50 protein-coding genes (2 of these 50 cut by a window edge) are annotated in these 57671 nt (G+C 72.4%); 22 read left to right on the forward strand and 28 right to left on the reverse strand.

Annotated features, from left to right (window positions below; genetic code table 11):
- Both BM085_RS29620 and BM085_RS29625 read right to left on the reverse strand, forming a co-directional pair.
- Positions 1-735, reverse strand: the beginning of a protein-coding gene (locus BM085_RS29620; RefSeq protein WP_093890166.1) for a gamma-glutamyltransferase family protein. It extends 804 nt beyond the left edge of the window; the window shows 735 of its 1539 coding nt (coding positions 1-735); the start codon lies at positions 733-735; its stop codon lies beyond the left edge, outside the window.
- A gap of 92 nt (positions 736-827) precedes the next feature.
- On the reverse strand, positions 828-2564 hold the full coding sequence (locus BM085_RS29625) for an ABC transporter ATP-binding protein (RefSeq protein ID WP_281249878.1): 1737 nt from the start codon (positions 2562-2564) through the stop codon (positions 828-830).
- A 123-nt stretch (positions 2565-2687) separates the two neighbouring features.
- Between BM085_RS29625 and BM085_RS29630 the strand changes: the two genes are divergently transcribed.
- A complete protein-coding gene (locus tag BM085_RS29630; RefSeq protein WP_031168644.1) occupies positions 2688-3104 on the forward strand; it encodes a MarR family winged helix-turn-helix transcriptional regulator in 417 nt (138 codons plus the stop codon).
- Here the strand turns inward: BM085_RS29630 and BM085_RS29635 are convergent.
- Entirely contained in the window at positions 3101-3364 is a 264-nt protein-coding gene (locus BM085_RS29635; protein ID WP_093890168.1) for an imidazolonepropionase-like domain-containing protein, read from the reverse strand. The genes BM085_RS29630 and BM085_RS29635 overlap by 4 nt on opposite strands.
- 168 nt (positions 3365-3532) lie before the next feature.
- On the opposite strand from BM085_RS29635, the gene BM085_RS29640 reads away from it, so the two are divergent.
- The 3 genes from BM085_RS29640 to BM085_RS29650 all read left to right on the forward strand — a co-directional run bounded on the left by BM085_RS29640 (position 3533) and on the right by BM085_RS29650 (position 9327).
- On the forward strand, positions 3533-5626 hold the full coding sequence (locus tag BM085_RS29640) for a M6 family metalloprotease domain-containing protein (RefSeq protein WP_245789771.1): 2094 nt from the start codon (positions 3533-3535) through the stop codon (positions 5624-5626).
- 267 nt (positions 5627-5893) lie between these two features.
- Positions 5894-8359, forward strand: a complete 2466-nt coding sequence (locus BM085_RS29645) for a tetratricopeptide repeat protein (RefSeq protein WP_177245342.1) — start codon at positions 5894-5896, stop codon at positions 8357-8359.
- A 170-nt stretch (positions 8360-8529) separates the two neighbouring features.
- Positions 8530-9327: a tyrosine-protein phosphatase gene (locus BM085_RS29650; RefSeq protein ID WP_093890171.1), complete on the forward strand. Its 798-nt coding sequence runs from the start codon at positions 8530-8532 to the stop codon at positions 9325-9327.
- A gap of 36 nt (positions 9328-9363) precedes the next feature.
- Here the strand turns inward: BM085_RS29650 and BM085_RS29655 are convergent, their stop codons facing one another.
- Both BM085_RS29655 and BM085_RS29660 read right to left on the reverse strand, forming a co-directional pair.
- On the reverse strand, positions 9364-10401 hold the full coding sequence (locus BM085_RS29655; protein WP_093890172.1) for a Gfo/Idh/MocA family oxidoreductase: 1038 nt from the start codon (positions 10399-10401) through the stop codon (positions 9364-9366).
- A complete protein-coding gene (locus BM085_RS29660) occupies positions 10394-11302 on the reverse strand; it encodes a proteasome assembly chaperone family protein (RefSeq protein ID WP_093890173.1) in 909 nt (302 codons plus the stop codon). Before BM085_RS29660 ends, BM085_RS29655 begins: the two co-directional genes overlap by 8 nt.
- 102 nt (positions 11303-11404) lie before the next feature.
- Between BM085_RS29660 and BM085_RS29665 the strand changes: the two genes are divergently transcribed.
- Together BM085_RS29665 and BM085_RS29670 are read left to right on the forward strand one after the other, a co-directional pair.
- The gene (locus BM085_RS29665) at positions 11405-11797 is read left to right on the forward strand and encodes an ankyrin repeat domain-containing protein (RefSeq protein ID WP_177245343.1); all 393 of its coding nucleotides are present in this window, start codon (positions 11405-11407) and stop codon (positions 11795-11797) included.
- Positions 11798-11867: 70 nt separating this feature from the next.
- Positions 11868-12860 carry a 4-epi-cubebol synthase gene (locus BM085_RS29670; RefSeq protein WP_342742904.1) on the forward strand — a complete coding sequence of 331 codons (993 nt, stop codon included), beginning with the start codon at positions 11868-11870 and terminating at the stop codon, positions 12858-12860.
- Here the strand turns inward: BM085_RS29670 and BM085_RS29675 are convergent, their stop codons facing one another.
- The gene (locus BM085_RS29675) at positions 12861-14978 is read right to left on the reverse strand and encodes an ATP-binding protein (RefSeq protein WP_093890175.1); all 2118 of its coding nucleotides are present in this window, start codon (positions 14976-14978) and stop codon (positions 12861-12863) included.
- A gap of 167 nt (positions 14979-15145) precedes the next feature.
- On the opposite strand from BM085_RS29675, the gene BM085_RS44730 reads away from it, so the two are divergent.
- Complete coding sequence (locus BM085_RS44730; RefSeq protein WP_012893301.1) at positions 15146-15313, forward strand: hypothetical protein; 168 nt, start codon at positions 15146-15148, stop codon at positions 15311-15313.
- 95 nt (positions 15314-15408) lie between these two features.
- Here BM085_RS44730 and BM085_RS29680 read toward each other — a convergent pair whose 3' ends face one another.
- The 12 genes from BM085_RS29680 to BM085_RS46970 form a co-directional block, all read right to left on the reverse strand.
- Positions 15409-15765: a gas vesicle protein K gene (locus BM085_RS29680; RefSeq protein WP_245789772.1), complete on the reverse strand. Its 357-nt coding sequence runs from the start codon at positions 15763-15765 to the stop codon at positions 15409-15411.
- The gene (locus BM085_RS29685; protein WP_093890177.1) at positions 15731-15988 is read right to left on the reverse strand and encodes a gas vesicle protein; all 258 of its coding nucleotides are present in this window, start codon (positions 15986-15988) and stop codon (positions 15731-15733) included. Before BM085_RS29685 ends, BM085_RS29680 begins: the two co-directional genes overlap by 35 nt.
- The gene (locus BM085_RS29690) at positions 15978-16781 is read right to left on the reverse strand and encodes a GvpL/GvpF family gas vesicle protein (RefSeq protein WP_093890178.1); all 804 of its coding nucleotides are present in this window, start codon (positions 16779-16781) and stop codon (positions 15978-15980) included. The genes BM085_RS29685 and BM085_RS29690 overlap by 11 nt, the downstream gene beginning before the upstream one ends.
- A complete protein-coding gene (locus BM085_RS46240) occupies positions 16774-17361 on the reverse strand; it encodes a gas vesicle protein (protein WP_245789773.1) in 588 nt (195 codons plus the stop codon). The genes BM085_RS29690 and BM085_RS46240 overlap by 8 nt, the downstream gene beginning before the upstream one ends.
- Position 17362: 1 nt before the next feature.
- Positions 17363-17797: a gas vesicle protein GvpO gene (gene gvpO / locus BM085_RS29700; RefSeq protein WP_177245344.1), complete on the reverse strand. Its 435-nt coding sequence runs from the start codon at positions 17795-17797 to the stop codon at positions 17363-17365.
- Between the two features lie 4 nt (positions 17798-17801).
- Positions 17802-18074 carry a gas vesicle protein GvpG gene (locus BM085_RS29705; protein ID WP_093890179.1) on the reverse strand — a complete coding sequence of 91 codons (273 nt, stop codon included), beginning with the start codon at positions 18072-18074 and terminating at the stop codon, positions 17802-17804.
- A gap of 3 nt (positions 18075-18077) precedes the next feature.
- Positions 18078-18890 carry a GvpL/GvpF family gas vesicle protein gene (locus BM085_RS29710; RefSeq protein WP_093890180.1) on the reverse strand — a complete coding sequence of 271 codons (813 nt, stop codon included), beginning with the start codon at positions 18888-18890 and terminating at the stop codon, positions 18078-18080.
- Position 18891: 1 nt separating this feature from the next.
- The gene (gene gvpJ / locus BM085_RS29715; protein ID WP_093890181.1) at positions 18892-19317 is read right to left on the reverse strand and encodes a gas vesicle protein GvpJ; all 426 of its coding nucleotides are present in this window, start codon (positions 19315-19317) and stop codon (positions 18892-18894) included.
- A 41-nt stretch (positions 19318-19358) separates the two neighbouring features.
- Positions 19359-20546, reverse strand: coding sequence for an SRPBCC family protein (locus BM085_RS29720; protein ID WP_093890182.1), 1188 nt, complete (start codon positions 20544-20546; stop codon positions 19359-19361).
- 5 nt (positions 20547-20551) lie between these two features.
- Positions 20552-21169 carry a hypothetical protein gene (locus BM085_RS44735; RefSeq protein ID WP_177245345.1) on the reverse strand — a complete coding sequence of 206 codons (618 nt, stop codon included), beginning with the start codon at positions 21167-21169 and terminating at the stop codon, positions 20552-20554.
- 377 nt (positions 21170-21546) lie between these two features.
- Positions 21547-22458, reverse strand: coding sequence for an ABC transporter permease (locus BM085_RS29730; RefSeq protein ID WP_177245346.1), 912 nt, complete (start codon positions 22456-22458; stop codon positions 21547-21549).
- Positions 22455-25055 (reverse strand): CocE/NonD family hydrolase, encoded by a 2601-nt coding sequence (locus BM085_RS46970; RefSeq protein ID WP_093890183.1) that lies wholly within the window; start codon positions 25053-25055, stop codon positions 22455-22457. The genes BM085_RS29730 and BM085_RS46970 overlap by 4 nt, the downstream gene beginning before the upstream one ends.
- Before the next feature lie 324 nt (positions 25056-25379).
- Between BM085_RS46970 and BM085_RS29740 the strand changes: the two genes are divergently transcribed.
- The gene (locus BM085_RS29740; protein ID WP_093890184.1) at positions 25380-26537 is read left to right on the forward strand and encodes a hypothetical protein; all 1158 of its coding nucleotides are present in this window, start codon (positions 25380-25382) and stop codon (positions 26535-26537) included.
- Here the strand turns inward: BM085_RS29740 and BM085_RS29745 are convergent.
- From BM085_RS29745 to BM085_RS29755, 3 genes are all read right to left on the reverse strand, one after another.
- Complete coding sequence (locus tag BM085_RS29745) at positions 26495-27526, reverse strand: copper resistance D family protein (protein ID WP_093890185.1); 1032 nt, start codon at positions 27524-27526, stop codon at positions 26495-26497. The genes BM085_RS29740 and BM085_RS29745 overlap by 43 nt on opposite strands.
- Positions 27523-28089, reverse strand: a complete 567-nt coding sequence (locus BM085_RS29750; RefSeq protein WP_093890186.1) for a copper resistance CopC family protein — start codon at positions 28087-28089, stop codon at positions 27523-27525. The genes BM085_RS29745 and BM085_RS29750 overlap by 4 nt, the downstream gene beginning before the upstream one ends.
- 238 nt (positions 28090-28327) lie before the next feature.
- On the reverse strand, positions 28328-29329 hold the full coding sequence (locus BM085_RS29755; protein ID WP_093890187.1) for an RNA-guided endonuclease TnpB family protein: 1002 nt from the start codon (positions 29327-29329) through the stop codon (positions 28328-28330).
- Between the two features lie 176 nt (positions 29330-29505).
- On the opposite strand from BM085_RS29755, the gene tnpA reads away from it, so the two are divergent.
- On the forward strand, positions 29506-29934 hold the full coding sequence (gene tnpA, locus BM085_RS29760) for an IS200/IS605 family transposase (protein WP_093890188.1): 429 nt from the start codon (positions 29506-29508) through the stop codon (positions 29932-29934).
- A 95-nt stretch (positions 29935-30029) separates the two neighbouring features.
- On the opposite strand, the gene BM085_RS44740 is transcribed toward tnpA, so the two are convergent.
- From BM085_RS44740 to BM085_RS29775, 4 genes are all read right to left on the reverse strand, one after another.
- Positions 30030-30170, reverse strand: a complete 141-nt coding sequence (locus tag BM085_RS44740; protein ID WP_177245347.1) for a hypothetical protein — start codon at positions 30168-30170, stop codon at positions 30030-30032.
- Positions 30171-30333: 163 nt separating this feature from the next.
- Positions 30334-31530: a 2-oxo acid dehydrogenase subunit E2 gene (locus BM085_RS29765; RefSeq protein ID WP_093890189.1), complete on the reverse strand. Its 1197-nt coding sequence runs from the start codon at positions 31528-31530 to the stop codon at positions 30334-30336.
- Positions 31527-32513 carry an alpha-ketoacid dehydrogenase subunit beta gene (locus BM085_RS29770; RefSeq protein WP_093890211.1) on the reverse strand — a complete coding sequence of 329 codons (987 nt, stop codon included), beginning with the start codon at positions 32511-32513 and terminating at the stop codon, positions 31527-31529. The genes BM085_RS29765 and BM085_RS29770 overlap by 4 nt, the downstream gene beginning before the upstream one ends.
- Entirely contained in the window at positions 32510-33502 is a 993-nt protein-coding gene (locus BM085_RS29775) for a thiamine pyrophosphate-dependent dehydrogenase E1 component subunit alpha (RefSeq protein WP_093890190.1), read from the reverse strand. Before BM085_RS29775 ends, BM085_RS29770 begins: the two co-directional genes overlap by 4 nt.
- A 455-nt stretch (positions 33503-33957) precedes the next feature.
- Here BM085_RS29775 and BM085_RS29780 point away from each other — a divergent pair, with 455 nt between their 5' ends.
- The 10 genes from BM085_RS29780 (at position 33958) to BM085_RS29825 (ending at position 52871) form a co-directional block, all read left to right on the forward strand.
- Entirely contained in the window at positions 33958-39621 is a 5664-nt protein-coding gene (locus BM085_RS29780) for a non-ribosomal peptide synthetase/MFS transporter (RefSeq protein ID WP_093890191.1), read from the forward strand.
- Positions 39618-39797: an MbtH family protein gene (locus BM085_RS29785; RefSeq protein WP_093890192.1), complete on the forward strand. Its 180-nt coding sequence runs from the start codon at positions 39618-39620 to the stop codon at positions 39795-39797. Before BM085_RS29780 ends, BM085_RS29785 begins: the two co-directional genes overlap by 4 nt.
- Positions 39794-40114 (forward strand): acyl carrier protein, encoded by a 321-nt coding sequence (locus BM085_RS29790; protein ID WP_143121125.1) that lies wholly within the window; start codon positions 39794-39796, stop codon positions 40112-40114. Before BM085_RS29785 ends, BM085_RS29790 begins: the two co-directional genes overlap by 4 nt.
- On the forward strand, positions 40111-41622 hold the full coding sequence (locus BM085_RS29795; protein WP_093890193.1) for a class I adenylate-forming enzyme family protein: 1512 nt from the start codon (positions 40111-40113) through the stop codon (positions 41620-41622). Before BM085_RS29790 ends, BM085_RS29795 begins: the two co-directional genes overlap by 4 nt.
- Position 41623: 1 nt before the next feature.
- Positions 41624-43384 (forward strand): condensation domain-containing protein, encoded by a 1761-nt coding sequence (locus BM085_RS29800; protein ID WP_093890194.1) that lies wholly within the window; start codon positions 41624-41626, stop codon positions 43382-43384.
- Positions 43381-44817, forward strand: a complete 1437-nt coding sequence (locus tag BM085_RS29805; RefSeq protein ID WP_093890195.1) for a condensation domain-containing protein — start codon at positions 43381-43383, stop codon at positions 44815-44817. Before BM085_RS29800 ends, BM085_RS29805 begins: the two co-directional genes overlap by 4 nt.
- Positions 44814-46217: a condensation domain-containing protein gene (locus tag BM085_RS29810; protein WP_177245348.1), complete on the forward strand. Its 1404-nt coding sequence runs from the start codon at positions 44814-44816 to the stop codon at positions 46215-46217. Before BM085_RS29805 ends, BM085_RS29810 begins: the two co-directional genes overlap by 4 nt.
- 2 nt (positions 46218-46219) lie before the next feature.
- A complete protein-coding gene (locus tag BM085_RS29815; protein ID WP_177245349.1) occupies positions 46220-48151 on the forward strand; it encodes a non-ribosomal peptide synthetase in 1932 nt (643 codons plus the stop codon).
- On the forward strand, positions 48148-51417 hold the full coding sequence (locus BM085_RS29820; RefSeq protein ID WP_093890197.1) for a non-ribosomal peptide synthetase: 3270 nt from the start codon (positions 48148-48150) through the stop codon (positions 51415-51417). The genes BM085_RS29815 and BM085_RS29820 overlap by 4 nt, the downstream gene beginning before the upstream one ends.
- A gap of 182 nt (positions 51418-51599) precedes the next feature.
- Entirely contained in the window at positions 51600-52871 is a 1272-nt protein-coding gene (locus BM085_RS29825) for an MFS transporter (RefSeq protein WP_093890198.1), read from the forward strand.
- A 109-nt stretch (positions 52872-52980) separates the two neighbouring features.
- On the opposite strand, the gene BM085_RS29830 is transcribed toward BM085_RS29825, so the two are convergent.
- A complete protein-coding gene (locus tag BM085_RS29830; protein WP_093890199.1) occupies positions 52981-53994 on the reverse strand; it encodes a LacI family DNA-binding transcriptional regulator in 1014 nt (337 codons plus the stop codon).
- Between the two features lie 45 nt (positions 53995-54039).
- On the opposite strand from BM085_RS29830, the gene BM085_RS43525 reads away from it, so the two are divergent.
- A complete protein-coding gene (locus BM085_RS43525; protein WP_143121126.1) occupies positions 54040-54258 on the forward strand; it encodes a hypothetical protein in 219 nt (72 codons plus the stop codon).
- Complete coding sequence (locus BM085_RS29835; RefSeq protein WP_093890200.1) at positions 54258-54914, forward strand: glycoside hydrolase family 5 protein; 657 nt, start codon at positions 54258-54260, stop codon at positions 54912-54914. The genes BM085_RS43525 and BM085_RS29835 overlap by 1 nt, the downstream gene beginning before the upstream one ends.
- A gap of 112 nt (positions 54915-55026) precedes the next feature.
- On the opposite strand, the gene BM085_RS29840 is transcribed toward BM085_RS29835, so the two are convergent.
- Positions 55027-55824: an SDR family NAD(P)-dependent oxidoreductase gene (locus BM085_RS29840; protein ID WP_093890201.1), complete on the reverse strand. Its 798-nt coding sequence runs from the start codon at positions 55822-55824 to the stop codon at positions 55027-55029.
- Positions 55821-56810, reverse strand: coding sequence for an AurF N-oxygenase family protein (locus BM085_RS29845; protein ID WP_093890202.1), 990 nt, complete (start codon positions 56808-56810; stop codon positions 55821-55823). Before BM085_RS29845 ends, BM085_RS29840 begins: the two co-directional genes overlap by 4 nt.
- A gap of 222 nt (positions 56811-57032) precedes the next feature.
- On the opposite strand from BM085_RS29845, the gene BM085_RS29850 reads away from it, so the two are divergent.
- Positions 57033-57671: the 5' portion of a DMT family transporter gene (locus tag BM085_RS29850; RefSeq protein ID WP_177245350.1), read on the forward strand. 246 nt of this gene lie beyond the right edge of the window; the window shows 639 of its 885 coding nt (coding positions 1-639); its start codon is at positions 57033-57035; its stop codon lies beyond the right edge, outside the window.

Raw genomic sequence — 57671 nt, forward strand, 5'->3', positions numbered from 1 at the left:
CAGCAGCAGCAGGTATCCCTGCGAGTTGGGCGGCATGGTCCACACGTCGTGCCCGAAGGCCCTCACCCGCAGCGGATCCACCCATTCGGCGCTCTCCTCGGCGAGATCGTCCTCGGTGTACTCGCCGCCGCCGACCTCGAGCAGCCCCCGGCCGAACTCGCCGAGGTAGAACCCGTCGCGGCCGTCGGCCAGGGCCTCCAGCGCCCGCGCCACCCCGGGCCGCCTGATCAGGTCGCCGGCCTGCCGGGCCGAGGCGAAGTCCTCGCACAGCGGGCCGACCGTCTCCAGGGCGGGGATCATCAGCGGCGAGGCGGGGAAACCGTCACGGGCGTGCCCGATCGCCGGTGCCAGCACCTCTGCCGCCGTCAGCCTGCCGTACCGGCCGTGCAGGGCCAGCCAGCCGTCCGCGCAGCCCGGCACCGGGGTCGAGCGGACGTCGTGGCGGTGCGGCATGCGGTCGTGCCCCTCGGCGCGCAGCCGCTCGGGGTCGGCGCCCGATCCGGCCCGCCCGGAGGCGTTGAGCGCCGCGGGCGCGCCGGTGCCGTCGTGGACGAGCGCGAACAGATCGCCGCCCAGCCCGCACATGTGCGGGGCGGTCACCGCCAGCACGGCGTTCGCCGCGATCGCCGCGTCGGCCGCCGAACCTCCCCGCTCCAGCATGGCCACACCCGCGCTGGAAGCGAGGTGATCGACCGTACAGACCATTCCAGAGCGCGCATAACGGGTGTTGAGCATGACGAGAGCGTACGGCTTCCTTTACCGGACATTGAACGAGTGGTCCGCCGCCACCCGACGGGGATGCGCGACCGTGGCGCGCGGCGGCCATGTCAGGCGGCGGCGGCCACGGGCTCGTCGCGCTGGACGAGGGCGGCGTAGGGGCCGTCGGCGGCGAGGAGCTGGGCGTGGGTGCCGCGCTCGACGACGCGGCCGCGGTCCAGGACCACGATCTGGTCGGCGTCGCGGACCGTGGACAGGCGGTGGGCGATCGTGATGGTGGTGCGGCCGTGCGACAGGGTGTCCAGGGCTTCCTGGACGGCGCGCTCGGTCTGCGTGTCGAGGGCGCTGGTGGCCTCGTCGAGGATCAGCACGGGCGGGTCGCGCAGCAGCGTGCGGGCGATGGCCAGGCGCTGCTTCTCGCCGCCGGAGAACCGGTAGCCGCGCTCGCCGACCATGGTGTCGTAGCCGTCGGGCAGCGACATGATGTGGTCGTGGATCCGGGCGGCGCGTGCGGCCTCGACGAGCTCGGAGTCCGTCGCGGAGGGCTTGGCGAAGCGGAGGTTGTCGGCGATCGAGGAGTGGAACAGGTAGGTCTCCTGGGAGACCACCCCGACCGTCTCGGCCAGCGTCTCGAAGGTCAGGTCGCGCACGTCCACGCCGTCGACGGTGACCCGGCCGCCGGTCACGTCGTAGAGACGGGGGAGCAGGTAGCTCAGCGTGGTCTTGCCGGAGCCGGTCTCGCCCACCACGGCCAGGGACGTGCCCGCCGGGACCGTGAGGTTCACCTCCGACAGGGTCGGGGCCTCGCCGTAGGAGAAGTCCACGTGTTCCAGGCGGACCTCGCCGCGCACGTCCGTCAGCGTCCGGGTGCCGGGGTGGATGTCCACCGACAGGTCGAGATACTCGAAGATCCTGGCGAACAGGGCGAGGGAGCTCTGCACGTCCACGCCGAGGCGCAGCAGCGACACGGTGGGCCGGAACAGGTTCATCTGGAGTGTGGTGAAGGCGACGACGGTGCCGATGGAGACCGCCGAGGTCAGCCCGGTGGCCCAGTAGATCATCGCGGGCATGGCCGCCATGATGATCTGGATGGTGGACTGCCGCCAGCGCCCGGCCATGCTGGAGCGGACCTCCAGGTCGGCCAGCTCGTCGGAGGCGGTGGAGAAGCGCCGGGTGAGCTCGGGGCCGCGGCCCATCGTACGGCCCAGCAGGATCCCGCTGATCGACAGCGATTCCTGGACCATCGAGGAGAGGGCGGCCATCTTCCGCTGCCGCTCGGAGGTGATCCTCCTGCGCTCGCGGCCGACCCTGCGGCTGATACCGACGAAGACGGGCAGCAGCAGCAGTGACACGACGGTCAGCCGCCAGTCCAGGACCAGCATCGCGATGATCGTCGCCACCACGGTGGTCAGGTTCGAGACGATCGAGGCGGCGGTGGAGGTGACCACCGACTGCATGCCGCCGATGTCGCTGGCGATGCGCGACTGCACCTCGCCGGTGCGGGTGCGGGTGAAGAAGGCCAGGGACATGCGCTGGAGGTGGCCGTACACGGCGGTGCGCAGGTCGTGCATGACGCGCTGGCCCACGGTGGTGGAGATCAGCGTCTGGACGACGTCGAGCACGCTGGTGGTGACGGCGACCGCGACCATGCCGAGTGCCAGCAGCGTCAGCAGGCCGGTCCTGCCGTTGGGGATGGCGTCGTCGAGCACCTCGCGGAGCATGAACGGCGACGCGAGGGAGACCAGCGAGGACAGCGCGATGAGGGCGCCGACCACGGCCAGCCGGCCTCGGTAAGGGCGGAACAGGGCGACGATGCGCCCCAGGGGTGCGCGGGGTTCGTCGTTCATGTCCGGTATTTCGTCCCGGGGGACTTCTCTGGTTCGCTCAGCCATGCAACTCCTTTGTGATGTTTGCTCAAACAGAGGTTAGCTCACAATCATTCCCGCGGACAATGAGATAAGTTCAGGGGCGTGGAGACGGAACTGGCCGATCTTGTGCACGGCGTCGGCCATCGACTGCGGCGCGGTTACGGCGAGCGGCTCGGGCCGCTCGGGTTGAGCCCCGGCCAGGCGCGGGCGCTGAGAGTGATCGCCGACGCCGAGCCGCCGCTCAAGATGGTGCAGCTCGCCGAGAGGCTCAGGATCGTGCCGCGCTCGGTCACCCCCGTCGTGGACGCCCTGGAGGAGGCCGGCCTGGTCCGCCGGGAGGTCGATCCGGCCAGCCGCCGTTCCACCCTGCTGGTGATAACCCCCGAGGGCAGGGTGGAGTACGGCCGGGTGCGCGAGGCGCGCAGGAAGGTGGCCGAGGAGCTGTTCGCGGTGCTCACCCCCGAACAGCGGGAGCAGTTGCGGGACCTGTTGAGCGTGGTCGACCACCAGACCGGTTAGCGCCCGTCAGTCCCACCGGTCCGTCGGGAGGATACGGGTGTCCGGCAGCGGGAAGTGCTCCCGGGCCGGCGGGACGGGGTGAGGTCGGGGTAGGCGGCCTCGATCTCCCGGCGCGGGCCGATCCGGATCACCCGGTCGCCCCGGACGGCGACGGCGCCGTCGACGGGCGGCTCGCAGACGGGGAGGACGAGGGGCGCGATGTGCACGACGACCGGCGGGAGCGCACGCGTGCCGATGCCGTGGCCCGCACGCGTGGGCATAGACACTCCTGGCTGTTTGTCCCTTTAGAGAGATTAAGGGCATCGACCTGCCGATCTCAAATGTCGCATCGGCGGACCGCGGCGCGGCACGTTTTCCTACACCTGACAGATGACCTTCCTACAGAAGATGATTGATCGCTGCTAAAGCGGTCTATAGCGTCATTTGTCGTGACTCGACCCCCCAGGTTACTGAAAGCACTGATCGCAGCGGTGGTGCTGATCCCGATCGGCATCGCCTCCGTCCCCGCCGCCGCCGACCCCTCTCCCCAGCCCGAGCATCCCTGGCGCCTGAACCACTGGCCCCAGACCCAGCCCTGGCAGCAGGACGGACCCGCGGCCACGCTGCGCGCCAAGCCCGGCGGCCCGGCCCCGATCGACCCGCAGAACTGGAAGAACCCGGACCACATGACGTGGGCCGACTACAAGAAGCCGCCGGGCACCACCTGGGCCGATCCCGCGGTCAAGGGTTCCAAGCGCACCTTCCGCGGCGCGCTGGTCCTGCTCGACTACCCCAACCAGCCGTTCGTGGTCACCCAGCCCCAGGGGTCGACGGTCTTCAAGAACCCCAGCGCCGAGGCCCACGACATCCCACGCGAGCAGGTCGCCGGGTTCTACAAGGACTTCCTCAACACCCCCAACCAGCTCAACCGGGGCCACACCATCCACGAGTACTGGATGGAGGACTCCGGGGGCCGTTACGGCGTCGACCTGACCGCCTTCGGCCCGTACCAGATGCCGGGCAAGTCCCACGAGTACGCCATGGAGTTCCAGGCGGGCACCGGCTGCCCAGCGGGCGACAGCTGCGACAAGAACATCAGGACCGACGGGCGGGCCGCGTGGGTCGGCGCCGAGGGCCCGGAGATCCCCGCCGGGTTCGACTTCGTCTTCTTCCTGAGCGCCGGCCAGGACGAGTCGGCCACCTGGCAGGAGTTCGGGCCGATCAAGTTCCCGGCCAAGGAGGCGGTGACCGACGACTTCGGCCCGCCGGACCCGGCTCTGCCCAACTGGGCCGATACCCGGTACGTGGAGTGGACCTCCTGGGCCTCGGCCTCCTCCATCTGGCCCAACGCCGGCGGCGGATCGTCCACCCAGGCCGAGAGCTCGGGCCAGGGCGTCTACGCCCACGAGCTCAGCCACATCCTCGGCATCGGCGACAACTACAACAACCCGTTCGGGGTGCCGCCGCGCCGGGCCTACACCGGTATCTGGGAGATGCTCAGCCGGGGCAGCTTCAACGGGCCGGGCGGCCCGCACAGCCGCTGGATGATCCCGCCCACCGGCGGCGGTTCCATGGGCGCCCAGCACATGCTCCGCAACAAGATCAAGCTTGAGATGGTGGACGAGCGGAACGTGCTGCGCCTGTCCCGCGCGGCGCTGGCGGAGTCCGGTCTCGTCGTGGCCAAGGTGACCGCCCGGGTGGCCCAGCCGGGGCCGACCGGCCTGTCCGGGGTCAACATCGCCTTCGGCGACGGCGACCGCAGCCCCGCCTGCGTCGTCGCCACCGACCCGTTCTGCGACGGCGGCGGCTACGACAACTACACCGTCGAGGTCGTCGACCGGATGGGCGCCGACTCCTTCACCCCCGACTCCGGCGTGCTGCTGGCCAAGACGAAGAACGCCGACCGCGCGCCCTTCGAGTGGGTCGTCGACGCCAACCCCCAGGACATCGGCATGACCGACTACGTCCTGCCCGACGGCACCGCCGTGCCCATCACGATCGGCGACTACCGCCAGCTGTCGGACGCCCTGTTCCACGCGGGCGCCGACTCCGGGTCCGAGTTCGAGTACGTGGACGAGGCCAACAGGCTCCACTTCTACGTCCTCGACCTGCAGCGTGACCGCGAGGGCATCCTGTCCTACACGGTGGCCGTCCGCTCCCTGGACGGCGCCGGGCCGCAGAGACGCGGCGTGAAGCTGCTGCCCGCCGCCGGGATCCCCGACGGCAAGGGCCTGTCCTCCTGCCGGTTCCCGCTGTTCAACACCGGCAGGTCCGCCCCCGCCCAGGGGCAGCACCCCGAGGACGTGAGCGGCTACCTCAAGAGCGACGTCTACCGGCTGTCGGCCACCGTCGAGGGCGGCGGCTGGACGGCCTCGGTGCCCAACCGGCTCGCCACCGCCGATTTCGGCAAGCAGGCACTGGTGGACGTCAAGGCCCAGCGCGCCTCCGGGGGCAGCCGCCTGGCCAAGGTCACGCTGACCGCCACCTCCGAGAGCGACCCGTCCAAGACCGCCAAGGCCACCTGTCACGTGATCGGCCTGTAGAGGGCCCTGCGGAAGGCCGCAGGAGTCCCGGAAGGGCGGTGACGGGGTACGGCGGGCCCGCCGTACCCCGTCACCGCGGCCGGGCATCTGGTTGAATCAATCTTGAGACAACACGTCGGCTGAGTCGGGGGGCCGCGGGCGTGCCGCGGTTTTCTCCGGGGGGTGTGGATGCCCGGGCCGTCAAACGTGCCTGATCATCGTGGTCCGCGACCGCCGAGGCGGTCGATCTCGCTGGCGGCCCCCGCCGCGGCGGGAATCGCCGCCGCGGTGGCCAGCATCCTGGCCACGTCGCTGGATGTCTGGGACCTGCCCACCGAGGCCAAGGTGGGCGTCACCGTGCTCGCCGCCCTCCTGGTCGGCCTGCTCACCTGGGCGACCGCCGGCAGCCGGGCGGAGAAGCCCGCCGCCGGAGACGGCCCGTCCTGGCGCCCGCCCGACCAGTGGCCCCCGGTCTCCGCGCACTTCACCGGGCGGACCGAGTCGCTGGCGGAGCTGCGCCGGGTGTTCGCCGGCCACCAGCGCTCCCGTGGCCGCGACGAGGACAACTCGCCGCTGGTCGTCTCGGTGTACGGCAGAGGCGGGGTGGGCAAGTCCATGCTCATCGCCAGGTTCGGGCACGAGGTCGCCGACCGCTTCCCCGACGGGCGCCTCTACGCCGACCTGCGCGGCGCGGTGGAGGCGCCGATCCAGGCCGAGGAGGTGCTGATCGGCTTCCTGCGGGCGCTGGGGGTGCGGCTCACCACCGACCCCGGCGGCCCGGCCGAGCTGCGCAAGCTCTGGCTGACGTGGACCAAGGGAAAGCGCATCCTGATCGGCCTGGACAACGCCCAGGACGGAGACCAGGTCAAGGACCTGATCCCGGCCGAGCCGGGATGCGCGGTCATGATCACATCGCGGCAGCCGCTGTTCCTGCTCAACACCTACGACAAGCAGCTGTCGGTGTTCAGCCAGGCGCAGGGTGTGGAACTGCTGGCCCGGCTGGCCGGGGACGACCGGGTCGCCGCCGACCTGGAGTCGGCCCAGGAGATCGTCCGGATGTGCGACCACCTGCCGCTGGCCATCAGCATCTGCGGCGGCCGTCTGGCGACCCGGGAGAACTGGACCCTGCGCGAGCTCGCCGACCGGCTGAGGGACGAGCGCCGCCGCCTGGACCACCTCGAACTCGCCCGCAGGCTCGACAAGAGCGTGCGCGCCTCGCTCCAGCTCAGCTACGACGACTGCACCGGCCTCCAGCGCCGCCTGCTGCGCCTGCTCAGCCTCCTCACCGCCCCCGACGTACCCGGCTGGGTGGCGGGGGAGCTGCTGGCCGCCTCCGAACTGGACGGGGCCGACCAGCTCGAGGCGCTCATCGACACCCAGCTCGCCGAGTGCTCGGGCATCGACTTCTCCGGCGTGATGCGCTACCGGCTGCACGACCTGGTCCGCATCTTCGCCCACGAGCTGGCCGTCTCCGACGAGGACGACGACCACCGCAGGGCGGCCATCGAACGGGTCCTGTCCGGCTACCGCCGCCGGGCCGAGACCGCGGCCATGGCCCGCTGGCCCCAGGACTGGGGCCGCAGCGGCAGGAACGCCGACCCGGCGACCACGACCGTCGCCCAGGCGTCGGCGGCCGACTGGCTCAACGCCGAGCGGCTGACCATGGTCGCCATGATCAACCAGGCCCGCGCCCTGGAGATGTGGGACCTGGCCTGGGGCCTGGGCCGCGCCTTCTGCTCGCTCTGCCACTCCCTGCGGGCCTACTGGTCCGACTGGCGGACGGTCGCCGAGATCGTGTGCGAGGCGGCGGCCCACATGGACGACCGGCGGGCCCTGGGCATCGCGCTGCTGGACCGGGCGGCGGTGAGCGGCGGGCAGGGCAGCCACGCGGTCGCCAGGGCGGACGCCGAGCGCGCGTTGGAGATCTTCACCGACCTGGGCGAGTCCTGGTGGTCCGCGCGGGCGATGCGGGCGGTCGGCATGGCCCTGTTCAGCGACGGCAACCTCGACCCGGGCCAGGGCTACCTCCTTGCGGCGATCACGGCCTTCAAGGGCGAGGAGGACCGCTGGTGGTCGGCCAGGACGCAGCGCAACCTGGCCGAGCTCCAGCTCGCCCAGCGCAGGCCCGAGCAGGCCAGGAAGCTGCTGGAGGACGCCCTGGAGGTGTTCAAGCACGACCGCAACCGCTACTCCGAGGCGCAGACCCTGCGCGCCTACGGGGAGGTGCTCGGCGCGACCGCGCGAGCGCTGCACACCCAGGGGGAGACCAGGGCCGCCGCGGAGGACTTCACGCGGGCCGGGTTCAGCCTGGACCGGGCGGCGGAGACGTTCCGGCTCAGAGGGGAACTCTGGGAGGAGGCCAGGTGCCTGCGTGCGGCCGGTGAGGTCGGCAACCCCGCCGACGGGCTCCGCGAGCTGACCTACGTACGGCGGGCCACGGAGATGCTGGCCGCCCTCGGCGACTCCTGGGGCGTGGCCCGCAGTGAGCTGTCGGCGGGACGCGCCCACAGCCGGCTGGGCCGTACCCGGGAGGCGCGGGAGTCGCTGGAGCGGGCCGTGCACGCCTTCGAGGAGCTGGGCGACCGCTGGTGGATGGCCCGGAGCCTGCGCTATCTCGGCGAGGCGCACCTGGAGGCGGGTGACCACGCGGCGGCGCTCTCCCCGCTCAGACAGGCCCAGGACATCTACCGGAGCCTGGGCAACCAGGCCGGGATGGGCCGCACCCTCGAACTCCTGCGCCGCGCGGGGGAGTGAGCCGGCCCGGCCGCGACCGCGTGCCGCCGGCGGGGCGTCGCCGTCGCGGCGCCGAGCAGCCGGGCGTCCGTCCTCGGCCGTGGCCCGCGCGACGCGGGGCGTCGCCGTTGCGGCAATGAGCACCCGGCGTTAACCGCGCGGCCATACCCCGCCATATAGGCTCGTGAGTGATGAACAACTTCACGCGATGGATTGATCTTGAAGGTGCCGTCAACGTGCGCGACCTCGGCGGGCTCGCCACGGTGGACGGCGGGACCACGCGCTCCGGCCGGGTCTACCGGTCGGACAACCTGCAGGGGCTGACGGAGCGCGACATCGCACTGCTCGTCGGCGAGCTGAAGCTCCGTCACGTCGTCGACCTGCGCTCCGGCGCCGAGGTGTCCCTGGAGGGCCCCGGGCCGCTCACGGTCGTGCCGGAGGTGAGCATCCACCACCACACCCTGTTCGCCGAGGGGGGCAGGCACACCGACGTCGAGGCCGACACGATCGACGCCGACAGGGTGCTGCCCTGGCAGGAGCGGGCCGAGGAGGATCTCGCCGAGCTGAGGGTGACCGGCTTCTACTACTCCTACCTGCGCGACCGCCCCGACTCGGTGCTGGCCGCCCTGCGCGTCATGGCCGGCGACGACGGCGCCGCCGTCGTGCACTGCGCGGCGGGCAAGGACCGCACCGGCGTCGTCTGCGCCCTGGCCCTCGAAGTCGCCGGGGCCACCCGGGAGGCGATCGTCGCCGACTACACGGCCACCGGTGAGCGCCTGGAGGGCATCCTGGCCCGCCTGCGCTCCAGTGCCACCTACCGCGACGACCTCGACTCCCGCCCGGCCGACGACCACCGGCCGCGCCCGGAGTACATCGAGCAGTTCCTCGGCGTCCTCGACGACCGTTTCGGCGGGCCCCTGCCGTGGCTCGCCTCCCACGGCTGGACCGAGACCGACTCCCAGGCGCTCCGCTCCCGCCTGCGCGACTGACGTCACCCGCGAGGGATCGGAGGTCCCTCGCGGGTCTCAGAGGGCGACGACCCGCTGCTCGGCGGCCGACCGGCGGGCGGCCTCCAGGACGGTGAGGGCCTCGACCACCTCTCCGGGGTCGACCGGCGGCGGGGCGCCGTCCCGGAGGCTCGCCGCCACCGCCCGGTAGAAGCCGGCGTAGGCGCCCGGCTCGGTGCGGACGGGGCGGCCGGCCTCGTCGGTGCCCAGGGTGCCCCACCGCTCCCGCGGCTCCTCGCCGAAACCCGGGGAGTCCGGGGTGAGACCGGCGCGCAGCTGGTCCTCCTGGATGTCCAGGCCGTGTTTCACGTAGCCGGCCTCCGAGCCCAGGATCCGGAAGCGCGGACCGAGCCGGGGCGCCACCGCGCTGGCCCACAGGTGGGAGCGGGCGCCGCCGGCATGGGTCAGGGCGATGAAGGTGTCGTCGTCGGAGGCGACCCCGGGACGGCGGATGTCGGACTCGGCGTAGACGTGGGTGACCGGGCCGAGCAGGCGCAGGGCCTGGTCGACCAGATGGCTGCCGAGGTCGTAGAGGAGGCCGCCGACCTCCTCGGCGCCGCCGAGCTCGCGCCAGCCGCCCTTGGGGGTGGGCCGCCAGCGCTCGAACCGCGACTCCAGCCGGCTCACCGTGCCCAGTTCCCCGGAGGAGACCAGCCGCTCGGCCGTCAGGAAGTCGCCGTCCCAGCGCCGGTTCTGGAACACGGTCAGCATCAGGCCGAGCTCGCCCGCCAGCCGTACCAGGCCGCGGGCCTGCGCCGCGGTCGCCGCCAGCGGCTTGTCCACCACCACGGGCAGGCCGGCCTTCAGGGCGGCCTCGGCCAGCGGGACGTGGGTGCGGTTGGGGGAGGCGACCACGATCAGGTCGCTGGAGTCCCACAGCTCGGCGGCGTCACCCACCGCCCGCGCGCCGTACTTCTCCCGCACCTCGGCCGCGCGCCCGGGGTTGCCGGTCACCACGGCCGACAGGCTCAGCCCCGGGGTCGCGGCGACCAGCGGGGCGTGGAAGAACGCCCCGGCCACGCCGTACCCGATGAGGCCGACGCGCAGGTCAGTCACCACGCTGCTCGTCGCGCTCGGCGAGGAAGGCCTCGAACTGGGCGGCGAGCTCGTCGCCGGTGGGCATCTCGGAGGGCTCCGCCATCAGGTTCTCGCGCTCGGAGCCGGCGGCGAACGCGTCATACTGCTGCTCGAGGCCGGTGATCGCGGTGGACAGCTCGTCGGAGGCCTCGATCTGCTCGGCGATCTCGGTGTCGGTGCTCTCCGCGGCCTCGCGCAGGCTCTCCAGCGGGAACACCAGCCCGGTGCTCCTGGTCACCGCCTCCAGGGCGGTCACCGCCGCCGCGGGATACTCCGCCTGGGCCAGGTAGTGCGGGACGTGCACGGCGTAGCCGAGGGCGTCGTGGCCCTTGGCGCCGAGCCTGAACTCGATCAGGGCGGCCACGCTGCCGGGCACCTGGACCTTGCCGAAGGCGCTGGTCTGGCCGGTGACGAGCTCGGGGCGGGTGGCGTGACCGGTGACGCCCAGCGGGCGGGTGTGCGGGACGGCCATCGGGATGCCGTGGGTGGTGACCAGCTTGCTCACCTTCAGCCGGGTGGCCAGCGCGCCGAGGGCGGCGGTGAACAGCTCCCACTCGCGGTCCGGCTCCGGGCCGGTGAGCAGCAGGAACGGCGTGCCCGTGGTGTCGTGGACCAGGTGGAGGGCGATCTCGGGGCTCTCCACGCTCACCCACCGGTCGGTGTCGAAGGTCATGATCGGCCGCCGGGACCGGTAGTCGAGCAGGCGGTCCACGTCAAAGGTCGCGACGACCCGGTGCTCCAGCTCGTTGAGCAGGTGGCCGATGGCGAGCCGTCCGGCGCCACCCGCGTCCACGAACCCGTCGAAGTGGTAGAGCAGCACCGGATCGGTCAGCTCAGGGACGTCTCCGCTGAGCCGGTAGAGATCCGTCGGGTCGAACACCGTGTTCCAGCCTTTCGTCGGTCGTCTCTTCAGATGAACCCGTGGGGCGCCCGGTGAATTCCGCCTACCCGCGGCGATCACTGGGCACCCTATCGGGGCACAATGGATCCCATGCAGCCTGACCCGGAGCTCGAGGAGTTCGCGACCCGCCTGTTCGACCTGGCCAGGACCGGGCAGACCGAGCAGCTCCGCGCCTACGTCGAGGCCGGGGTCCCGGCCGACCTGTGCAACGACCGGGGCGACACGCTGCTGATGCTCGCCGCCTACCACGGTCACCCGGAGACGGTCCGGGCGCTGACCGCCCTGGGCGCCGACCCGGGGCGGGCCAATGACCGGGGGCAGACGCCGCTGTCCGGCGCGGTCTTCAAAAAGGAGCCCGAGGTGGTCCGCGCCCTCCTGGAGGCGGGCGCCGACCCGGACGCGGGGAGCCCTTCGGCGACGGACGCGGCCCGGATGTTCGGCCAGGACGAGTACCTCAAATGGTTCGGGCATTAATCCTTATTTAGGGTCCGTCATTACTGTCAGATATATATGAAAGCACTCAGAGTTAGGCCATTCTTGACGGGTGGGAACTACTGCTACGCACAGGTTCAATCAGCCCCTCCGTCTGCCTCCGCTTCTCTGTCCCTTCCCGAGCGAAGTCAATCCCCATGTCGAGCAGGTCGACAAAGAGACCCTCGAATGGCTCATCGACTCGGAAATGCTGGACGACGCCGAGACGGTGGAGCGCTACAGACAGGCGAAGTACGGATGGCTGTCCGCCCGGACATATCCCTACGCCGAGCATCACACCCTCCGGCTGGTGAGCGACTGGTGCGTGTGGCTGTTCGCCTTCGATGACGCGTTCTGCGAGTCGGACAGGCGCGCCGCCGAGATAGCACGCGCACTGCCGCAGTTCTACGCCGTCCTGGAGGATCTGAACGCCGGCTCCGAGGTCGACGACGTGTTCGCCAAGTCCCTGCTGGAGATCAAGGGCAGGATCGCCGCCTACGGCGACGACGAGCAGCTCGACCGGTGGCGAAACGTCACCAAGGACTACCTGTTCGCCCAGGTGTGGGAGGCGGCCAACCGGGAGGACGAGGTGGTGCCCTCCCTGGACGACTACATCTTCATGCGGCGGCGGACCGGGGCCATGCTCACGGTCTTCGCCCTCATCGACGTCGCCAGCGGCCGCGGCCTGAGTGCCGACGAGTGGCGCCACCCCGGAATGCGCGCGATCACCGAGAGCGCCAACGACGTCGTCGTCTGGGACAACGACCTCATCTCCTACGCCAAGGAGAGCGACAGCGGCAACTCCCGCAACAACCTGGTGAACGTGCTGGCCGAGCACCGGCACTACTCCCGCCAGGAGGCGATGGAGGAGATCGGCGAGATGCGCAACCAGGCCATCGCCGACATGGTGGCCGTACGCCCCTCGCTGGAGGCGCTCGGCTCGGAGGCGGTGCTCGCCTACGTGCGCGGCCTGGAGTTCTGGATCAGCGGCAGCGTCGACTACTCGCTGACCAGCTCCCGCTACACCGACGCCTGGCGGGCGGCCCGGCGGCGCTCCACCCGGTGATCACATCTGGGGGAGCGGATCGTCCGATTCATGGTCGCCGAGTGCGAGCTCGATCAGCTCCTCCAGATTCAACTTCTTGCCCTGCGCGAACGCCTCCTCGTGCGCCTGCTCGCCCAGGACGCGCCTGCACTCCTTGACGCACCGGTCGTGCTCGGGGTTGAAGAACGGCGAGTTCATCTGGGGCATCCCGAAGGTGCGCCAGTTCGCCTGACCGGCGCCCATCAGGCGGGCCGCGAGCACCGGCTGCCCGTCATCCAGTGCCTGCTTGGCCACCACCTCGATCGCCAGGCCGATGCCGAGCACGTCGTGGAAGTTGCGCTTGAGCCGGAGCGCCTCGCGCGCGTTGGCCATGGACTCCGGGGCACGGCCCATCGCCTGGTGGACGCTGGCCAGCGCGTAGATGGCGTAGGAGCGCAGCCACAGCTCGCCGCGCTGGGTGCAGACCGCGATGCAGTCGCGCAACAGCACCTCGGCCTCGGCCGGATCGTTCTGCATGAGCAGCACCATCGACAGCTCGACGATCGAGGGGAGCAGCCCCGGGTTGAGCTCCCGGCCGCTCTTGTGGAACTCGATCGCGACGCCGAGCAGCGCGCTGGCCTTCTGCAGGTCGCCCTGGAGGAACGCGGCCGTGCCGAGCATCTTGGTGGCCAGGATGACCGCGCCGGAGTCGCCCACCCGGACGGCGTCCGAACTGCACTTCTCTGCCGCGTCGACGGCGCCGGAGATGTTGCCCTGCGCGCTGTTGATGTAGGAGAGCACCCACAGCGCCTTGCACCGCTCCGGAGTCGGCTGGGACGTCAGCTCCAGGGTCTTCTCCAGATAGAGCCTGCCCTCGCGGGCCAGCCCGCAGGCCACCCACATGAACCACAGGGAGGACAGGAGCTTCAGCCCTGCCTGGACCTCGGAGGGGTTGCGCAGGCAGTAGTCCAGGGCCACGCGGATGTTGTCGTGCTCATGGCGCATCCGGATGTACCAGTAGACCTGGCGGGCGCCGGACCAGGCGTCCTCGCTCCTCGTGGCGAGCTGCAGGTAGTAGTCGCGGTGCCGCTCCCGGACGGCGGCGGTCTCGCCGAGCTTCTCCAGCCACTCCTCGCCGTACTGGCGCAGGGTGTCGATCAGCCGGTAGCGGTGCCCCGAGGGCGTGCCGTCGCTCAGCAGGATGGACTTCTCCACCAGGCTGGCGACGAGGTCCATGACGTCCTCGGCGGGCAGGCTCTCCCCGGAGCAGACGTAGCGGGCGGCGTCCAGCTCGAAGTCGCCGGCGAAGACCGACAGCCGGGCCCACAGGAGCCGCTCTGCGGGCTCGCACAGCTCGTGGCTCCAGCCGATCGCGGCGCGCAGCGTCTGGTGGCGGGGCAGCGCCGTACGGCTGGCGCCGGCGAGCAGACTGAACCGGTCGGCCAGCAGGCCGAGGATCTGCTCCACCGACAGCGCCCGCATCCGGACCGCGGCCAGCTCGATGGCGAGCGGGATGCCGTCCAGGCGGCGGCAGAGCTCGGCCACGGGGCCGATGTTCTGCTCGTCCAGCATGAAGTTGGGCACCACCGCGCCCGCCCGCGCGGTGAAGAGCTGCACCGCCTCGTTGCTGAAGACGTCTTCTCCGGGCGAGTCGCCGGGGACGGTCAGCGGCGGGATGGTGACCGTGTGCTCGCCTCTGGCGTTGAGCGACTGGCGGCTGGTCGCCAGGATGGTCAGGCCCCTGGCGCTGCTCAGCAGATCCTCGAAGAGCGCGGCGCAGGCGTCGACCAGATGCTCGCACGTGTCGATGATCAGCAGGATCTCGCGGTCGCCCAGCCACTCGACCAGCGTCTCGTCCGCCGAGCGGGAGGACTGGTCGGCGATCCCGAGCGCCGAGGTGATCGTGTGCCTGACCATCCCCGAGTCCTGCAGCCGGGCCAGGTCGGCGAACCACACGCCGTCCCTGAACTGGCCGCGCATCAGGTGCGCGATGCGCAGCGCCGTGCGGGACTTGCCGACACCGCCGATGCCGGTCACCGTGACCAGGCGGTGCTCGCGGAGCCGCTGCCGGAGGGTGGTCAGCAACCTGGTGCGTCCCACGAAGCTGGTTAGCTCGTTGGGGAGATTGCCGTCTCGCCGCCATCCTGATGGCGTTGCCATGGCCGCCTCACGGGGGGTAGCTGACACTGCATCCGCATCGTACCCGCCGGACCCCCCGGCTGTCCTTGGGGCCGCGGGGCTACGGTGGCGGGCTTTCCGCCGAAGGGGAGACACGCCTTGTCCCCGATGGAGAAATGACTCACCGTCACGGTGGCTAGCATGGAGGCGTGACATCGCATGAGCCTGACGACCTGCGCCCCGTCGACCTCTCCGACGACGGGCCGCCCATCCTGCCCGACCAGACCAGCGACGACACCGACCTGGGGTGGGGCGACTGGCGGGAGCCGGACGACGACGCCCGGTTCCTGGAGGACCGTCCGCCCCACTGGGGCTAGCCCGCGTCCGGGGCGGTCGCGGGGCGTGCCCAGGGGAGCCGCGCGATCGCGGCCGACCGGACCGGCGCCGCGAGCCCGGTCGGTCCACGGCCCGGTCAGTCCACGGGGAGAAGGGTCCCCAGGGGGCCGAGGTCGAGGTTGAGGTCGGACGGGGACAGGTCGAAACGCTCGCACAGCTCGGTCATGGCCTCTTCGAGGCGCATCAGGGTCAGCCCCAGCGTCTCGATCTGCTCGTCGGACAGGTCACCCTGGTCCATCCGCCGCACGCACTGCCGTTCCACCAGCTGGCGTACGAGCTCGACGAGGGTGAGGACGAGACAGGTCAGATCCCGCTCGACCCGCTCGGGGTCGGTCTCGACGCGCCAGCGGCCCGAACGCGCCGTGTCCGGCGCCGCCGCGGCGCTCACCGCGAGAGGCTCACTCGCGGGCCGGTTCATATCCGTGCTTGTCATGTCCGTTCTTCCGCTCGGTCGTGAAGGACCCGTTGACAGAGGTGATCAGCACGCGCAGGGAGACGCGCACGAGGTCGATGTCGGCGATGGAGAGGACGAGGTCCCCGGTGACGACGACGCCACCGGCCAGCAGCCTGTCCAGCAGGTCGACAAGTGCCACCCGCTCGGGCGGAAGGCGCCCCTCGGCGGCCAGCGCGGCGCCTCGCGACCTCTCAGCCGCCATCGCGTGACTCCGGATCACCGGCGTCGAGGTCCAGGTCGAGGGTGGTGAAGGAGTAGGGCGCCCAGGGGCCGGTGAGCTCCACGTCGATCCCCTGCCCGCGGAGGGTGTCGAGGACGGCGGCGAACTCGTCGCCGCGCTCGTCGTCGACGAGGTAGGCGCCGTTGAGCAGCATCCACTCGTCGCGGCCGGACAGGCTCGGGTCCTGAGGCCTGTGGCGCCGGCTCGCGACGGCGACGGCCGCCAGCGAGGTGTGGATGCGCTCGGCCTGGGCGGCCGCACGCCGCCAGGCGTCCTCCCGGCCGCGCAGGCTCGCCTGGCGGCGTTTCAGGTAGGCGATGCCGGGACTGTCCGCCTCCGGGGCGTCCCCGCCCTCCGCGCCGGCGGCTTCCGCGGCCTGCTGCGCGTATGCCTTCACCCCCCACTCCTTCCGCCCGGTGACGTGGGAGAGCAGCGTGACGAAGTCGTCGTGCCGCCGTTCCAGCAGCTCGCCCACCTGTTCCTGGCTGCTGTAGACGGTCACGAGCCGGATGGGCGCCGTCGCGGCCGTCTCCGCCACGACCTCCACGACATGGTGGTGGGCGCGGGCCGTTTTCCCCACCCAGTCCAGGTCCTCCAGGGAGCGCCGCAGCGGCTCCTCCCCGAACTGGTCCAGCGGCACGGTGCTCACATAGGCGACGAGCCCGGCGCGCTCGATCGTCCACACGGGCGTGCCGGCCACCCCCGTCAGGCCGGCCGGGTGGGGACGGCCCACGTCGCGCGCGACCGCGTAGACGTACGTGCCGGAGTCAGCCACCGTCGTCCTCCGCTCCGCGCGACCGCCTCCTGGCGGTCCTCCGCCGGGGCTCGACGGGACGGCGCTCGTCCCGCTCGTCGTGGTCGCTCCGGTCGTCCCGCTCGTCACGGGAGTCGTCCCGGCGTTCCCTGCCGCCCGGCTCGTCGTGGAACTCCTCCCGGCGGACCCTGCCGCCCGGCTTGTCGTGGAGCTCCTCCCGGCGGTCCCGGCCCTCCTCAAGCTCTCTGCGGTCCCTGTCAGAAAGCTCTCCCAGGTCACCCTCCGCGGCGACGAGCCGTTTGCGGAGCCGGCGGTTCTCCTCGACCAGGTCGCGGTCCTTCGAGCTGAGCCACGGGTCGTGCTCCCACCAGTCGATGCCCAGCTCCCGGGCCGTGTCCACCGAGGCGATCAGCAGCCGCAGCTTGATCGTGAGCAGCTCGATGTCCAGCAGGTTCACGCGGATGTCGCCTACGATCACCACGCCTCTGTCGAGCACCCGCTCCAGGATGTCGCCGAGGTTGGTGGACGACCCCTGCCGGGCGGGCGCCCTGCCGCCGTAGCCTTGGACCATCGGGGAACCGGAGCGCACGGGATCGGCCATCTCAGTGCGCCTCGCCGTCGTCGCCTCTGCCGCGCTTGTAGCGCCGCGTCCTGCGGTATGAGAGCAGGTCTCCCTCCCGGTCCAGGTCGATCTCGTAGAGTGCCAGGATGTCGCCCGAGGAAGGGACGCGGCGGTCCTCGACGACCTCGACCCCGACCCGCCAGCCATCCTGCTCCGGCTGTACGAAGACGACGCCCTCGGCCTCGCGCCCGGTCAGCTCGGCGATGTGACGCACCCCGACCCGGCCGGCGGTCACCGCGGAGAGGGCGCGCCGACGGGTGCCGGAAGCCTCCTCCTCCTCCTCCTCCTCGTCCGCGATGTCCTCGTCCTCGTCGAAGGCGTCGTCCTCCTCGTCGAGCGGCGCCGCCTCTTCTTCCTCGTAGAGGTCGTCGGAGACGTCCGCACGTTTGTCATGGGTTCTACGGCTGACGGGCACGAGGTCACTCCCACTCTCCGCTTCTCCCCGGCGCGTCCGCGCCGGGGAGGTCCGGCTGGACCACCATCTGTTCGAGGATCTCCGACGTCGCCCGAGCCTCCTCCTCCTCGGAGATCTCGCCGGAGAGCCTGGCCTCCTCCAGCTCCTCCAGCCGGCGCCGGACCGCCGCCGGGTGCCGCATTTCGAGCTCGGCCTGTTCCTGGATCAGCTCTCCGATCCGGATGAGCGCGCGGATCGGCGCGAACGGCAGGCCGATGGTCAGACCCAGCAGGTCCATCTGTCATCCCCCCTGTCCCGGCGCCATGACGAAGTCGTACGGCGCCAGCGGGCCGAGCAGGCGCAGATCGATCCGGCCCGCCCATCGCTCGCCGAACTCGTCCAGGACCTTCTCGAACTCCGCCCGCCGGTCGGTGTCCACGAGGACGGCCACATGCGCGGCGTCCTGCTCGTGGGTCGGCTCACGCACGACGACGCCGACGCACGTCGGAGCGAGGGCGTCGACCAGCGCGGCCGTGTCCGCGTCGCGCTTGGCCGCGACCGCCTCGCCGATCATCTGCCCGAGCTGAATCCGCGCGTCCCAGGTCGCGTCCTCCGGCCGGCCGCGGATCTCCTCGCGCAGCCGGGCGGCCTCCCGGTCCTCGGCGAGCACCTCGCCGATCACCACCCGCTCGACGTACCGGCCCTTGACGACGTACTCCACCCGCCCCTCCAGCTCTTTCAGGGCGGCGAGGAAGTCGTCGTGGTTGGGGCCCAGCAACTCCTCGACGACCGCCTCGGGGTTGGCCACCACCGCCCCGAAGCGGAACGGGAGCACGGGCACCTCGGCCGCGGTGGCGTCCAGCAGCCGCTGATGGGCCAGCAGGTCGTCCGGCCTGCCGAGCGGGCGGTCCAGGACGATGTCACTCACCAGCGCGGCGATCTCGCCGTGCCGTATCAGACTGATCCGGCCGGGTGGATCCCCCACGCCCCGGGCCTCGGGATCCAGCTCGACGTCCGCCGGCACGACGCCGTAGACGTAGGAGTTGCTGTCCTGGTCACGCCGGGCGGTCTTCCCGGCCTCGGCGGTCCTGGTCCTTCCGGTGGAGCCGGGCATCTCACCCCTCCTCTCGCCGCCGCCGTCTGCGGGGCGCCGGTTCGCGCTCCTCGTCGGGCTCCTCTTCGGGCTCGCCGACGATGTCGCGTAGTTTCTCTCCGGCCGTTTCCAGCGCTCCCTGGGCGATCCCCTTGGTCTTCGACTTGCTCACGCCCTGTGTCGTGTCCTGCAGGACTTCCGGCAGGCCCTTCCCACCTGTCTGGGTGAGATCCAGCCGGTTCGTGGCCTCCGCGAAGCGGAGGTAGGTGTCGACGCTGGCTATGACGATGCGCGCGTCGATCGTCAGGATCTCGATGCCGACGACGGAGACCCTGACGAAGGCGTCGATGACGAGGCCTTTGTCGAGAATCGTGTCGATGACGTCGGCCAATCCCGACGAGGATCCACGACCGCTCGCCCCGCCACCCGAAGGCTGCACCATGGTCATCCGCTGTCTCCTCGGCTCTGTGCCCGCTTCCGGCGGCCGGATCACGCGCCTCGGGCGGCGGCCCGGCGGCGGGCGGGACGTGGAGGCGGCCTGTCTTCCGTCTCCGCCTCCGCCTCACGGCGCCGGCGACGCACCGGACGTCTTCTCTGCTCCGGCTCCTCCTCGGGCTCCTCTTCCTCTTCCTCTTCCTCGGGTTCCTCTTCCTCGGGCTCTTCGGGCTCTTCCTCCTCTTCTTCCTCCCCGCGCTCCTCCTCGGGCTCCTCCTCTTCGGGCTCCTCCGCCGCCGCCCCCTCTTCCTCTTCCCGGCCGGGCTCCTCGGGTTCCTCCTCGGGCCCCTTCTCGCGCTCCTGCTGCTCCTGCTCCTCACGGAGCGCGGTCTCGTGGTCCTTGACGACCTTGCTGTCGCGTATCTCGCCGCGCCAGCCCTCGATCTCGTCGGGATGGAGCAGCGACTGCATCATGACGTGCCGCCGGAAGTGCTTGAACTCCAGGCGGGCCCGTCGGCCCTGGGCGCGCCAGAGGTTGCCGGTGCGCTCGAACAGACCCTGCGGGTGGTACTCCAGCACCAGCAGGACCCGGGTCATGTCGGGTGAGAGCTCATGGAAGGTCACGGCGCCGTCGACGTAGCCCTTGGCCCCCTTGGAGCGCCAGATGATCCGCTGGTCCGGCACCTGCTCGACGATCGTCGACTCCCAGGTCCGGTGGGACCAGAAGACCTGCGCCTTCCACGTCGTCTTCTCGTCGGACTGCTGGTCGACCCCTTCGACCTTCTTCATGAAGCTGGGGAAGTCCTGGAACTGGGTCCACTGGTCGTAGACGAGTCGCCGGGGAGCGCCCATGTCGAGTGCCTCGACGATGTTGATGAGCTTGAGCTTCTTCCCCTTGCCGCCCTTGCCGCCGCCGGTGATCTTCTGCATCAGGCCGCCGGCCGCCATCTTGGCCGCTCCCTTGAGCCCGGCGGCCACGGGATGCTTCGACCCGAGCACCGACCCGATGAGGCTCAGCGCGCCCGATCCGCCCGATCCGCCCGATCCGCCTGAATCACCGGATCCGCCGCCCTGCACGTAGTCGGTCAGACGGCTGGTCAGGCCGCCGAGCTTCTCGGTCGCCGACGACAGGATCCGCTCCCCGAGCGCCTCGGCGAGGTTGCGCAGTTCCTGGGTGAGCTGGTCGACGGGGAGGAACTGCTCGCTCTCACGTTCCGGCTGGTTCTTGGAGCTCTCGGCCATCGAGCTCACCCCCGTGCCCGGCGGACGGGCCGGCTGCGCGCGGGCGTCGTCTCACGCTGCACGCCGCCACGGCGCCTGGCCCCCCTGGGCTTCGGCTCCTCCTCGGGCTCCTCTTCCTCTTCCTCCTCCTCGGGCTCCTGCTCCTCGCGGGCCCTGGCGGCCGACCTGCGGCGGGAAGCCGGGGGGCGGCGCCGGGGAGTGGGTTCCGGTTCCTCCTCCGGTTCCTCCTCCTCGGGCTCTTCCTCCTCCTCAAGCTCCTCGTCGTACTCCTCTTCCTCCTCCTCGGGCTCCTGCTCCCGGCGGGCCTTGGCGGCCGTCCGGCCTCGGCGCCTGGGGGCGGGCTCCTGCTCCTCTTCTTCCTCCTCCTCGGCCTCCTTGGGCTTGCCGGGGGTCCGGAGCATGTCCGCGCGCTCGTGGAGCTTGGAGGTCAGCGTGTCGACCTGCTTGGTCGCCGCGGCCTTGGCCGCGGCCTTGCCGACCTCGAACAGCTCCCCTCGGACGCTGTCGACGATCTTCTCCAGCTCCGGGATGGTCCCGAGCTTCTTCAGCGCCTGCTGCACCAGGTCGCTCCCGCTCGCGCCCAGCCGGCCGGTCGCGCCGGCCGCCGCCAGCGCGATCGCCATGCGTAGCCTACGGTTCCGGCCAAGAAGATAGCCCGCACCGACGGCCAGGGCTATCTGCGCTCCGCATTTCACGATCACCACTCCCCAATCGATCACTCCGCCTTGGGTTCCGTCCATCCGCGAGGCTTCGATCGGCCGGTCGGACGGGAGGGAGGACGTCGTCAAGGACTGACGCCTGTCGCTGTGAAGGTGCCGGAAGCATCTCGCTTCCGAATCAGCCGTTTCCTACCCTGGAGCGTGATAAAGAAACGCATATAGGTAAAAAACGGACATAGTTCGCCCGGGGGGAAAGACTTCCGGACGAACTATGCCGGTGGCGCCCCACGGCCAATACTTCGCTGCGAATGCGTCAAGGATCAGAAAGCGGCCCTGAAACGTTAAGAAACGACATCCTTCCGCCGGAACCTGCGGAAGGCGAACGCGATCAGGATCGCCGAGTAGGTGACCGAGACTGCCACCCCCTTGAGCATGCCGCTGTAGTCGGGCTGCGGGGCGAGGGCGTCCAGCCAGGCCGTGTTCCAGAACGTCGGCAGGAACTCCCGGAGCGAGCCGAGCGCCTCCACCGCCTGCAGGATGCTGCTCACGATCACCAGGCCGACCGCCCCGCCGACCGCGCCGAGCGGAGAGTCGGTGCCGGCCGAGAGCAGGAAGGCCAGCGCGGCGACCACGAACTGGCTGATCAGGGCATAGAGGATCACGACCCCGAAGCGGGGCAGCACCTCCAGCGCGGCGATGGTCTCGCCGGTGCCCGGCACGCGGACGTCGTTCCAGCCGAAGGCGAGGGTCCCGGCCAGCAGCGCCATCAGCGGCAGGCAGATCACCGCCGCCGCCGAGTAGCCCATCGCGACGATCAGCTTCTGCCGCAGCAGCCGGTCGCGGGGGATCGGGGCGGCCAGCAGGTAGCGCAGCGAGGACCAGCTCGCCTCGCTGGCCACGGTGTCGCCGCAGAACAGCGCCACCGCGACGACCAGCAGGAAGCTCGCCGACACCGAGAGCGCGAACGCGGCGAAGTTCAGGCCGCCCTCGGTCGCCAGGTCGGAGATGCGCAGCGTGTTGCCCGGCTGGCCGGAGCCGGCGCCGACCTTGAAGGCGATCACCAGGATCCACGGCAGCGCGAGCAGCAGGCCGAACATGACCAGCGTGCGGCGGCGCTTGAACTGGCGGACCACCTCCACCATCAGCGGCAGCGTCCGCCCGGCCAGGTAGCCGGGCGCCGAGCCGTCCCCCGGGGAGCCGGTGCTCGCCGGAGAGCCGGCGAGAGCCGTACCGGGGCCGTGGGTGCCGTTCAAGCGTTTTCTCCGATCAGGTCCAGGAACACGTCCTCCAGGCGGGTGCCCGAGCCGTTGGCGGCGGTACGGCCGCTCAGCAGGTCGCTCACCGGGCCGGCCGTGATGAGGCGGCCGCGGTGCATGACCACCACATGGCTGCAGGTCTGCTCCACCTCGGCGAGCAGGTGGCTGGAGACGATGACGGTACGGCCCCGCGCGGCATAGGCGATCAGGACCTTGCGCATCTCCCTGATCTGGGGCGGGTCGAGACCGTTGGCGGGCTCGTCGAGGACCAGCAGGTCGGGCAGGCCGAGCATGGCCTGGGCGATGGCCAGGCGCTGGCGCATGCCCTGGGAGTAGGTCCGCACGGCGCGCTCCAGCGCGCCGCCGAGCCCGGCGATCTCCAGGGCCTCGGCGAAGTGGGCGTCCTGGGTGGGACGGCCCGTCGCCTTCCAGTAGAGCTCCAGATTGGCCCGGCCGCTCATGTGCGGCAGGAAGCCGGGGCCCTCGACGAAGGATCCCAGCCGGGACAGGACGGGGGCGCCGGGGACGATCCGGTGACCGAAGATCCGGATCTCGCCGGCGTCGGGGTGGATCAGGCCCATCAGCATCCGCATGGTGGTGGTCTTGCCCGCGCCGTTGGGGCCGAGCAGGCCGAGCACCTGGCCGTGCTCGACGGTGAAGGACAGGTCGTTCACCGCCAGTTCGCCGTTGCTGTAGGCCTTGGTCAGGCCGTTGATCCGCAGGGGGACGGCGTCCAGGTCGGGGTCGTGATCGTCCCGGCGGCGGCGGCGTCCGGAGAGCACCAGGGCCGCCGCGACCACCACGGAGGCCAGCGGCAGCGCCCAGATCCACCAGGCGGGACCGGTGGAGGGGGCCCGCAGGGTGGTGTCGGTCGGGACGGTCACGGCCGGTGCGGCCAGCCCGACGGTGTAGACGGCGGGGGTGACCGGTGTGCTGTAGCCGAGGTCGGTGGTGGTGAACGTGACGCGCAGCCGGTGCCCCGCGTCGAAGCGGTGGTCGATGGCGGGCAGGCTGACGGTGGCCTCCCCGGCCCCGCCCTCGGGCAGGGCGATCCTGACCGGGGCGGCGAGCCCCTCGGGCAGGATGGGGGCCTGGGTGTCGCCGGCCACGTCGTAGAGCTTGGCGAACAGCGTCACCTCACCCGGGCCGGCCTTCTCGCCTCCGGCGCCGGAGGCGGCCCCGGGCTCGGAGCGCACCCGCACCTTCACGGTGGAGCTGCCGGTCACCTGAAGCGGGGCGGTGAGGGGGGCGGAGTCGAAGTCGGCGCTCTGCCCGGCCATGTCGACCGACACGTTCAGGTTGCCGACGCCGCTGGTGAGACCGCCGAAGCCGGGGACGGCGGAGATCGAGGCGGGGGAGCCGCCCGGCGGGTTGGCCACCTTCTGCTCGGGACCGCCGAGCGGCACCGAGGTCTGGCCGGTGCCGGACAGGCCGGGGTAGCCGCCCGAGGTGGCGTGCAACTGGACCGGGCGGCGGGTGCCCGGATCCCGGCCGCCGTCGCGGGTGACGGTGAACGGGCTGTTCACCGTCTCGCCGCCGGTGGTCTTCTTCAGATGGCGGTCGAACCAGCCGAGGGTCTGCTCGTGGAGCCAGTCGACCTCGCCGTTGCCGCCGTCGTGGCCGCCGTCGAACCAGGCGACGCCGACCGGGACGCCCGTCGCGGCGATCGCCCTGGCGTTGGCGTCCGCCTGGCCCAGGGGGAACAGCGAGTCACGCTGCCCCTGGAGCAGCAGCGTCGGAATCCTGATCTTCCCCGGCACCGAGATCGGGCTGGACCTGCGCAGGGTCTCCACCGCGCTCTGGGTCGGCCTGCCGGTCTCGGCCACCTGCTGGTACATGTCACAGATCGCCGGCAGGAACCGGCCGCACCGGACCTCCTGCGCGTTCAGCGGCGGAGCGGACCGGGTGGGCCGGGCGGCACCGCCCAGTGCGGCGGCCACCCCGGCCTCCGGCGCCGGGCCGCCCCGGCTGAAGAACAGCCCCGCCCACATCCGCTTGAACACGCCGTTCTGCGGCCCCTGGCCGGTGGCGTTGGGGAAGAGCGCGTCGGCCAGGTCGTGCCAGGTGACCTGGGGGACGATCGCGTCGATCCTGCTGTCGTGCGCGGCGGCCATCAGCGCGATGGCACCGCCGTACGAGCCGCCGGCGATCCCCAGGCGGGGGTCGCCGGCCGCGTCGAGCTGGACCTCGGGCCGCCTGGCCATCCAGTCCACGAGCTGGCGGACGTCCTTGACCTCGTAGTCGGGCGAGTTGAGCGCGATCTGCCCGGTGGACCGGCCGAAGCCCCGTGCCGACCAGGTCAGCACGGCGTAGCCCTCCTGCGCCAGCCGTACCGCCGCGTCCCGGACACTCTGCTTGCTGCCGCCGAAGCCGTGCGCCAGCAGCACCGCCGGAGCCCTGCCGCCTCCGGCGGGCGGGAAGAAACTCGCGTCGAGCGTGACCTGCTGGTCGTCCTGCGGTCCGTCGAGCACCGCGATCCTCTGGTCCTGCGCCCGTACGGACGGTGCGGACGGCCACAGCAACCAGGTCGCGACACCGACGACCAGCACGGTGACCACCGCGACCCAGGTGGCCGGTCCCCTTGCAAGCTTCATGCCGAGAGCCTACTGAGGGGAGCTGAGAGGGAACTGAGACGGCTCGGGCCGCCGGAGGTCAGGCGCCCGGGGCTCACCCGCAGGGCGCCGAGGTAGTCCTGGGAGTCGAGGTGGTCCTGGGCAGAGCCCCGGTAGGCGGCCTTCCACGTCTCGGTCCTGACGCGCGGGGCGTCCTCGGCGTCGTCCGGGTGGCCCTCTCCGGCAAAAGCTCCTATAGCACGTGACCATCCCGACATGAAGGTCCGCCCATGCCAATGCCTGGACGATGCCTAAGGGATGTCCCCGATTGCGTACCAAGGTAAAGGCCAGGCATCATTTCGACGCGTGAAGCCAGTCGAGAGCCTGAAACGAAGAACCACTCCAGTCATCGAGTGGGCCCTGCCCTACTGGAACCGGGGGAAGGCCGGCCGGGAGACGCCCGAGGACCTGTTCCGGCTGCTCTACCTCGGATGGCTGGTGGCGTTCTCCTTCAAGGTGCTCGGCGCCTCCTGGGACGTTTCCTGGCACTTCAGGTGGCTCCGTGACGACCTGGCGCCGCCGCACCTGCTCAACAGCGTCGGCACGGCCATCGCCCTCACGCTCACGATCATCCATCTCTACACCGGCTACGGCGTGGACCGCACCGCGCAGCGCCTCATCGGCTGGGGCACCGGGATCTTCCTGATCGCGGTGCCGCTGGACCTGATCAACCACCGCGTCAACGGGCTCGACATCACCTCGTGGAGCCCGTCGCACATGATGCTCTACATCGGCACGTTCCTCATGGTCTGCGGGGTGATCCGGGGCTGGTTCCTGGGAGCGCCCCCCGGGCGGATGCGGACGCTGGTGCTCGGCGGGCTCTTCGTGTTCCTGTTCGAGAACGTCTGGTTCCCGGCGCAGCACCAGGAGTACGGCGTGTTCGGCATCGCCGCCTGGGACCGGGGGCAGCCGGAGGCCGAGCCCATCCTGCTGCAGTTCGCCGCCGACCAGATGGGCCGGGCGGTGGACCGGCAGATGGTGGTCAACTTCTCGCTGCCGGTGCCCGACCAGGTGTATCCGATCTACGCCGCGGTGGCCGCCATGATCGTCCTGGTCTTCGCCCGCGCGATGATCGGCCGGATGTTCTCGGCCACCGCCGTGATCGGCGTCTACCTCGTCTTCCGCACCCTGATCTGGCCGCTCCTCGCGCTCGCGGACTTCCCGCGCTCGTCGGTGCCGATCTTCCTGATCGCCGGCGCGCTCGCCGTCGACCTGGCGTTCCTGATCCGGATCCCGGTCGTCCGGGCGCTGGTCGGCTCGCTCGGGGCGACGATCCTCGTCGACCAGGCGCTCCGCCTGCAGAGCGTGGCCTACTACACCCCGCCGCTGGTGACGCCCATGACCATGCTGGTCGGCGGTCTCATGCTCGCCGCCCTGTGGCTGGGTGCCGAGTGGGCCTCCACCCGGCACCACCTCCGGGCTCAGGACATGGACGCCGTGGTCAGAGCCACCGCGACACCGTAGGCCAGGCCCATCACGGTGATCTCCGCCGCCGCCCACGCCGCGACCGCCGTCCCCTGCCGCTCAGCGATGCGCGGCAGCAGGCGGAAGCGGATGTGGGCCGCGAACGGGACGAGCAGCGCCACACACGCGGTCTTGGCCACCACGAGCAGCCCGTAGTCGCTGGTGAACACCGCGCCCGGCAGCTCCACCCCCTGGGTGAGGGCCATCGTGGCCAGGCCGTTCACCAGGCCGGAGACGCTGACCAGGACCAGCGCCAGCGTCGCCAGCCTGGAGAACTTCGGCAGGACCCGGGCCAGCAGCCCACGGTCCGCGGCGACCAGCATGATGATCGTCAGCAGCCCGCCCGTCCAGGCCGCCGAGCCCATCACGTGCAGCTCCATCGAGATCATGATGGGGTCGTGCCAGACCGAGTCGACCGCGTGGCCGGTGACCGGGATCGGCAGCAGGCCGAAGAAGGCGATCACGATCCGCAGCTCGGCCGGGACCTTCTCGCCGAACCGCACGGCCAGCAGCCCGAACCCGGCGTAGGCGAGCGCGCAGGCGGCGCTGAAGAGCATCCCCTGGCCCGCGCCGACGTTGTCGACGTACTCGGCGATCATTCCCGGGGTCGGGAGCGCCCCCGGGTTCAGCTCGGCGGTCTGGAACACGATGACGACCAGCGCCAGCACCGCCCACGCCCACGCGAACGTCACCGCCAGCGGCCGTGCCCGGCGCATCACCGGCTCGGTCCGCTCCGGCTCGTCGAAGCCGAGCAGCTTGGGCAGCAGGCTCAGCCCGACCACCGCCACCGCGGCCAGGTCCAGCAGCACCCGCAGCACCGGCAGGCCGTACTCCACCAGCGGGCCGGGCAGCGCGATCCCCGGCACCGCCTCCTCGGCGGTCAACGCCGTCGCGGCCAGCACGGCGAGCACGGCTCCCGAGACGAGGCCGCCGGCCAGCAGCCTCCTGACCGTGCCCGACTCGGGGGCGCGCTCGACGGTCGCGGTCATTCCGCGGCCCCCGGCCCCCTGGTACGGCGCAGCGCGACGACGGTGGCGCCGCCCAGCACGACAAGGGCGGCGGCGATCCACAGCACCGCCATCCCGGCCCCGCCGTTCTGCGCGGCCTCGGCGGCCTGGGCACTCAGGTCGGGAGCCTGCGGCGCGGCGGCCGAGGAGGCCGGGGCCGGCTGGGACGCGGTGCCCGGGCCGGCGGCGGTCAGGGTGAAGGTGATCTTGCCGGCCACCGGATGGCCGTCGGAGGACAGGATGCGGTATCCCACGACGTACTGCCCGGCCGGCCCCAGGGGCCTGACGCCGACGCCGACCTCCTGGCTGTCGACGGCCGTCTTGCCGTCCTCCCAGCGGCTCCCGTCGGGACCGGTCACGCTGATCTGCGCGAAGCCCTGCCGTACCGGCTGGTCGAAGGTGAGTGTGATCTTCTCGGGCCCGGTGGCGAGCTGGGCGCCGTCCTTGGGGTCGCTGCCGATCAGTACGTTGTGGGCCTGCGCGGGGGTGACCACGCCGAGCAGCGCGGCACACGCGAACAGCAGGACCGTGAGTATCCGCCTCACTGATCGTGGCCTTCCATTGGGTTCTCCATGACCTGGCCATGCTCCCATCACCGCCTCGCGCCCGGGGAATCGAGTGAGCCCGTACCCGGGTGCGCGCCGGTCCGCCGGCGGTCCCCCCCGGGGACGGTCCCGCGGTCCGGGAGCATCCGGGCCGCGGCACGCGAACGCGCCGGCGCCCGGCCGCGTCGGTGGGATGCGGCCGGGCGCCGGGGTGTCCGGCGGAATCAGGGGACGGGGCTCAGCTCAGGCGCAGCCAGAGGGCCGGGACGTTCGAGGGCTCCCAGCCCGCGGAGGCGGTGTGGGGCTGGCGGCACTCGTAGTCGGCGCCGGAGTGGGAGACCCGGGTGCCGGTGGTGTAGGCGGTGCCCGCCTTCCAGGCGGGGTAGGCGCCGGTGGGGGTGACCGTGCGACCCCATGCCTGGCCGGTGACGGCGCGGTTCAGTCCTGCCTTCTGCCTCACGTTCCGGCCGGGTTGTTCGATCGTGCCCTTGGCGGAACGGACCATGTTCGTAATCTTCAGATCCTCCACCACGACCACGCTGAAGGTGTCAGCGAGTTCGGTGGTGGTCTGGTGCTGCCAGTTAACCGCTCGGCGCTTGGCTGTCGCGCGGAGCCTGGCTATCCGGTCATAGGTGCGTGTCAGCCGATGAGAGGTCCGCTGTCCGGGGGGACGGGCAGCACGCCGGCGAGCGGATCTCTTCTCCAGGCGGCGCAGGTGTTCACGCTCACCGCGGGTGAGCCAGGGGCCGTGCTCACGCGTGGTCTGGTCCGACAGCGCCAAGGCGACGGTGATCCCCCGGTCGATCCCCACGACCGGACCGGGATGGGTGTCCATGACCGCAGCGGCCATGGTCTGGGTCCGGAACACGATCTGCCAGCCGGAGGCGTCCTTGACCAGCCGGGCTCCGGTGATCCGCCCGGCCGGGCCGCCCTTGGTGACGCCGGGCAGGTCCTTGGTCCACCGAAACCGCACCCGTCCGATCTTGGGCAGGTTGACCGCGCCCCACCGCCGGTTGACCCGCTTGATCTGCAGGTCTCGTGCCTGGGGCACATCGACTGCCGGCCGGGATCGGAGTCGGGCCTTGGACGTCGGGCGTTTGGCGGGGTGATCGGGGTTGAAGAAGTTCACCCACGCCTGCCGGTAGGTCTTCAACACCGCCTGAGCCGCCTGGGCGGGCAGTTGGCCCATCCAGTCGATCTCACGGCGAGCCGCCCGGATCGCCTCGTCGCACTCCTTCACCGTCGCGAATCGGCCCTGCCGGAAGGTGAAGTACTCGTGCAGCAGGTTTCACAGTGCGCGGGCGGTGTGCGCCTGTCCGTCCAGCACCGCCACCTGGGCCGCGCTCAGCTCCAGGCGGGCCACATGCGCCCGCGTCCGCTTCACCTTCTCCACACCCTGATCGTATCGTTTGGTTTATGTCACCGAGATGGAAACCGAACCCCGAGGTGCGCACCGGGCGACACGTCGTCTACCACCTCCATGCCCATTTGGTGTTCGTCACCAAATACCGGCGTGGGGCCTTCACCGACCCGATGCTGGTCCGATGCGAACAGATCATGCGGGAGGTCTGCGCCGACTTCGAGGTCGAACTTCGCGAGTTCAACGGCGAGGACGACCACGTCCACCTGCTGGTCCACTACCCGCCCAAGGTCGCCTTGTCCAAGCTGGTCAACTCGCTGAAGGGGGTCTCGGCTCGGATGCTGCGCAAGGAGTTCGGCGCCCACGTCCGCATGCACCTGTGGGGTGAGCGTTTCTGGTCCGGTTCCTACTTCGCCGGGTCGGTTGGCGGGGCCCCGCTGAGTGTCCTCAAGCAGTACATCGAGCAGCAGAAACGGCCGGTCTGATCGGGGTGGACGCCGCCTCGCCTGGCGGCGAACCGGCTGTTCTTGCCCCGCTACGCGGGACAGTCCGCTTCACCCCCGGCCTGAAGGCCGGAGCACTACGGACGAACCCGGTAGAGGCCGTCCGGGCGGCAGGTCTTGTCGTCGGACGCGGCGGCGGCCGTGCCGGCGAGCGCGCCTGCGATCAGGGCGAGGGCCGCGCCGGCCGCCGCGAGGCCGGCGCGTAGACGTGAGGACATGGAGCAGCTACCTCCGAGGTGAGGAAACATAGCCGTGATCCCGCCCCCCACGGGTTATTGAACGGGAAACTATGCGCATCCACCAGGCAGGTCAACGCTTTCTTTTAAGAAACTTTCCTGATGATTAATAGGCGTGCGGCCGTGGCGGAGGGGGGAGATGCGCTCACCGCTCGCAGGCGCCGTCGCCGGGGCTCTCCAGCGCGGTCCTGAGCGCGCCGAGGAACTCGGCCGAATCGCGGCCGTTGACGAACCGATGGTCGTAGGCGAGGCCCAGCATGATCACCTTCCGTACGGCGAAGCCGCCGTCGCGGGTCTCCACGACCTCCGGACGCGGCGCGGCGAGCGACAGCGCGCAGGTCTGGCCGGGGAAGACGACGGGGACGGCCATGACGACGGCGGCGTCGGTGTGCAGGGTGAGCATGATGTTGCCGCCCTGGAGGTCCTGCTCCCGGAAGGTCCCGTCCAGCGCGGCCCGGCGGAACCGGGTGAGGTCGTCGGCGATCTCCCCGAGCGGGCGGCGCCCCGCGTCCCGCACCACCGGCACGACCATCCCCCCGCCGACGTCGACGGTCACGCCGACCTCGGCGGACACGGCCCGGCGGGCGCGACGGCCGTCGACGGGCGTGGCGAAACACAGGGGGAAGCGGTCGAGCAGCCTGCCGGTCGCCCGCACCAGCAGTTCGGGCAGGCCGATGAGGACGCGCAGCCGCCTGGTCTCCTGCCGGGCGAACCCGAGCGCGTCCGTCACATCGACCCTCATGACGGTGAAGGCCGAGGGGATGTCGCGATGGGATTCCTCGACGACCTCGGCGACCCGCCGCTGGGCCCGGGACGGCTCGATCAGGCCGGAGCCCTCCGGGATCGTCCGGGAGGCGGCCGGGCCGCAGGCCCGCCCCGGGGCGATCGTGGGCAGGGTGACGCTCACCGGATTGCCCGGCCCGGCCCAAGGGGCGAGGAGGGACTCCAGGTCGGCCCGCCGGACCACCTTCCTGCCGAGGGCGCGCACCTGCTCCATGGAGATGCCGCGCTCGTCCATCAGCCGCAGGGCCGGCGCCGTGACGACGACCTCATGGTCCGGGGTCGCCGGGGAGGCCCCGTGTTCCGCCGCGGAGGAGGGGGGCGCCTCGCCGTCGGCCAGCAGCCGGGCGATCACCTGGCCGGGAGCGCATTCGGCGCCCGCCTCCAGCAGGCACAGCAGCGTCCCGTCCTCCTCGGCGACCAGTTCCTCGGCGGCCTTGGAGGTCTCCAGCACCACCAGCGGCTCCCCGGCCCGTACGGTCTGGCCGTCCTTGGCCGCCCACTCCACCAGCAGGTAGACGGTGTCGTTGTTGTTGAGCTTGGGCACCCGGATCTCGGTCAAGACAGGGCCTCCACGATCGTGTGCCGGATCCGGCCGGGCTGGACGAGCACCTCGCGCTCCAGGTGGGGCGCGGCCGGGATGACGCTGTCGGCCGCGCTGATCAGGCCGATGGGGCGGCGCAGGGTGGACCAGAGCCGGGGGTAGAGCAGCCGCGCGACCTCCGCCCCCCAGGTCCCGCCCTCCGAGCCGTCCTCGACGACGCACACGTGCCGGGCGCGCTCCAGGCCGGGGAGGCCGGGGAGCGGGTGGAGCCGGGCGGGCACCAGCAGCTCGCAGGCCAGGTCCTCCTCCAGGAGCAGCTCGCGCATGGCCGCGAGCGCCCGGTGGGTCATGCCGCCGTGGGCGATCAGCGTGCAGTCGGGCTCGGTCACGCCGTCGAGGAAGACCCGGGCGACGCCGCCGGCGAGCTCGTAGCGGAACAGGTCGTCCACGACCCCGCCGGAGTACATCCGCCGGGTGTAGAGGACCTTGTCCTCGAAGAACAGGCAGGGCTGCCCGAGCGCGAACATCCGGGCGAACAGCTCGCCCGCGTCGTGGAAGGGGGTCATCTCGAACAGCGACAGGCCCGGGACGCCGATGAAGTGCTTCTGCGGGCTCTGGCTGTGGGTGGGGCCGTAGCCGCGGTTGCCCCCCGAGGGGCAGCGGACGACCAGCGGGATCGGCACGGGCCTGCCGTACATGGAGGTGGACTTGGCGGCGAAGTTCACGAGCTGGTCGAAGGCGAGCGCGGCGAAGTCGGCGAACATGATCTCGACGACGGCCCTGTCACCGGCCAGGGCGAGGCCGGCCCCGACCCCGGTGAGCGCGCCCTCGCTCAGCGGGGTGGAGCGCACGCGGTCGCCGAACCTGGTGGACAGACCCCTGGTGACCTTGAAGGCCCCGCCGTACGGGTCGGAGACGTCCTCGCCGAGCACGTGCACGCGCGGGTCGGCCTCCATCAGGTCGTGCAGGGCCTGGTTGAGGTGCTCCGAGACGCGGGTCACCGCCGCTCCCACACCGACGGAGGGCGGGCCGTGACCTCGGCGGCGATCCGCTCGACCAGCTCGCGCCGCTCCCGGTCGAGGCGGTCGAAGGGGTCGGGGAACATCCGCGCGTAGCGGGCGTACCAGTCGTGGTCGCCCGCCCGCGCGATCTCCTCGGGGGGCCTGGTGTCGTCGCCCTTGCTGTGCGGGCCGAGCCGGTGGGTGACGAACTCGGCGACCAGCGGCCGGCCGTCCCCGCGGACCACCGCGACGAGGGGGGCCAGCTCGGCGCGGATCTCGTCGACCTCGGTGGACGTCATGCGGTGGTGCAGGACGTCGAAGGCGGCGGCGCGGGCCGCGATGTCGCCGGACATCTGCGCGGAGGTCGGGGTCGACTGGGCGATCCCGTTGTTCTCGACGACGACCAGCAGCGGCACCCGCCAGAGCTGGGCCATGTTGAGCGCCTCGTAGACCGAGCCCTCGCCCCAGGTGCCGTCGCCGATGTAGGCGCAGGCCAGAGCGCCGCTCCCCTTCAGCGTGAGCGCCACGCCGACCGCGACCGGGAGGCTCTCGCCCTGGACCCCGGTGGACAGGAAGCGCCGGTGGTAGATGTGCTGGCTGCCGCCGACCCCCGCGCAGAGCGCGCCCTCGCGGCCCATGATCTCCGCGAGGAGCCCGTACGGCTCGGCGTGCCGGGCGAGGAAGTGGCCGTGGCCGCGGTGGTTGCTGAAGACGTGGTCGTCCGCCTGGAGCAGCGGCTTCAGCGCCACCGGGATGTACTCCTGTCCCAGGCAGGTGTGGGTCGTCCCGCTGAGCTCGCCCGCCTCGAAGAGCCTGAGCAGGGTGAGTTCGAAATGCCGGATGAGGAGGAGGAGTTCCAGGTCCTCGTCCGCCGGTGGGGACGGTGCGTTCCGCATGCCCGCGGGCGTGGGGACGGTGACGATCACGTGTGCGCTCCTGGCGTCGGCGACCGGGGTGAAACGCTCGGCCGCAGGACATCGACACGACATGGGAGCGCTCCCACCGGAGCGTAGGAGTCACCGGGATCACTGTCAATGAGGAAATTAGTGACCGCGTCCTACGGAAAGCCGGTAAATGCACTTCTATCTGCGGAGATTTGCTAACCGCCAGAATGTTTCGGTTGAGCACGGCCGAAAACAACTCCGAAACCTTGACGAATTTGGCGCGTGATCTCTAGCCTCCTCCGTGGGAGCGTTCCCATATCGCCGTGCCTCTCCGCACGGCAGAAGTACCGCTCAGGCGGGCGCCGCCGTCCCGCCGGAGCGTCCGCACCTCTCGGCGCTGGGAGGAATCCCGCGCCGCGCCCGTCCTCACGTCACCGGATCGGGCCCGCCCTCGGGCGGCCCGCTCCGGACGGTCGTCATGGAGCCGCCCACGAGGGCGATCCCCTTCACCACCGCCAGGGAACGCACGCCGGTTCCCCTCCCGCCAGCACGGAGGCGTCGTGACGCACACCAGCCTGTCACCGGCCAAACAGGCGCTGCTCGCCCAGCGACTGGGCGGCCGCGTCGTCGCCACGGCCATCCCGCCGCGCCCGCCCGGCACCGCGCCGCCGCTCTCTCCCGCACAGGAGCGGCTGTGGTTCCTGGAGCAGTACGCGCCGGGAACGGCCGCCTACACCGTGGCGTTCGCGGTCCGGCTGGAGGGCGAGGTCGAGCAGGAGGCGCTCGCCAGAGCCCTCACCGAGGTGACCGCGCGGCACGAGAGCCTGCGAACGCGGCTGCTCACCACCGAGGACGGCGGCCCGCGGCTCGTCGTCGACCCGGCGCCCGCGGCCGAGCTGCGGGTGACCGACGACCTCGCGGCGGTCGACCAGGAGACGGCCCGCCCCTTCGACCTCGCCCGGGGCCCGTTGATCCGGCTCCTGCTGGTCCGGCTCGGCCCGCTGGACCACGTGCTGCTGCTCACCATGCACCACGCCGTCACCGACGGCTGGTCCTGCGACATCGTCATGGAGGAGCTGCTCACCCTGCACGCCGCCCACCGCGCCGGGCGGCAGCCGGGGCTCCCGCCGGTGGGGGTGGGCTACGGCGACTACGCCCACTGGCAGCGCGGCCGCGCCTACGACCGCGAGATCGGCTACTGGCGCCGGCACCTGGACGGGCTGCCGCCGCTGGAGCTCCCCGCCGACCTGCCGCGTCCCGCCGAGCAGAAGTGGGAGGGCGCCGCACGGGGGCTGGCGCTGGACCCCGGGCTCGGCGAGGCGATCACCGAACTCGGGACGGCCCACGGCGCCACGCCGTACATGACGCTGCTGGCGGCCTTCCAAGTGCTGCTCGGACGCTACTGCGGGCAGGACGACTTCGCGGTCGGATCACCGGTCTCCGGGCGCGACCTGCCCGAGCTGGAGCGCGTGGTCGGCGTCTTCGTCAACTCGCTGCCCATGCGCGCCGACCTGTCGGGCGATCCCACGTTCACCGAGCTCCTCGCCCGGGTCCGCGAGACGGCGCTGGACGCCTACGCCCACCAGGAACTCCCCTTCGACCGGCTCGTCAACGAGCTCGCCGTGGAGCGCGACGTCAGCCGGTCGCCGGTGTTCCAGGTCATGTTCGCGCTGCAGAACTACCGCGCCAAGCCGCTGCGCACGCCGGGCCTGACCATGTCCGCCTTCCCCGTCGAGACCTCCGCCAGCCGCTTCGACCTCGCCCTCTACCTGTTCGAGACCCCCGAGGGGCTGCGCGGCAACCTCACCTACAGCACCGCGCTGTTCCGCCCGGACACGATCGAGCGGATGGCGGCGTGCTTCGAGACCCTGCTGCGGTCGATCGTCGCCGACCCCGGCGCGCGGATCTCCGAGCTGGAACTCCTCCCGGACGGCGAGCGCCGCCGGGTGCTGGCCCTCGGCGAGGCCGCCCCGGCCGAGCCCTCCGGAAGCGGCCTGCTGCACGAGGCCGTCTCCGCGCAGGCCGAGCGCACGCCCGACGCCGTCGCGGTCGTCGCCGGGGGCACCTCGCTCACCTACGCCGAGCTGGAACGGCGGGCCAACCAGCTCGGCCACCTGCTGCGACGGCGGGGCGTGGGCCCGGACGACCGGGTCGCGATCTGCCTGGAGCAGTCGGCCGAGCTGGCCGTCGCGGTGCTCGGCGTGCTCAAGGCCGGCGCGGCCTACCTCCCGCTGGACCCCGACCACCCCGCCGACCGGCTCGCCTACGTGCTGTCCGACGCCGGGGCCCGCGCGGTCGTCACCGCTCCCGAGCTCCGGGACCGCCTGCCGGGCGACCTGCCCGCCGTCTTCGCCGAGCACCTCGACGAGGCGGACTCGGGGCCGGTGGACAGCGGCGTCACCCCCGGCGACCTGGCCTACGTCATCTACACCTCCGGGACCACCGGGCGGCCCAAGGGCGTGGCCGTCCAGCACCGGCAGGTGACGGTCTACCTCGACGGCGCGCGGGAACGGCTGGCGGTGGAGCCGGCCGGGGCGTTCGGGCTGCTGCAGTCGCTCGCCTTCGACTTCGGCGTGACCGTCTTCTACCTGTGCCTGATGACCGGCGGCGCGCTCCACCTCATCCCGTCCCGTACGGCGGGGCCCGAGCTGGCCGCCTACTTCCGCGGGCACGGCATCGACTACCTCAAGATCACGCCCTCTCACCTGGCGGCGCTGCTCGCCGACGCGACCCCGGCCGAGCTGCTCCCCCGCAAGCTGCTGATCCTCGGCGGCGAGGCCGCGCCGTGGGGCTGGGCCGCCGAGCTGGCGGCGGCCGGGCGGTGCCGGGTCGTCAACCACTACGGGCCCACCGAGGCCACGGTCGGCGTGACCACCTACGCCGTCGGGCCGGGCACCGGCGCCGATCCGGCGGCCGGCGGCCTCTCCCGTCCCGCTCCGGGAGCCGGCCACGCTTCGGGAGCCGATCGCGCTTCGGGAGCCGATCGCGCTTCGGGAGCCGGCCGCGCTTTGGAAGCCGGCCGCGCTTTGGAAGCCGGCCCCGCGGCCGGGAGCGCCGCCGCTCCCGCTCCCGTGGCGGGGGCGGCCCTGCCGATCGGATCACCCCTGCCGGGGGCCCGCGTCCACGTGCTCGACGCGGGCCTGCGACCGGTGCCGATCGGCGTCCCCGGGGAGATCTACCTCGGTGGCGACCGCCTCGCCCGTGGCTACCTGGACCGGCCGGGACTCACCGCGGACCGCTTCCTGCCCGACCCCGGAGGCGGCCCCGGCGCCCGGATGTACCGGACAGGCGACCTCGGACGCTTCCTGCCCACCGGAGAGCTGGAATTCCTCGGCCGCCGCGACCTCCAGGTGAAGATCCGCGGCTACCGGGTGGAGCTGGCCGAGGTGGAGTCGGTGCTCGGGGGCTTCCCCGGAGTGGCGCACGCGGTGGTGGAGCTGCGGGGCGGACGGCTGGTCGCCTACCTGGTCGCGGCGGTCAGGGCGGAGGCCGGCGAGGTGCGGTCGTGGCTGGCCGACCGGCTCCCCGACTACATGATCCCGGCCCGCTACGTGTGGCTGGACGAGCTGCCGCTGAAGTCCCACGGGAAGGTCGACCGGTCGAGGCTGCCGGAGCCCGAGGCCGACGGCCCGGCCGCCGGGTACGTGCCGCCGGAGACCGGGCCGGAGCGGACGGTCGCCGCGATCTGGGCGGACGTCCTCGAAGTGGGGCGGGTCGGCGCGCTCGACGACTTCTTCGACCTGGGCGGGCACTCCCTGCTCGCCATGAGGGTGATCGCCCGGCTGCGCAAGGAGGTCCCCGGGCGGCCGGTCACCGTGCTGGAGCTGTTCAAGCACCGTACGGTCAGGGACCTGGCCCGCCTGCTGGAGAGCGGCGACGACGGCCCGCGCGACCTGCTGCACCGGCTCACCCCGGTCCGCGCCGCGACCTCCACCATGGTGTGCGTGCCGTTCGGCGGTGGCAGCGCGGTCGTCTACCAGCCGCTGGCCGACGCCCTCCCCGACCGCTGGGCGCTCTACTCGGTCGCGGTGCCCGGCCACGAGCTGGGGGAGCGGGCCCGGCCCTTCGACGAGGTGGCGCGCGGCTGCGCCGAGGAGATCCTCGCCGGGATCGAAGGCCCGCTGGTGCTCTACGGGCACTGCGGCCTCGGCGTGATGCTGGTCGCCGAGATCGCCCGGCGCCTGGAGGCGGCCGGTCGCGCCATCGACGCCGTCTACCTGGGGGGCGTGTTCCCGTTCGCCCGGCCGGGCCGTGGCCTGGGATGGCTCGGGACCCTGATGGACCGGATGACCAGCGACCAGGGCCGGATCAACGCGCTCGCCGCGGCCGGTCTCGACGTCGAGGAGTTCGAGCGCGACCAGCTCAAGCTCGTCATCGACAACCGCCGTCACGGCACCCGTACGGCGGAGCGCTACTTCACCCGGCTGTTCGAGGGCGAGGGCGACCCGCTCCGGGCGCCCGTCATCGCGGTGGTGGGGGAGCGGGATCCGGCGACCGAGTTCTACCAGGAGCGCTACCGCGAATGGCGGCGGCTTTCGGAGACGGTCGCCTGCGTGGTGCTCGACGAGGCCGGGCACTTCTTCGTGAAATACCGGGCGGAGGAGCTGGCCGGCATCCTCACCGGCACCCACCGGGCCATCGCCTCGGGGGAGACGGCGCCGCTGGAGCGCACGGAGGAGTCCACATGGTGGCTCCAGGGCGTCTCCGGCCGGGCCGCCGGCCCGCCCGGCGCAGGGGAGGGCGGGCCGGCGGCCGGTGCCGGTGACGTCCGGTCCGCGTCCGTGGCCGCGCCTGCGGATGCGGCCGTGAGCGCGGCCGACGGCGACGGTGGGGCCCGGGAGGCCGGCGCCGGCGGGCGAGGCGCGCCACAGGCCAGCATGCGGCGGTTCCTGCTGATCTCGGTGGGACAGCTCGTGTCGATCACCGGGTCGGCGCTGACCGAGTTCGCCATCCCCATCTGGATCTACCTGACCACCGGGTCACTGGCCAGGTTCGCGCTGTTCGCGGTGCTGGGACTGGTCCCCGGCATGCTGGTGGCGCCGCTCGCCGGGGCGATCGTGGACCGTTACGACCGGCGCAGGGTCATGCTCTGCGGGGACGTCGCCGCCGGAGGCACCCAGCTCGTGCTGGGCGTCCTGCTGTGGACCGGCAACCTGGAGATCTGGCACATCTACCCGCTGCTGGCCGGCCTGTCGGTCGCGCTGACCTTCCAGCGGTTCGCCTACGGCTCGGCGATCCCGCAGATCGTCCCCAAGCGCTTCCTCGGCCACGCCAACGGCGTCGTGCAGATGGCCACCGGCACCGCCCAGCTCATCGTCCCGCTGATCGCGACCGGGCTGATGGCCACGATCGGGCTCGGCGGCATCCTCGTCATCGACGTGGCCAGCTACGCCGTCGCCACGATCGTCCTGCTGTTCGTCCGGTTCCCCGCGGGCATGCCGTGGCGCCGCCGCGAGGGCGTCGTGGCCGAGATGATGAACGGCATCCGCCACTCGTGGGGCAATCCCGGATTCCGGGGCATGCTCGTGTTCTTCGCGGTGCTCAACGTCTTCCTGTCTCCGCTCTTCCTGATGATCTCCCCGCTGGTGTTGTCGTTCGCGACGCTCGACGACGTCGGCAGGGTCTCGTTCGCGGGAGGTCTCGGGGTCTTCCTCGGCGGGCTGCTGATGACCGCCTGGGGCGGCCCCCGGCGGCGGCGCCTGTACGGGGTGCTGCTCGCCACGCTCGCCCTCGCGGTGTTCTGCGTGGCCACCGGATTCCAGCGGAACCTGCCGCTGATCGCGGCCGGCGCGTTCGGCATGTCGTTCTGCCTCACCCTGCTCAACGGCGTCTACGCCACGATCATCCAGGTCAAGGTGCCGCAGCGCTTCCACGGCCGGGTCATCGCGCTCAACACCCTGGTCGCCTGGTCCACCCTGCCGATCGGCTTCGGCCTGGTCGCGCCGTACGGCAGCGCGGTGTTCGAGCCGCTGCTCGCGCCGGACGGCCCGCTCGCGAGCACCGTCGGCGCGCTGATCGGCACCGGTGCGGGACGCGGCATCGGATTCATGTACGCCTGCTTCGGCCTGGCCATCGCCGCCATCGCGCTCGTCGCCATGCGCGTGCGGGTGCTGGCGCGGTTCGACACCGACGTCCCCGACGCGCTCCCCGACGACCTGATCGGCTTCGAGGCTCTGCGGAGCCGTACCCGCAAGAAGAAGGAAGAGGAGGAGACCCGGAGATGAGTTTTCTGGTGGTGCTCAACGACGAGGAGCAGTATTCCGTCTGGCCCGCCGGCCGGGAGCTGCCCGCCGGATGGCGGGCCGAGGGCTTCCAGGGGCCCAGGGAGGACTGCCTGGCCCACATCGACCAGGTGTGGACGGACATGCGCCCGCTCAGCGTGCGGCAGGCCCGGGTATGACCGCCCGGCACGCGGCGGACGCCGACGCGATCCCGGGTGGGGCCGTCCGGCGTGCGGCGGGCGCCGACGGGGCCTCCGGACTCGCCGCCAGGCTCGCCGCAATGATCTCCACCGCCTGCGACGGCAGGCTCACGGCCGAGGAGGTCCTCGCCTCCGGCGCCTCCCTGTCCGCGCTCGGCGTCACCTCGCTCGCCCTGCTGCGGCTGATCGACGCCGTCGAGGACGAGTTCGACGTCGACCTCGACCTGGGCGGCGGCGCGTCCTATCTCGACAGCTTCCCGCTGCTGGTCGGCTACGTGGACGCGAGGACGTCGTGACCTCGCCGGCCGTGCCGGTCCCGCGGACCGTGCCCGAGATGCTCCGGCTGCGCGCCGCGCAGGAGCCGGAGCGGACCGCCGTGATCGTCGAGGGCAACGGGGCGATGACCTTCGGCGAGTGGGAGCGGCGCTCCGACGCCCTCGCGCACGGTCTGCTCGACCGCGGGGTACGGCCCGGCGACCGCGTCGGGCTGCTCTTCGGGAGCTGGGACTGGATCGACTTCTCCGTCGCCTACTGCGCGGCGCAGAAGGCCGGGGCGGTCGCCGTACCGCTGTCGGACCGCCTCGCCCCCGCCGAGGTCCGGCACATGCTCGGGCACTGCTCGGCCTCCGCCGTCCTGTACGGGCGCGACCTCCGGCCGCCCGCGGGCGAGCACTGGAGCGCCGCCCCGGCCGACCTGGAGGGCGGAGCGGCCGGAGCGGTGGACGTGCGGGTCGGGCCCGGGGACCTGGCCCAGATCCTCTACACCTCCGGAACCACCGGGCTGCCCAAGGGGGTGGCCGCCAGCCACGCCAACCTGGTCTTCGGCTGCGAGACCCGGCCGAACCGCCGGAGGTTCGGGCACTCGCGCCATCTGCTGCACGCCTTCCCCATCGGCACCAACGCCGGGCAGACGATGCTGATGAACGCGCTCGACGCCCGGCCGGCCATGCTGACCCTCGGCCGCTTCACCCCGGGCCGGTTCGCCCGCCTGATCGAGTCGTACGGCCCCGGCACCGTGTTCGTCGTCCCGGCCATGGCGATCGAGTTCCTCAACGCCGGCCTGCACGAGCGCCACGACATGTCGAGCGTCCTGCTGCTGGGCTCGGCGGCCTCGGCCCTTCCCCCCTCGGTGTCGGTACGGCTGGCCGCCGCCTTCCCCAACGCGACGATCACCAACTACTACACCTCGACCGAGGCCGCTCCCGCCCAGACCATCATGATCTTCGATCCGGCCCGGCCCGGGGTGCTGGGCAGGCCCGCCTTCGGCGGCTCCCTGCGCGTCGCCGGCCCCGGAGGCGACCCGCTGCCCGCGGGCGAGACCGGTGAGGTCTGGCTGCGCTCGCCCGCCGTCCCCCGGTCCTACTACCGGGACGAGCGGGCCGGCGCCGAGGCGTTCCGCGGCGGATGGGTGCGGATGGGAGACCTCGGCTACCTGGACGCCGACGGCTACCTCCACCTCGTCGACCGCGAGGGCGACGTGGTCAAGTCGGGCGCGTTCAAGGTCTCGACGCTTCAGGTGGAGGCCGCCCTGTACGAGCACGCGGACGTCGCGGAGGCCGCGGTCGTCGGCCTCCCCCACCCGGTGCTGGGCACCACGCTCGCCGCCGCCGTCGTGCCCCGGTCCGCCGGGATCTCCGGCGGCGATCTACGAGCCTTCCTGACGGAACGGCTGGCCGGGCACGAGCTCCCCGAACGGGTGCTCGTCGTCGACGCCCTGCCCAGAAACCAGTCAGGAAAGGTCATCAAAAGGGAGTTGCGGCGGCTTTTCGACCCCGCCGCGACGGGTCAGACGGAAGGCACGTGAGATGTCGGTATCTCTGATAGACGGGTGGGACCGGGCGTCCCTCGCCCAGCACGGAATGTGGATCACCGAGCGGATGGGCGCCGGAGGCCGGGTCTACGCCATGCCGCTCGCCGTCCGGTTCGACGGCCCGCTCGACGTGGACGCGATGCTCGCCGCCTGCGCCGCGGTCGTCGGGCGCCACCCCGTCCTCGCCGCGACCCTGGCGGAGCAGGACGGGCACGTCCGCCTGGTCCCCGGCGAGGCGCCCCCGCCGATCCGCTTCGAGGACGTCTCCGGCCCGTCCGCCGGCGCCTTCGGGGACGTCTCCGTTCCCTCCGGCGGAACTTTCGAGGACGTCTCCACTCCGTCCGGCGCAACCTCCGGTGAGGTCTCCGCCCTGTCCGGCGGGGCCTGCGGCCCGTCGGGCGGGATCGAGGCCGAGATCTCCCGGCCCTTCGACCTGGTGACCGGCCCGCTGGCCAGGTTCACCCTGTTCCGGCTGGCGCCCGCGCGGCACGTCCTGCAGCTCGTCGCCCACCACGCGGTCTTCGACGGCATGTCGAAGGACATCGTGCTGCGCGACCTGGCCGCCGCCTACGGCGGCTCCGCCCTGCCGCCCCTGCCGATCTCCTATGGCGAGGCGGCACGCGCCGAGCAGGACCGGGTGGCCGCCGGCCTGGAGGGGGCGGCCGAGTTCTGGCGGCCGAGATGGCACGACGACCAGGACCTGCTGCTGCCCGGCGCCGCCCGCCCGTCGCTGCGCGCCGCTCCCGGCGAGATCGTGGATCTCGCGCTCGGCGGAGAGGCCGCCGGAGTGGCCGAGCGGCTGGGCCTGACCCGGTTCGAGGTCGTGCTGGCCGCCCTCCACACGCTCCTGCACGGATACGGCAACGACCGGGTCGCGGTCGCCGTGGACCTGTCCACCCGCACCGAGGAGACCCGGGACCACGTGGGACTGTTCGTCAACGAGCTCCCCGTGGTCTCCACGCCGCGGGGGACGTTCGCCGAGTTCGCCCGGTCGATCCGGGAGGAGCTCCGTGCCGTCTACCGCTACCGCGAGGTCCCCCTGGCCCGCGCCCTGGGCGGGATCAGCCCGCGTACGGCGCTCACCCCCGTCTCGGTCAGCTACCGCAGGCGCTCCGGCGCCGACCCCGTCTTCCCCGGCCTCGACGCCTCCGTCGACTGGACGGCGTTCAACGGCGCGGTCCGCAACACCCTGCATCTGCAGGTCGTGGAATCCCCCGACGGCCTCGCGGCCCGGCTGCAGTTCAACCCGGCCGTGCTGAGCCGCGCCGCCTGCGAGAGCGTCGCCGGCAACCTGCGGACCCTGCTTCTCGGCGTCGCCGCCCGCCCCGACGCCCCGATCACCGAGCTGTCGTCGCCCGGACGGGAGGCCGTGCCCACCCGCGACGCGGCCCCGGCCGGCGCTCCCGGCACGGCCCCGGCCTCCGCCGCCATCGCCTCCGGTACGGCCTCCGCGGCCATCGCCTCCGGAGCGGTCGCGGCCTCCGCTCCGGACGCGCCCGCCGCCGCCGGCGCGGCGGCCGGGGCGGTGGCGGACCCCGCTCTCCTCGGGGAGGTCGAGGCGATCTGGTGCGAGGTGCTCGGCGTCGACGAGATCCGGCCCGACGACGACCTGTTCGACCTCGGCGGCCACTCGCTGTCGATCACCCAGATCATCGCCCGCGTCCGGGACCGGATGGACGTCGAGCTCTCCTTCGAGGTGTTCATCGACACCCCGACCGTCGCCGGCGTCGCCGAAGAGATCGCCCGATCCCGATGACGACCGGTCTCACACGGCAGCGGGCGGCGATGGTGGAGTTCACCGGCGCCCGGGGCGGCGAGGCCCCGCTCACCTGGGGTCAGCAGGCGATCTGGCGGCTGACCCGGTGGCTGGACGACGGCGACCCGTACTTCAACATGCCCTGGACCCTGCCCGTCTACGGCAGACGTGATCTCGACGCCGTCCTGCTGGCCCTGCGCGGGCTGGTCGAACGGCACGAGACCCTCCGGACGACCTGCGAGGAGACCCCCGCCGGGCCGGTCCAGCGGGTGGCGCGCGAGGGCCGGCTGACGGTCGAGGTGTTCGACGCCGGAGAGGCCAAACCGCTCGCGGCGGCCAAGGAGCTCTCCGCCGACCTGGCGTCGAAAGGGTTCGACTACGCCACCGAGCCGCCGATCCGGTGCGCCGTCGTGACGGGCGGCGGACGGCCCCGGGCCGTCGCCTTCGCCCTGTCCCACCTGGCGGTCGACGGATGGGCGCTGGAGGTCCTCGCGACCGACTGGAAGGGCCTGCTCGCCGGGGACGACCTGCCCGAACCCGCGTGGCAGCCGCTGGACCAGGCCGCCTTCGAACGGGAGGGGGCGGGCGCCGCGCGCGGGGAGCGGGCGTTGCGGCACTGGCGCGCGGCGCTGGAGCGGGTGCCGCGGTCCCTGTTCGACTTCCCCGGTCAGCCGCCGGAGGAGCAGCGGTTCGTCCGGGTCGGCATGGAGTCGGTCGCGCTCGCCGCCGCCGCCGAGAGGCTGGCGGCCCGCTGGTCGGTCAGCACGGCGAGCGTGCTGACCACGGCGAGCGCCGTACTCCTGGCCGTGCTGACGGGGCACCGGGAGGTGGTCATGCAGCTCATCGTGGCCAACCGGCACGACCCCCGGACCAGCGCCATGGCGGGCACGGCCGTCCAGGACGGGATCTTCGTCCTGGACCTGCCCGAGGGGACCTTCGCCGACGCCGCGCGCGCCGGGCACCGGCAGGCGCTGACCGCCTACCGGCACGCGCACTACGACCCTTTCAGGATGATGGCGCTGCGTGAGGAGATCGGCCGCGAACGCGGCGGGCCCGTCGACCTGTCGGCCTACTTCAACGACAGCCGGGCCGTCGGCCACTGGCCCAACCTGCCCAGGGTGGCCCGGGAGGGCGACGCCGCCGCCCTGGCCGCCCTCACCGAGCGGACCAGGACCTTCTTCGTGGGCGCGTGGCCGGAGGTGGACGCGACGGTGTTCTTCGCCACCGGCCCCGCCACGGACACCTGCCGGCTCCACCTGCTGACCGACACCGCCCGCCTGCCGCGGTCCACGGCCTACACGCTGCTGCGCGGGATGGAGACGCTCCTGGTCCGCAGCGTCGCCGAGGACGTGCCGCTCGACGCGGTCGCCGGGCTGTGCGGCGTCACCCCGGTCGAGCGGCCCGCCGCCGTCGCCGAAGGAGGTGGCCGTTGACCACGCCCGACCAGCGCGCGGCACTGCTCAGCCGGCTGGCCGAGCTGCCGCCCGAACGGCGCGAAGCCCTGCTCGGGCTCGCCCGGGACAGGGACGCGGGCCGTACCTGGCCGCTGTCGTTCGGCCAGGAGCGGCTCTGGTTCCTCAGCCGGTTCGACCCGGCCGACACGACCTACCACACCCCCTGGTGCGTACGGCTGCGCGGCCCGGTCGACGCCGACGGCATCGCCGCCGCCTTCACCCGCGTGGCCGAGCGGCACCACGTGCTGCGCACCCGCTTCCGCCTGGCCGGCGACCGTCCCGTGCAGGTCGTCGTGCCCGCCGGGCCGGTCGCCGTGGAGCGCTCGGACGTCACCGGCGATCCGGCCCCGGCCGTCGTGGAGTTCGTCAACCGGCCGTTCGACCTGGAGGCCGGGCCGCCGCTGCGCGTGGCGCTGATGCGGCTGGCCGGCGAGGACTTCATCCTCTGCGTCGTCCTGCACCACATCGTGGTCGACGGCTGGTCGCTGGACGTCCTGATGCGGGAGCTGGCCGAGTGCTACGCCGCCCACCGCGAGGGACGGCGGCCGCTGCTGGCGGAGCTCCCCACCCAGTACACCGACGTCGCGGCGGAGGACAGGAGCCGGGCCGAGTCCGAGGACACCGCCCACCTCGACCACTGGACGCGGACGCTCGCCGGCGCGCCCGTGCTCGACCTCCCCGCCGACCACCCCCGCCCGGCCCGCTGGACCGGACGGGGCGGGCAGGAGAGCCTGCTCGTGCCCGACGAGGTGATCACCCGGCTGGAGGGGGTCGCCAGGCAGCAGCGCTGCACCCTGTTCATGGCCCTGCTCGCCGCCTACCAGGCGACCCTGGGACTGGCCGCGGGACAGCGGGACCTGTGCGTCGGGGTGCCGGTCGCGGGACGGAACAGGGTGGAGCTGGAGCCGCTGATCGGCTACTTCGCCACCACCCTCGCGCTCCGCGCCGACCTGTCCGGCGACCCGACCTTCCGGGAACTGCTCAAACGCACCCGCCTGGCGGTGTTCAGGGGGCTCCAGCACGCGGAGGTGCCCTTCGAGCGAATCCTCGGGGCGCTGCGCCTGCCCCGCGACCTGAGCCGGCCGCCGCTCCTGCAGGCCATGTTCAACCTGCACAACCTGCCCAAGGGCGACCTGCTGCGGACGGCGATGGCGGACCTGGCCGTCGAGGTCTACCCCATGCCGCCGGCGGGCCGTACGAAGGCCGAGATATCGGTGGACGTGTGGCGGGGGCCCGAGGGGCTCGGCGGAGTCCTCGACTACAGCAGCGACCTGTTCTCCGCCGGGACCGCGCGGCGTCTGGTCCGGGCCTTCACCGACGTGGTGGAGCGCGCCGGGGCCGACCCGGATCTCCGGCTGTCCGATCTGAGAGGTGTGTGACCGTGGTGACGACGCTGGAGCTGACGCGGCGCCGGTCGGAGCTGACGCCCGACGCGGTGGCGGTGCGGGGGGCCGGGGGCGAGCTGACCTATCGCGAGCTGCACCGGCGGGTCGACGACCTGGCGGCCGCGCTGCGCGAGCGGGGAGTCGGCCCCGAGGTTCCCGTCGGGCTGTGCATGGAGCGCACGACGGGGATGGTGGTCGCGGTCCTGGCCGTCTGGGCCGCCGGCGGCGCGTATGTCCCGCTCGACCCGGCCTTTCCCGAGGACCGGCTCCGGATGATGCGCGAGGACGCGGGGATCGGCCTGGTGCTGACCCAGTCCGGCGTGGACCCGCGCCTGCTCGACGGCGTCCCCCGGGTGCTGTCGCTCGCCCCTGACGGCACGATGCCCGCGCTGGGTCCCACCCCGGCCGGCGGGGTCTCCGGTCAGGGGGCGGTGCCCGTGCGGGGCGGTGCCGCGGCCTCCTTGGCGGACCCCACCCCGCCCGCCGCGGAGACCGCGGGCGACCTGGCCTACCTGATCTACACCTCGGGTTCCACCGGACGGCCCAAGGGGGTGGCGGTCCCGCAGCGCGCGGTGACCAACCTGCTCGGATCGTTCATGCGCAGGCTGGAGCTCACCGCCGAGGACCGCTGGCTCGCCGTCACCACGCTGTCGTTCGACATCTCGGTCCTGGAACTCCTGCTGCCCCTGGCCTGCGGGGCGCGCGTGGTCGTGGCCTCGGCGCGGGAGGCGGCGGACGGCCGGGCACTGCGGGACCTGGCGGTGGCCGAGGGGATCACCGTCATGCAGGCCACCCCGGCGACCTGGCGTGTCCTGCTGGAGGCCGGCGGCGTGCCCGGGACGGTCGGCACCCGGCTCTGCGGGGGCGAGGCGCTGCCGCGCGACCTGGCCGACGCGCTGCTCGGCGCGGGCGTGCGCCTGTGGAACGTGTACGGCCCGACGGAGACGACCGTGTGGTCCACGGCCGGGCCCGTCGCGCCCGCACCGTCCGCGGTCGACCTGGGGGAGCCGATCGACGAGACGTCGCTGTACCTCCTGGGCGAGGGCGGGGAGCCGGTGGCGGCCGGCGAGCCGGGGGAGCTGCACATCGGCGGGACGGGGGTGGCCAGGGGCTACCACGGCATGGCCGCCCGGACCGCGGCCCGCTTCCTGCCCGACCCGTTCGCCGGCCGCCCCGGGGCGCGCATGTACGCCACCGGCGACCTCGCCCGGATCACCGGGGAGGGACGCCTGGAGTATCTGGGACGGGCCGACCAGCAGGTGAAGCTCCGGGGGTTCCGGATCGAGCTCGGCGAGGTCGAGACCGTCCTGCGGTCGGCGGAGGAGGTGCGGCACGCCGCCGCCGCCGTGTGCGCCGGGCCCGACGGGCTGCCCAGGCTGGTGGCCTACGTGGTTGCCGCCGAGGGCTCCCGGGAGCCGGGGGAGCTGTGGCCGGCGCTGCGCGGGCGGCTCCGGTTGAGCCTGCCCGAGTACATGGTCCCCGCCCACCTTGTGACGGTGGACGCCCTGCCGCTCACCCCCAACGGCAAGCTGGACCGCGGGGCGCTGCCGCCGCCCGACTGGACATCCGCCAGGACGGCCCCCTACCGGGCGCCGTCGACGCCCGTGGAGGACGAGCTGACCGTGATGTGGGCCGAGGTCCTGGGCACCGAGGAGCCCGTCGGAGTCGACGACGACTTCTTCGAGCTCGGCGGCCACTCGCTGACGGCCGCCCGGATCATCGCCAGGGTCCAGGCCCGATTCGGGGCCGCCGTGCCGATCGTGGCGCTCTTCGAGCACCCGACCGTCGCCGGGCTCGCCCTGGAACTGGACCGTCTCGGCGACGACGACCTGGACCTGGCCGAGGTGGCCGCGCTCCGCGAGCAGCTCGACGGTCTCAGCGCCGAGGATCTGGCCGCGATCTTCGACAGACTGGCGCCGGGCGCATGAGGGCGCCGCTGTCTCCGGAGCAGGAGCGGCTCTGGCTCCTGCAACGCCTCGATCCGGGCAACGCCTCCTACACCATGTATCTCGTGCGGGACCTGCGCGGCCCGCTCGACCAGGCCGCGCTCACCTGGGCGCTCACCGACGTCCTCGCCCGCCACGAGAGCCTGCGCACCAGGTTCGCCGAGGAGGACGGCGTGCCCTGGGCGGTGGTGGAGCCCGGGGCGCCCGGGATCGAGTGGCTGAGCCTCCGCGGCCGGCAGGAGGCCGCGCACCTGGTGGCCCAGCGGGTCAACGCGCCGTTCGACCTGGCGGCGGGCCCGCCCCTGCGGGTCGCGGTGATCCGGCTCGCCGACGACGAGCACCTGCTCTGCCTCACGATGCACCACATCATCGCGGACGGATGGTCGCTCAACGTCATCCTCGACGACCTCGCCGAGTGCTACACCGCCCACCTGCACGGCGCCGAGCCCCGGCTCCGCCCGCTGCCCGTCCAGGCCGGCGACTACGGGCGCTGGCAGCGCCGCCGGGCCCAGCGGGCCGTGCCGTACTGGACGGAGAGGCTCGCCGACCCGCCGGCCTCCGAGCTGCCCTTCCGCCACCGGCGGGAGCGGAGCGGGGAGGGCGGGTCCCACCGCACCGGGCTGCCGCCGGCGACCGCCCGGCGGCTGGAACGGCTGGCCAGGGAGAACCGCACCACCCTGTTCGCCGTCCTGACGGCGGCCTACCAGACCCTGCTGTTCCGGCACACCGGGCAGGACGACGTCCTGGTCGGCAGCGTGGTCGCGGGCCGCGACCGGGTCGAGCTGGAACCGATGGTCGGATACGTGGCCCAGACGGTGATCCTCCGCGGCGACCTCGGCGGGGACCCGTCGTTCACCGACCTGGTCGCCCGCACCCGGGGCGAGGTCCTGGGCGCGCTGGGCAACCCCGCCGTCCCGTTCGAGAAGCTCGGCCACCCCGCCGACTCGCTGCTGCCGTCCATGTTCATCCTGCACAACCAGGACGCCGGCCCCCGGCGGCCCTTCGGCGGGCTGACCGTCACCGATGTCGACGCCGGGTTCCGGCAGGTGAAGGTGGACCTGCTCGTCGAGGCGTGGTCGGACGGCAACGGGCTCGCGCTGTCCTTCCGCTACGACAGCGGCCTGTTCGAGGCAGCGGCGGTCGGCCGCCTGGCCGACCGGTTCGCGGTGCTGCTGGAGTCCGTCGCGGCCGAGCCGGGCACCCCGATCTCGGCCCTGCCGATCTGGACCGAGGCCGACCGAGCCGACATCCGCGCCCTCGCCGCCGGCCCGGCCTCCGATTCCGGCCCGGCTCCCGCCTTCGAACCGGCTCCCGCCACCGGCTCGATTCCCGATCCCGCGCCGGGGCCCGATCCCGCGCCGGGGCCCGGTGCCGTGCCGGGCCTCGTCCCGGAGATGGTCGCCGAGGCCGTACGGCGGGCGCCCGACGCCACCGCGGTGATCTGCGGCGAGGAGACGATCACCTACGGCGAGCTGCTCGTCCGGGCGGACGCGCTCGCCGGAGCTCTCCGCGACGGCGGGGTGGGCCCCGGTGACGTCGTGGGCGTCTGCCTGCCACGCTCGATCGAGGCGATCGCCGCGCTGCTCGCCGTGTGGCGGTCCGGCGCCGCCTACCTGCCTTTCGATCCGGACGTACCCGACGAGCGGCTGGCCTTCGCGCTGTCGGACAGCTCGGCCACCCACGTGATCACCAGGCGGGGCCTCCCCGAGGGCCTGACCGCCGTCGACCCGGCGAGCACCGGCGGTCCCGGCGGTCTCGCGGGCCGTACGGCCGCCGCTTCCGAGGAGCCCGGCCGCCCGGCAGCCGGCCGTACGGCCGACGATCGCACGGAGGCAGGCCGTACGGCCGGTGATCTCGCGTGGACCGGTGACCCCGGGGCGGGCCGGGCGGCCGCCTACGTCATCACCACCTCCGGCTCCACCGGCGTGCCCAAGGGCGTGCTGGTCGAGCACGGCGCGGTCGCCGCGCGGGTCCGGTGGATGCGCGCGGACTACGGGCTGACCCCGGCCGACCACGTCGTCCAGTTCGCCTCGCTCAGCTTCGACGCCCACGTCGAGGAGGTCTTCCCCACGCTGGCCGCCGGGGCGACGCTGGTGCTGCTCCCCGACGGCGCGGCGACCCTGCCCGACCTGCTCGCCTCGCCCCCGGGCGGGCGGGTCACCGTGCTCGACCTGCCGACCGCCTACTGGCACTCGCTGGTCGAGGAGCTGGAGGAGATCGCCTGGCCGCCCTCGCTCCGCCTGGTGATCCTCGGCGGCGAGCAGGTCTCCGCGGCGGCGGTCGAGCGGTGGCGCGGCCGGTTCGGCGACGGCGTCCGGCTCGTCAACACCTATGGTCCGACCGAGGCGGCGGTGATCGCCACCGCCGCCGACCTCGGGGCGGAGGCGGCTCTGGGACGTCCCCCGATCGGCCGCCCGATCGGCGCGACCACGGTCCACGTGCTCGACGGGCGGGGCGAGCCCCTGCCTCCCGGGGCGACCGGGGAGCTCGTCATCGGCGGGGCAGGGGTGGCCCGCGGCTACCTCGGCAGGCCCGCCCTGACCGCGGCCGCCTTCGTCCCCGATCCCGCCGGCGAGCCGGGAGCACGCCGCTACCGGACGGGGGACCGGGCGCGGTGGCGCGCCGACGGGCGGCTGGAGTTCCTGGGGCGGCTGGACGGCCGGCTCAAGATACGGGGCTTCCGGATCGAACCCGGCGAGGTGGAGAGCCACCTGCTCGCCCACCCTGGAGTGGGCCAGGCCTTCGTCACCGGGCGGGGCGGGGAACTCCTCGCCTACGTCACCGGCACCGCCGACCCCGCCGACCTCCGCGCCCACCTGGAACGGACGCTTCCGCGCCAGCTCGTCCCGACCGCCTGGGTCCGGCTGGAGGCGCTGCCCCTCACCAGCGGAGGCAAGGTCGACCGGGCCGCGCTCCCCGAGCCGGTGACCGCTCCGGCGGCCGGGCGGGTCCTGCCGCGCACCGACGCGGAGAGGCTGGTGGCGGGGATCTGGGACGAGCTGCTCGGCGCGGGCCCGTACGGTGTCCTCGACGACTTCTTCGCGCTGGGCGGCCACTCCCTGCTGGCGACCCGGGTGGCCGCCCGGATCCGGCGGGCCACCGGCGTCGAGGTCCCGATCCGGACGATCTTCGCCCGGAGCACCGTCGCCGCCCTCGCCGAGACGGTGGAGGACCTGCTGATCGAGGAGCTGGCCGGCCTGACCGAGGAGGAGGCCATGGACCTGCTCGCGGGCACTGAACCTCCCTGAGCCGGCCGCGCCGCCCGGCGCGGCCGGAGCCGGCGGCGCGGGAGATCACGGCGGGCGGCGGAGTGTTGTGATCATGTGATGCCGGGGGCTGTCGCGAGGGAGGCGTACGGCGTAGCATCCGTGCACGCCTCACATTGTCGGGCGCTTGGTTCGAAACCGTGAGTCACGGAGTGCGAGGCCCGATGAGCGCTGTCCAGCCCCTTCCCGAGCTGCCGGCCGCACTCGCCGAACCGACCCGCAGGGTGGGTCCGTGGTGGATCGCCGGTATCTCGCTGGCCAACCTCGCCCTGTGGATGGGCTACTTCGGGCCTCTCCAGGTGCTGCTTCCCTCGCAGGTGGCACAGGTCGACCCGGCAGGCAAGGAGACGGCGCTGGCGGTGGTGACCGGGGTGGGCGCCGCGGTGGCGATGCTGCTCAACCCGGTCGCCGGGGCCCTGTCGGACCGGACGTCCGGGCGGTTCGGCCGCAGGCACCCGTGGACGCTGGCGGGCGCGCTGCTCGGCGCGGGCGCCATGGTCTTCCTGGCGGGGCAGGGGACGCTCCTCGGGATGGTGATCGGCTGGTGCCTCGTGCAGGCCGGGCTCAACGCGATGCAGGCCTCGCTCACCGCGGGGGTGCCCGACCATGTGCCGACCGGCCAGCGGGGGGAGGTGTCGGGCTGGGTCGGGATACCGCAGTCGCTGGGCGTGGTGCTGGCCGTCGTCCTCGTCACGACGGTCGTCACCACCGTCGAGTCCGGATACCTGCTGATCGCCGCTCTGATCCCGCTCTGCGTCCTCCCCTTCGTCCTGACCACCTCCGACCCGCGGCTGACCGCCAGGCCGCCCTTCGACCTCGGGGCCTTCCTCAGGGGCTTCTGGATCAGTCCCCGCGCCCACCCCGACTTCTTCTGGGCATGGACGACCCGCTTCCTGATGCAGCTCGGCAACGCGATCGCCACGCTCTACCTGCTGTACTTCCTCACCGACGCGGTCGGCTACGAGCGGCTCTTCCCCGGTGAGAAGGCCGAGGACGGCCTGCTGCTGCTGATCCTGCTGTACACCGCGACCGTGGTCCTCACCACCGTCGTCGCGGGCGTCGTCTCCGACCGGCTCGGCCGCCGCAAGCTGCTCGTCACGGTCTCCGGACTGATCAGCACGGTTCCGGCGGTGATGCTGGCGCTCTGGCCGCTGTGGCCGGTGGCGCTCGCCGCCGCCGCCATCCTGGGCGTCGGCTTCGGCGTGTACCTGTCCGTCGACAACGCCCTGGTCACGCAGGTCCTGCCCGCCGCGGACGGCCGGGCCAAGGACCTCGGCATGATCAACATCGCCAACTCCGGCCCCCAGGTCCTCGGGCCGGTCGTCGCCGGGCCGATCGTGGCCGGCGCCGGCGGTTACCCCGCCCTCTACCTGACCTCCGCCGCCCTGGTCATGCTCGGCGCCCTCCTGGTCACGAAGATCCGTTCCGTCCGCTGACGGCGGGGGAGCGGCGGCGCCGGGACGGCCAGGTCCCTTTCTGCGCCGTCGCCGAGCGGCGGCTGGTCGGGGGCTCACCGCGGGGGCGACGAAAGGATGAGACGGGCGCTCAGGGGCGGGGCGATGTCGTGCTTTCGCGGACGACGAGTTCGGTGGCGAGTTCGACGCGCCGGGCCTGGGAGTGGTCGCCCCGGCCGATGGCCAGGACCATGCGGGTGGCCAGGGCGGCCATGTCCTGCAGCGGCTGGCGGACGGTCGTCAGGGGCGGCCAGGCGGAGCGTGCCAGCGGCAGGTCGTCGAAGCCGACCACGCTGAGGTCCTCAGGGACGCGCAGGCCGCGCTGGCGGGCGGCTTCGAACACGCCGAACGCCTGCAGGTCGCTGCCGGCGAAGATGGCGGTGGGCGGGTCGGCGAGGGACAGCAGCCCGTGGCCGTGGTCGTGACCGGAGTCGACCAGGAAGTCGCCGTGCCGGATCAGCTCGGGGGCCACGGCGACGCCGGCGGTCTCCAGTGCCGCCCGGTAGCCGTCGATCCTGGCCCGGCTGCACAGCATGTCGGCCGGGCCGCCGATGACGCCGATCCTGCGGTGTCCGAGCTCCAGGAGGTGGCGGGTGGCGGCCAGGCCGCCGTTCCAGTTGGTGGCGCCCACCGAGGCGACGTGGGGGGCGGGCTCTCCCTCGGGGTCGACGACGACGAACGGCATCGAGCGGGCGTTGAGCTGGTCCTGCAGCCCGGCGGAGAGCCGCGACGCCACGATCACCACTCCGTCGGTACGGCGGGCCGCGATGCGCTCCAGCCAGTCGCGGCCGGGACCCGCGTGCGTGTGCAGCACGGAGAGCACGGTGCCGGCGCCGACCTCGCGGGCGGCGGTCTCGGCACCTCGGACGATCTCCATCGCCCAGGGGCTCTCGATCTCGGCGAAGACCAGGTCGATCAGCCCGACCGGTCCGTCGCTCTGGCTGACGCGCCGCTGATAGCCGTGTTTGTGGAGCAGGCGTTCCACCCGCTGGCGGGTGCCCGGGGCGACCTCCGGCCGACCGTTGATGACCTTGGACACAGTGGGGACCGAGACCCCGGCCTCTTCGGCTATCAGAGCGATCGTCACCCGGCTCTTCGCTGGCATGCGAGGGATTATAGCCGAAAACTTTCGGAGAGCGGTCCGGCGGCCTTGGTCGCTGACCAGAAGTACATCCAGGGCTCTATTGACGTGTTATGCGTAATTTACTTATCCTCCGGATGCGAAACATTCGATATTGTTCTGAAAGTTTCAGTGAACCGTGTCCGAGACCTGTCCGGCCGCCGGCGGCTGATCGCCGGGCTCACGGCGGCCCCGGCGCGCCCCGGCGGCTTCGGCGAATTCGGCGAATTCGGCAAAGAGGAGAACTGATGACCCTGCGTGTCTCCGGATCCCGCCTCGTCGACCCGGAGGGCGCCGCGGTACGGCTGCGCGGCGTGGGCCTCGGAGGCTGGATGAACATGGAGAACTTCATCACCGGCTATCCGGCCAACGAGTCGGAGATGCGGCGCTCGGTGCGCGAGACGCTGGGCGAGGAGCGGGCCGAGCTGTTCTTCGACCGGCTGCTGACCTCCTTCTTCGGTGCGCAGGACGCGCGGCTGCTGGCCTCGATGGGCGTCAACTGCGTGTGCATCCCGGTGAACTACCGCCATCTCGAATCGGACGACCGGCCGTTCGAGGTCATCGAGCACGGCTTCCGCCACCTCGACCGCGTCATCGGCCTGCTCGCCGAGCACGGCATCTACAGCGTGCTCGACCTGCACGCGCTGCCGGGGGCGCAGAACCAGCACTGGCACTGCGACAACCCCACCCACGTCGCCTCGTTCTGGCGGCACCGGCACTTCCAGGACCGGGTCGTGCACCTGTGGGAGGCGATCGCCGCCCGCTACCGGGACCAGCCGTGGGTCGCGGGCTACAACCCGGTCAACGAACCCGGCGACCCCACGGGCAGGGTGATCGGGCCGTTCTACGACAGGCTGGTCAAGGCGCTGCGGGCGGTCGACAGCCTCGCCGGGCGCCCGGGCTGACCAGGGAAGAACCGGGCGCCCGGGCCGGCCGGGTGAGTGGGAGGCTCCGGGGCGGCCGGGTGAGCGGGCGCCCTGGAGGCAACCCGCTTCCGGCTCCCGTGCGCCCCGCCCGTCAGGCGCCGCCCAGGCGGCGGATGGCGAGTGAGGCGGCACGGACGGCGAGCGAGGGCGACAGCCGTACTCCCCGCCAGGCCATCCGCCCCGACGCCGGCGCCACGATGAGCGCCCGGTTGCGGGCGAGGCCCTTCATGATGTCGACGGCCAGCGCGTCGGCCGAGTAGAGCCGGCCCTGGGTCCTGGTCGCCGACCGCCGGGCGCCCGCGCCGGTCGCGGTCTGCGGCAGGCCGGGGTTGGCGTGGTCGAGCAGCGGGGTGTCGGTGAAGCCCGGGCAGATCACGCTCACCTTCACGCCGTGCGCCGCCGCCTCGGCCCGCAGCGCGAGCGACAGCCCGACCACCGCGTGCTTGGTCGCGGTGTAGGGGGCCATCAGGGGAGCGGGGACCAGCCCGGCCAGGGACGCCGTGTTCACGATGTGGCCGAAGCCCTGCCGCATCATGATCGGATAGGCGGCGTGGACGCCGTGGACCACACCGCGCAGATTCACGTCGATGGTGCGGTCCCAGTGGTCGAGGGTGAGCTCGTCGGTGGTGCCGCCGACCGCGATCCCGGCGTTGTTGAACACGAGGTCCAACCGGCCCCGCTCGGCCCTGACGCTCGTGACCAGGTCCCGCACGGCCCGCGCGTCGGTAACGTCCAGCGTCGCGGCCGAGCAGCCGAACTCCTTGGCGACCCGCTCGGCCCCGGCGCCGTCCAGATCCGCGACCACGACGTGCGCGCCGCGCCTGCCGAGCTCGCGGCAGAGGGCCCGGCCGATGCCGGACGCCCCGCCCGTCACGATCGCCGTCCTCATCGGGCCGTCTTACCGGCGGGTGCCGCCCAGATGCCCATCGCCTTCCAGACCCTGCGCTGGACGGGGTTCATCATGCCCAGTTCGGCGCAGAGCTCACGGGTCTTGCCCACCGAGTCGCGGATCTGCTGGGCCGTTTCGGGATTGCCGGTGTAGACCTCCCGGACGACGTGCTCCGGGATCCGGAACCTCTTGATCATCGACCCGGGGGGCGACAGCATGATCCGCGCCATGATGCCCAAAACGACCGGGGAGACGATCCCCAGCGCGAAGCGGCGGTGGCGGGGCATCCGCGGGACCCGGCGGCGCAGGTAGTGCCGGGCGAAGGAGATGTGCCGGGCCTCCTCCGCGATGTGAATCCGCATGATGGTCTCCTCCAGGGGGTGCCGGATCTGGCCCTCCCTGAGGGTCTTGCGCTGCACGTGGTCGATCGGGTCCTCGCCGCCGAGCACGAAGATGAAGAACAGCTCGGTGGAGATCAGCGGGATCCACGGGGTGATCTGGGCGAGCAGGCTCAGCGGGCCCGGCATGCCGTTGATCGGAAACTTTGTGCGGTTGACGAACTCCTGGAACATCATCCCGTGATGTCCCTCTTCGATCGTCTCGTGGTAGACGTAGCGGAACTCGGGGGAGCCGTTCGGCAGCCGGTAGGCGTAGTTCAGCAGGCCGCGTTTGAGCAGGTTCTCGAACTGCAGGCCGATCTTCATGGCGGTCGCCACCCGCCACAGCCCGATCCTGGCGCGGTTCTCGGGCGTCTGCGCCCGGTACCAGGGGTGGCCGCCCAGTTTGTCGACCCCGGGCAGCTCCCAGCGGGGGTCGTCCTGGCGGACGAGGAAGTCCTCGTCGTCCCAGGGGATGTCGGCGTAGGGCTCCCAGTGCTTGTCGACCGAGGCCTTGGAGAGGCGTTCGATGACCGCTTCGTAGGCGCGCTTCTCCGCGACCGTCTGGTCGCTCTCTCTGTCCGCAGTGGTGTTCGGGGCGGGTCTCATCGCTCCACTCCCATCGGGTGTCCGCGCCGTAATTGTACGAAGCATCTAATAGCGGCGGAAGCCCCCGCGGGGGTGTGAGCTCCCTCACGCCGGTGTGGCGTCCTTCACTCAGAGTTGTATTCGGGCCACTCCCGATCCACCCTGTGACCCGGCGGTAGCGGTGAGTGATGCGATCCTTCCGATATGGCAGCGGTGTTCGCTCCTCGCCCCCTCTTGGGAGCCGTGCTTCTGTTGTCCGTCAGCGTGGCCTGGGGGTCGGCTTTCCCGCTGATGAAAGATCTCATCGTCCGGATGCCGGTGGCGGACCTGCTCGCCGAGCGGTACGGCATCGCGACGTTCGCCCTGTTCGCGCTCCGGCCGGGCTGCCTGCGGAGGCTGCCGGAGAGCACCTGGCTGACCGGCCTCCTGCTCGGCCTGCTGTTCGGCGTGGGCCAGACCGCCCAGGCCGTCGCGCTGCACGACCTGCCGTCCTCGGTCTCGGGCTTCACCGTCGGCTCCTCCGTGGTGATCACCCCGGTCCTCGGGCTGGTCCTCCTCGGCGCCAGGATCTCCGGGCGCACCTGGGGCGCGGTGGCACTCGCGCTGGCCGCGATGACGGTCTTCACCCTCCTGCGCGAGGCCGAGGGCGGCGCCGTCTCCCTGCCCGCGCTGGCCGTCACCCTGCTGTCGGCGGTGCTGTACGCGGGGCACACGCTGGTGCTGGGGAACTTCGCCGGCGCGCGGCGCGACGCCTACGCGATCACGGTGATCCAGCTCGGCACGATCGCGCTCATGACGGGCGTCCTCGCCGTGCCGGACGGACTCACCCTGCCCCGCACGGCGGGCGACTGGGCGCTCCTCGGCCACCTGTCGATCGTGGCC

The organism is Streptosporangium canum (assembly GCF_900113865.1).
GTDB classification, from domain to species: Bacteria; Actinomycetota; Actinomycetes; order Streptosporangiales; family Streptosporangiaceae; genus Streptosporangium; species Streptosporangium canum.

What these genes read in the sequence shown, in the direction of transcription:
- BM085_RS29625 (WP_281249878.1), bottom strand. Translation starts at nt 2,564, where the DNA reads ATGAACGACGAACCCCGCGCACCCCTGGGGCGCATCGTCGCCCTGTTC.
- BM085_RS29635 (WP_093890168.1), bottom strand. Translation starts at nt 3,364, where the DNA reads ATGCCCACGCGTGCGGGCCACGGCATCGGCACGCGTGCGCTCCCGCCG.
- BM085_RS29650 (WP_093890171.1), top strand. Translation starts at nt 8,530, where the DNA reads ATGAACAACTTCACGCGATGGATTGATCTTGAAGGTGCCGTCAACGTG.
- BM085_RS29665 (WP_177245343.1), top strand. Translation starts at nt 11,405, where the DNA reads ATGGATCCCATGCAGCCTGACCCGGAGCTCGAGGAGTTCGCGACCCGC.
- BM085_RS29675 (WP_093890175.1), bottom strand. Translation starts at nt 14,978, where the DNA reads ATGGCAACGCCATCAGGATGGCGGCGAGACGGCAATCTCCCCAACGAG.
- BM085_RS29680 (WP_245789772.1), bottom strand. Translation starts at nt 15,765, where the DNA reads ATGACAAGCACGGATATGAACCGGCCCGCGAGTGAGCCTCTCGCGGTG.
- BM085_RS29685 (WP_093890177.1), bottom strand. Translation starts at nt 15,988, where the DNA reads ATGGCGGCTGAGAGGTCGCGAGGCGCCGCGCTGGCCGCCGAGGGGCGC.
- BM085_RS46240 (WP_245789773.1), bottom strand. Translation starts at nt 17,361, where the DNA reads ATGGCCGATCCCGTGCGCTCCGGTTCCCCGATGGTCCAAGGCTACGGC.
- BM085_RS29705 (WP_093890179.1), bottom strand. Translation starts at nt 18,074, where the DNA reads ATGGACCTGCTGGGTCTGACCATCGGCCTGCCGTTCGCGCCGATCCGC.
- BM085_RS29710 (WP_093890180.1), bottom strand. Translation starts at nt 18,890, where the DNA reads ATGCCCGGCTCCACCGGAAGGACCAGGACCGCCGAGGCCGGGAAGACC.
- gvpJ (WP_093890181.1), bottom strand. Translation starts at nt 19,317, where the DNA reads ATGACCATGGTGCAGCCTTCGGGTGGCGGGGCGAGCGGTCGTGGATCC.
- BM085_RS29720 (WP_093890182.1), bottom strand. Translation starts at nt 20,546, where the DNA reads ATGGCCGAGAGCTCCAAGAACCAGCCGGAACGTGAGAGCGAGCAGTTC.
- BM085_RS44735 (WP_177245345.1), bottom strand. Translation starts at nt 21,169, where the DNA reads ATGGCGATCGCGCTGGCGGCGGCCGGCGCGACCGGCCGGCTGGGCGCG.
- BM085_RS46970 (WP_093890183.1), bottom strand. Translation starts at nt 25,055, where the DNA reads ATGAAGCTTGCAAGGGGACCGGCCACCTGGGTCGCGGTGGTCACCGTG.
- BM085_RS29745 (WP_093890185.1), bottom strand. Translation starts at nt 27,526, where the DNA reads ATGACCGCGACCGTCGAGCGCGCCCCCGAGTCGGGCACGGTCAGGAGG.
- tnpA (WP_093890188.1), top strand. Translation starts at nt 29,506, where the DNA reads ATGTCACCGAGATGGAAACCGAACCCCGAGGTGCGCACCGGGCGACAC.
- BM085_RS44740 (WP_177245347.1), bottom strand. Translation starts at nt 30,170, where the DNA reads ATGTCCTCACGTCTACGCGCCGGCCTCGCGGCGGCCGGCGCGGCCCTC.
- BM085_RS29775 (WP_093890190.1), bottom strand. Translation starts at nt 33,502, where the DNA reads ATGTCGTGTCGATGTCCTGCGGCCGAGCGTTTCACCCCGGTCGCCGAC.
- BM085_RS29785 (WP_093890192.1), top strand. Translation starts at nt 39,618, where the DNA reads ATGAGTTTTCTGGTGGTGCTCAACGACGAGGAGCAGTATTCCGTCTGG.
- BM085_RS29790 (WP_143121125.1), top strand. Translation starts at nt 39,794, where the DNA reads ATGACCGCCCGGCACGCGGCGGACGCCGACGCGATCCCGGGTGGGGCC.
- BM085_RS29800 (WP_093890194.1), top strand. Translation starts at nt 41,624, where the DNA reads ATGTCGGTATCTCTGATAGACGGGTGGGACCGGGCGTCCCTCGCCCAG.
- BM085_RS29805 (WP_093890195.1), top strand. Translation starts at nt 43,381, where the DNA reads ATGACGACCGGTCTCACACGGCAGCGGGCGGCGATGGTGGAGTTCACC.
- BM085_RS29820 (WP_093890197.1), top strand. Translation starts at nt 48,148, where the DNA reads ATGAGGGCGCCGCTGTCTCCGGAGCAGGAGCGGCTCTGGCTCCTGCAA.
- BM085_RS29825 (WP_093890198.1), top strand. Translation starts at nt 51,600, where the DNA reads ATGAGCGCTGTCCAGCCCCTTCCCGAGCTGCCGGCCGCACTCGCCGAA.
- BM085_RS29830 (WP_093890199.1), bottom strand. Translation starts at nt 53,994, where the DNA reads ATGCCAGCGAAGAGCCGGGTGACGATCGCTCTGATAGCCGAAGAGGCC.
- BM085_RS29835 (WP_093890200.1), top strand. Translation starts at nt 54,258, where the DNA reads ATGACCCTGCGTGTCTCCGGATCCCGCCTCGTCGACCCGGAGGGCGCC.
- BM085_RS29840 (WP_093890201.1), bottom strand. Translation starts at nt 55,824, where the DNA reads ATGAGGACGGCGATCGTGACGGGCGGGGCGTCCGGCATCGGCCGGGCC.
- BM085_RS29845 (WP_093890202.1), bottom strand. Translation starts at nt 56,810, where the DNA reads ATGAGACCCGCCCCGAACACCACTGCGGACAGAGAGAGCGACCAGACG.